Annotated in this window: 47 protein-coding genes and 3 pseudogenes (2 of these 50 cut by a window edge); 26 read left to right on the top strand and 24 right to left on the bottom strand. The window is 59.2% G+C overall.

The annotated features are described in order from the left end of the window. A protein-coding gene (locus tag ACXADQ_RS16245) for a calcium-binding protein (protein WP_475323192.1) crosses the window boundary here: on the top strand, window positions 1–2,574 show its 3' portion. It extends 558 nt beyond the left edge of the window; the window shows 2,574 of its 3,132 coding nt (coding positions 559–3,132); the start codon falls outside the window, past its left edge; its stop codon occupies window positions 2,572–2,574. A 509-nt stretch (window positions 2,575–3,083) separates the two neighbouring features. On the opposite strand, the gene ACXADQ_RS16240 is transcribed toward ACXADQ_RS16245, so the two are convergent. Further along, a protein-coding gene (locus ACXADQ_RS16240; RefSeq protein WP_475323189.1) for an IS3 family transposase occupies window positions 3,084–4,243 on the bottom strand; the annotation gives its coding sequence in 2 pieces (ribosomal slippage) (window positions 3,084–3,994 and window positions 3,994–4,243; 1,161 coding nt in all). A gap of 160 nt (window positions 4,244–4,403) precedes the next feature. Between ACXADQ_RS16240 and ACXADQ_RS16235 the strand changes: the two are divergent. After that, window positions 4,404–4,684: pseudogene (locus ACXADQ_RS16235) on the top strand (transposase); the annotation flags it as partial. 14 nt (window positions 4,685–4,698) lie between these two features. Continuing rightward, a pseudogene (locus tag ACXADQ_RS16230) lies at window positions 4,699–4,815 on the top strand (IS5/IS1182 family transposase); the annotation flags it as partial. A 116-nt stretch (window positions 4,816–4,931) separates the two neighbouring features. Here ACXADQ_RS16230 and ACXADQ_RS16225 read toward each other — a convergent pair. The 3 genes from ACXADQ_RS16225 to ACXADQ_RS16215 all read right to left on the bottom strand — a co-directional run bounded on the left by ACXADQ_RS16225 (window position 4,932) and on the right by ACXADQ_RS16215 (window position 11,656). Then, the gene (locus ACXADQ_RS16225; protein ID WP_475323184.1) at window positions 4,932–8,498 is read right to left on the bottom strand and encodes a calcium-binding protein; all 3,567 of its coding nucleotides are present in this window, start codon (window positions 8,496–8,498) and stop codon (window positions 4,932–4,934) included. After that, a complete protein-coding gene (locus tag ACXADQ_RS16220; RefSeq protein ID WP_475323180.1) occupies window positions 8,485–8,802 on the bottom strand; it encodes a hypothetical protein in 318 nt (105 codons plus the stop codon). The genes ACXADQ_RS16225 and ACXADQ_RS16220 overlap by 14 nt, the downstream gene beginning before the upstream one ends. A gap of 259 nt (window positions 8,803–9,061) precedes the next feature. Beyond that, entirely contained in the window at window positions 9,062–11,656 is a 2,595-nt protein-coding gene (locus ACXADQ_RS16215; protein WP_475323176.1) for a helix-turn-helix transcriptional regulator, read from the bottom strand. Between the two features lie 198 nt (window positions 11,657–11,854). Between ACXADQ_RS16215 and ACXADQ_RS16210 the strand changes: the two genes are divergently transcribed. The 3 genes from ACXADQ_RS16210 to ACXADQ_RS16200 are packed head-to-tail and all read left to right on the top strand — an operon-like array spanning window position 11,855 to window position 15,671. Further along, window positions 11,855–12,655: an SDR family NAD(P)-dependent oxidoreductase gene (locus tag ACXADQ_RS16210; protein ID WP_475323172.1), complete on the top strand. Its 801-nt coding sequence runs from the start codon at window positions 11,855–11,857 to the stop codon at window positions 12,653–12,655. 30 nt (window positions 12,656–12,685) lie between these two features. Continuing rightward, on the top strand, window positions 12,686–13,837 hold the full coding sequence (locus tag ACXADQ_RS16205; protein ID WP_475323169.1) for a serine hydrolase domain-containing protein: 1,152 nt from the start codon (window positions 12,686–12,688) through the stop codon (window positions 13,835–13,837). A 13-nt stretch (window positions 13,838–13,850) separates the two neighbouring features. After that, complete coding sequence (locus ACXADQ_RS16200) at window positions 13,851–15,671, top strand: flavin-containing monooxygenase (RefSeq protein WP_475323165.1); 1,821 nt, start codon at window positions 13,851–13,853, stop codon at window positions 15,669–15,671. A 41-nt stretch (window positions 15,672–15,712) separates the two neighbouring features. Here the strand turns inward: ACXADQ_RS16200 and ACXADQ_RS16195 are convergent, their stop codons facing one another. Then, complete coding sequence (locus ACXADQ_RS16195) at window positions 15,713–16,393, bottom strand: GntR family transcriptional regulator (RefSeq protein ID WP_475323163.1); 681 nt, start codon at window positions 16,391–16,393, stop codon at window positions 15,713–15,715. Window positions 16,394–16,506: 113 nt separating this feature from the next. Between ACXADQ_RS16195 and ACXADQ_RS16190 the strand changes: the two genes are divergently transcribed. The 7 genes from ACXADQ_RS16190 (at window position 16,507) to ACXADQ_RS16160 (ending at window position 23,450) form a co-directional block, all read left to right on the top strand. Continuing rightward, a complete protein-coding gene (locus tag ACXADQ_RS16190; RefSeq protein WP_475323159.1) occupies window positions 16,507–18,201 on the top strand; it encodes an AMP-binding protein in 1,695 nt (564 codons plus the stop codon). A 29-nt stretch (window positions 18,202–18,230) separates the two neighbouring features. Beyond that, complete coding sequence (locus ACXADQ_RS16185) at window positions 18,231–18,959, top strand: DJ-1/PfpI family protein (protein WP_475323155.1); 729 nt, start codon at window positions 18,231–18,233, stop codon at window positions 18,957–18,959. Between the two features lie 31 nt (window positions 18,960–18,990). Next, the gene (locus ACXADQ_RS16180; RefSeq protein ID WP_475323151.1) at window positions 18,991–20,142 is read left to right on the top strand and encodes an LLM class flavin-dependent oxidoreductase; all 1,152 of its coding nucleotides are present in this window, start codon (window positions 18,991–18,993) and stop codon (window positions 20,140–20,142) included. Between the two features lie 83 nt (window positions 20,143–20,225). After that, window positions 20,226–20,714, top strand: a complete 489-nt coding sequence (locus tag ACXADQ_RS16175; RefSeq protein WP_475323147.1) for a flavin reductase family protein — start codon at window positions 20,226–20,228, stop codon at window positions 20,712–20,714. A 10-nt stretch (window positions 20,715–20,724) separates the two neighbouring features. Next, a complete protein-coding gene (gene ribB / locus ACXADQ_RS16170) occupies window positions 20,725–21,423 on the top strand; it encodes a 3,4-dihydroxy-2-butanone-4-phosphate synthase (protein ID WP_475323143.1) in 699 nt (232 codons plus the stop codon). A gap of 15 nt (window positions 21,424–21,438) precedes the next feature. Beyond that, a complete protein-coding gene (locus tag ACXADQ_RS16165; RefSeq protein ID WP_475323139.1) occupies window positions 21,439–22,575 on the top strand; it encodes an L-lactate dehydrogenase in 1,137 nt (378 codons plus the stop codon). Between the two features lie 20 nt (window positions 22,576–22,595). Further along, window positions 22,596–23,450, top strand: coding sequence for a fumarylacetoacetate hydrolase family protein (locus ACXADQ_RS16160; RefSeq protein WP_475323135.1), 855 nt, complete (start codon window positions 22,596–22,598; stop codon window positions 23,448–23,450). Between the two features lie 94 nt (window positions 23,451–23,544). Here the strand turns inward: ACXADQ_RS16160 and ACXADQ_RS16155 are convergent, their stop codons facing one another. The 4 genes from ACXADQ_RS16155 to ACXADQ_RS16140 all read right to left on the bottom strand — a co-directional run bounded on the left by ACXADQ_RS16155 (window position 23,545) and on the right by ACXADQ_RS16140 (window position 26,811). Then, complete coding sequence (locus ACXADQ_RS16155; RefSeq protein ID WP_475323131.1) at window positions 23,545–24,027, bottom strand: bactofilin family protein; 483 nt, start codon at window positions 24,025–24,027, stop codon at window positions 23,545–23,547. Beyond that, window positions 24,017–25,354 carry a DUF5930 domain-containing protein gene (locus tag ACXADQ_RS16150; protein WP_475323127.1) on the bottom strand — a complete coding sequence of 446 codons (1,338 nt, stop codon included), beginning with the start codon at window positions 25,352–25,354 and terminating at the stop codon, window positions 24,017–24,019. Before ACXADQ_RS16150 ends, ACXADQ_RS16155 begins: the two co-directional genes overlap by 11 nt. 168 nt (window positions 25,355–25,522) lie before the next feature. Then, window positions 25,523–26,353, bottom strand: coding sequence for a ferritin-like domain-containing protein (locus tag ACXADQ_RS16145; RefSeq protein ID WP_475323122.1), 831 nt, complete (start codon window positions 26,351–26,353; stop codon window positions 25,523–25,525). Then, window positions 26,350–26,811 carry a peroxiredoxin gene (locus tag ACXADQ_RS16140; protein WP_475323118.1) on the bottom strand — a complete coding sequence of 154 codons (462 nt, stop codon included), beginning with the start codon at window positions 26,809–26,811 and terminating at the stop codon, window positions 26,350–26,352. Before ACXADQ_RS16140 ends, ACXADQ_RS16145 begins: the two co-directional genes overlap by 4 nt. 134 nt (window positions 26,812–26,945) lie before the next feature. On the opposite strand from ACXADQ_RS16140, the gene ACXADQ_RS16135 reads away from it, so the two are divergent. The 6 genes and pseudogenes from ACXADQ_RS16135 to ACXADQ_RS16110 all read left to right on the top strand — a co-directional run bounded on the left by ACXADQ_RS16135 (window position 26,946) and on the right by ACXADQ_RS16110 (window position 35,466). Next, the gene (locus tag ACXADQ_RS16135) at window positions 26,946–30,221 is read left to right on the top strand and encodes a YhdP family protein (protein WP_475323114.1); all 3,276 of its coding nucleotides are present in this window, start codon (window positions 26,946–26,948) and stop codon (window positions 30,219–30,221) included. A gap of 5 nt (window positions 30,222–30,226) precedes the next feature. After that, a complete protein-coding gene (gene queA, locus ACXADQ_RS16130; RefSeq protein WP_475323110.1) occupies window positions 30,227–31,279 on the top strand; it encodes a tRNA preQ1(34) S-adenosylmethionine ribosyltransferase-isomerase QueA in 1,053 nt (350 codons plus the stop codon). A gap of 106 nt (window positions 31,280–31,385) precedes the next feature. Beyond that, window positions 31,386–32,651, top strand: a complete 1,266-nt coding sequence (locus ACXADQ_RS16125) for an MFS transporter (protein WP_475323106.1) — start codon at window positions 31,386–31,388, stop codon at window positions 32,649–32,651. 96 nt (window positions 32,652–32,747) lie between these two features. Beyond that, window positions 32,748–33,311: pseudogene (locus ACXADQ_RS16120) on the top strand (DUF924 family protein); the annotation flags it as partial. Between the two features lie 162 nt (window positions 33,312–33,473). Then, window positions 33,474–34,868, top strand: a complete 1,395-nt coding sequence (gene lpdA, locus ACXADQ_RS16115; RefSeq protein ID WP_475323101.1) for a dihydrolipoyl dehydrogenase — start codon at window positions 33,474–33,476, stop codon at window positions 34,866–34,868. A gap of 37 nt (window positions 34,869–34,905) precedes the next feature. Continuing rightward, window positions 34,906–35,466 carry a class I SAM-dependent methyltransferase gene (locus tag ACXADQ_RS16110; protein ID WP_475323097.1) on the top strand — a complete coding sequence of 187 codons (561 nt, stop codon included), beginning with the start codon at window positions 34,906–34,908 and terminating at the stop codon, window positions 35,464–35,466. On the opposite strand, the gene ACXADQ_RS16105 is transcribed toward ACXADQ_RS16110, so the two are convergent. Next, complete coding sequence (locus tag ACXADQ_RS16105; protein WP_475323095.1) at window positions 35,467–35,826, bottom strand: rhodanese-like domain-containing protein; 360 nt, start codon at window positions 35,824–35,826, stop codon at window positions 35,467–35,469. A gap of 231 nt (window positions 35,827–36,057) precedes the next feature. Between ACXADQ_RS16105 and uvrA the strand changes: the two genes are divergently transcribed. Next, window positions 36,058–38,916 carry an excinuclease ABC subunit UvrA gene (gene uvrA, locus ACXADQ_RS16100; protein ID WP_475323093.1) on the top strand — a complete coding sequence of 953 codons (2,859 nt, stop codon included), beginning with the start codon at window positions 36,058–36,060 and terminating at the stop codon, window positions 38,914–38,916. Window positions 38,917–38,949: 33 nt separating this feature from the next. On the opposite strand, the gene ACXADQ_RS16095 is transcribed toward uvrA, so the two are convergent. The 7 genes from ACXADQ_RS16095 to ACXADQ_RS16065 form a co-directional block, all read right to left on the bottom strand. Then, window positions 38,950–39,132, bottom strand: coding sequence for a YgaP family membrane protein (locus ACXADQ_RS16095; protein ID WP_475323089.1), 183 nt, complete (start codon window positions 39,130–39,132; stop codon window positions 38,950–38,952). Window positions 39,133–39,199: 67 nt separating this feature from the next. Further along, entirely contained in the window at window positions 39,200–39,859 is a 660-nt protein-coding gene (locus tag ACXADQ_RS16090) for a Crp/Fnr family transcriptional regulator (RefSeq protein ID WP_475323085.1), read from the bottom strand. Further along, window positions 39,856–40,731 (bottom strand): 3-hydroxyisobutyrate dehydrogenase, encoded by an 876-nt coding sequence (mmsB, locus tag ACXADQ_RS16085; protein WP_475323082.1) that lies wholly within the window; start codon window positions 40,729–40,731, stop codon window positions 39,856–39,858. The genes ACXADQ_RS16090 and mmsB overlap by 4 nt, the downstream gene beginning before the upstream one ends. Window positions 40,732–40,734: 3 nt before the next feature. Beyond that, entirely contained in the window at window positions 40,735–41,775 is a 1,041-nt protein-coding gene (locus ACXADQ_RS16080) for an enoyl-CoA hydratase/isomerase family protein (protein ID WP_475323078.1), read from the bottom strand. 6 nt (window positions 41,776–41,781) lie between these two features. Beyond that, the gene (locus ACXADQ_RS16075; RefSeq protein ID WP_475323073.1) at window positions 41,782–42,927 is read right to left on the bottom strand and encodes an acyl-CoA dehydrogenase family protein; all 1,146 of its coding nucleotides are present in this window, start codon (window positions 42,925–42,927) and stop codon (window positions 41,782–41,784) included. Between the two features lie 83 nt (window positions 42,928–43,010). Further along, on the bottom strand, window positions 43,011–44,144 hold the full coding sequence (locus tag ACXADQ_RS16070) for a carboxylate-amine ligase (protein WP_475323069.1): 1,134 nt from the start codon (window positions 44,142–44,144) through the stop codon (window positions 43,011–43,013). Between the two features lie 186 nt (window positions 44,145–44,330). After that, complete coding sequence (locus ACXADQ_RS16065; RefSeq protein ID WP_475323065.1) at window positions 44,331–45,830, bottom strand: CoA-acylating methylmalonate-semialdehyde dehydrogenase; 1,500 nt, start codon at window positions 45,828–45,830, stop codon at window positions 44,331–44,333. 108 nt (window positions 45,831–45,938) lie between these two features. Here ACXADQ_RS16065 and ACXADQ_RS16060 point away from each other — a divergent pair, with 108 nt between their 5' ends. The 3 genes from ACXADQ_RS16060 (at window position 45,939) to coaD (ending at window position 47,958) form a co-directional block, all read left to right on the top strand. Beyond that, window positions 45,939–46,835 carry a LysR family transcriptional regulator gene (locus ACXADQ_RS16060; protein WP_475323061.1) on the top strand — a complete coding sequence of 299 codons (897 nt, stop codon included), beginning with the start codon at window positions 45,939–45,941 and terminating at the stop codon, window positions 46,833–46,835. Between the two features lie 121 nt (window positions 46,836–46,956). Continuing rightward, window positions 46,957–47,391 carry a CBS domain-containing protein gene (locus ACXADQ_RS16055; RefSeq protein WP_475323057.1) on the top strand — a complete coding sequence of 145 codons (435 nt, stop codon included), beginning with the start codon at window positions 46,957–46,959 and terminating at the stop codon, window positions 47,389–47,391. 72 nt (window positions 47,392–47,463) lie between these two features. Beyond that, on the top strand, window positions 47,464–47,958 hold the full coding sequence (gene coaD, locus ACXADQ_RS16050) for a pantetheine-phosphate adenylyltransferase (RefSeq protein WP_475323051.1): 495 nt from the start codon (window positions 47,464–47,466) through the stop codon (window positions 47,956–47,958). 48 nt (window positions 47,959–48,006) lie between these two features. On the opposite strand, the gene ACXADQ_RS16045 is transcribed toward coaD, so the two are convergent. The 3 genes from ACXADQ_RS16045 to gap all read right to left on the bottom strand — a co-directional run bounded on the left by ACXADQ_RS16045 (window position 48,007) and on the right by gap (window position 50,246). Continuing rightward, complete coding sequence (locus ACXADQ_RS16045; RefSeq protein WP_475323046.1) at window positions 48,007–48,951, bottom strand: alpha/beta fold hydrolase; 945 nt, start codon at window positions 48,949–48,951, stop codon at window positions 48,007–48,009. 76 nt (window positions 48,952–49,027) lie between these two features. Next, window positions 49,028–49,171, bottom strand: coding sequence for a hypothetical protein (locus ACXADQ_RS16040; RefSeq protein ID WP_475323044.1), 144 nt, complete (start codon window positions 49,169–49,171; stop codon window positions 49,028–49,030). A 73-nt stretch (window positions 49,172–49,244) separates the two neighbouring features. Next, complete coding sequence (gene gap, locus ACXADQ_RS16035; protein WP_475323042.1) at window positions 49,245–50,246, bottom strand: type I glyceraldehyde-3-phosphate dehydrogenase; 1,002 nt, start codon at window positions 50,244–50,246, stop codon at window positions 49,245–49,247. A 197-nt stretch (window positions 50,247–50,443) separates the two neighbouring features. Between gap and ACXADQ_RS16030 the strand changes: the two genes are divergently transcribed. Beyond that, window positions 50,444–51,412 carry a DUF808 domain-containing protein gene (locus tag ACXADQ_RS16030; RefSeq protein WP_475323039.1) on the top strand — a complete coding sequence of 323 codons (969 nt, stop codon included), beginning with the start codon at window positions 50,444–50,446 and terminating at the stop codon, window positions 51,410–51,412. Between the two features lie 140 nt (window positions 51,413–51,552). Here ACXADQ_RS16030 and tkt read toward each other — a convergent pair whose 3' ends face one another. Next, the gene (gene tkt, locus ACXADQ_RS16025) at window positions 51,553–53,571 is read right to left on the bottom strand and encodes a transketolase (protein ID WP_475323035.1); all 2,019 of its coding nucleotides are present in this window, start codon (window positions 53,569–53,571) and stop codon (window positions 51,553–51,555) included. 203 nt (window positions 53,572–53,774) lie between these two features. Here tkt and ACXADQ_RS16020 point away from each other — a divergent pair, with 203 nt between their 5' ends. Next, window positions 53,775–54,290 (top strand): hypothetical protein, encoded by a 516-nt coding sequence (locus tag ACXADQ_RS16020; RefSeq protein ID WP_475323031.1) that lies wholly within the window; start codon window positions 53,775–53,777, stop codon window positions 54,288–54,290. After that, window positions 54,283–54,678 carry a cell division protein ZapA gene (locus ACXADQ_RS16015; RefSeq protein WP_475323026.1) on the top strand — a complete coding sequence of 132 codons (396 nt, stop codon included), beginning with the start codon at window positions 54,283–54,285 and terminating at the stop codon, window positions 54,676–54,678. Before ACXADQ_RS16020 ends, ACXADQ_RS16015 begins: the two co-directional genes overlap by 8 nt. A 66-nt stretch (window positions 54,679–54,744) precedes the next feature. Here ACXADQ_RS16015 and grxD read toward each other — a convergent pair whose 3' ends face one another. The 3 genes from grxD to purL all read right to left on the bottom strand — a co-directional run. Continuing rightward, window positions 54,745–55,110 (bottom strand): Grx4 family monothiol glutaredoxin, encoded by a 366-nt coding sequence (grxD, locus tag ACXADQ_RS16010; RefSeq protein ID WP_475323024.1) that lies wholly within the window; start codon window positions 55,108–55,110, stop codon window positions 54,745–54,747. A 39-nt stretch (window positions 55,111–55,149) separates the two neighbouring features. Beyond that, entirely contained in the window at window positions 55,150–55,386 is a 237-nt protein-coding gene (locus ACXADQ_RS16005) for a BolA/IbaG family iron-sulfur metabolism protein (protein WP_425094791.1), read from the bottom strand. Between the two features lie 144 nt (window positions 55,387–55,530). Then, window positions 55,531–57,671, bottom strand: partial view of a phosphoribosylformylglycinamidine synthase subunit PurL gene (gene purL, locus ACXADQ_RS16000; RefSeq protein ID WP_475323022.1) — the 3' portion only. 19 nt of this gene lie beyond the right edge of the window; 2,141 of the gene's 2,160 nt are visible here — the last part of the coding sequence; the start codon falls outside the window, past its right edge — the gene reads right to left on this strand; its stop codon occupies window positions 55,531–55,533.

Genomic DNA, 57,671 nt, shown 5'->3' with positions numbered 1-57,671 from the left:
AAGCTACGCGAATTCCACACTGAGATCGTACGTATAAACCCGGTCACTATCGAGGGCAGCACATACTATGATGTTGTGCTTGCTGACTATAGCCCGTATAAATTTGATGTCGGAGCTGAAGTCGTCCGTGCGTCTGATTTGATATCCGGCGTCACAATCTCTAACTTGAATTTCACATACGAAAACGTAGATCAGGACCTGTCCGCAGGCGGCATTCAGTATTTACCAGCTGATAACTATAGCAACGGTCCTGCCGCCGGTTGGCAAAGCACACCCACAATCGATCTCAATGGCACTCTGGGCGCCACCGTCAAAAATGTGACAATTACTTTGCCTGAATCCCACGGGTTGCGTGTAAGCCGTTCCTACGGCGCGAAACTGGAAAATGTCACTATTGAAGGTGCACAATCACGATCATCGGGCAATGGGTATCACTTTTTTCTTAGTGAATCGTTCAATACCACTGGGATTGGACTCAAAAGTTTAGACTACCTCACGCATGGCGGCGCGCGCCATTCTTTGTTGTTCGACTCAAACCACGCAGAGCACTACAATTATTTGCAGTTTGATACGGCGACTCGAGACATCAACTTTCATGGTAGCTTGGACTCGGGCAACTACGTCTTGGTTGGCACCGTTGACTACAGTAGCTTTCCGAGTGGTGGTTCCGCGCCAGGTGACCCAGAAAATCAACCATGGACAACATTTGAAGTGTCTGTTGCTGCGCAACATCCCTCCATGGCCAAAGATACAGACGATGAAAACAACAATTCCATCAGGGATTTGGTTGATCCGTTTCTGCCAGTGTCGGGTTTAGGGAGGGTTCGGTACAATGTTGTTGGTGTGGTTGGAAATTTCACCGGCTCGGTGAACAACGACAAAGTGCACGGGATGTTGTACGCAGATCTCGTGGACCTTTACCAGGTTCTTGTGGACCTTTACGAGGTTCTGGATGCAAGCGATCTCCCAGCGCTCGGAGCGAACTCTTTGAACGCGTCTGGCGGAGACGGCAACGATCTCATCTTTGGTGCGGATGGGGATGACACGATCAACGGCCAATCCGAGAATGACCAGCTTTTTGGAGGTGCAGGCGACGACAGTCTGATCGGTGGCAGTCAAAACGACACACTGTATGGCGAAGATGGAGCTGATACGTTGAAGGGAGGCAACGCCGCTGACACGCTTGACGGCGGAGCGGGTGGGGACCTCTTGGAAGGTGGCGGTGGCAACAACACCATGTTTGGGCGTGCTGGAAAGGACACGATCATAGGCACATCTGGGCGCGATTTCGTCGAAGGCGGTGACGATCAAGATTCCATCGAAGGCGCTGCAGGGGACGACACGATCAACGGCGGCGATCAGAACGATACAATTCACGGTGGCGACGGTAAGGACCAAATCCTTGGCGGCGCAAATGGAGACGTTCTTTACGGCGACGAAGGAGATGACACAATCTCCGGCAACAGCGGGAACGACAAGCTCTATGGTGGGTCCGGCAATGATATGTTGAACGGAGGTAGTGGTCGGGATTCCCTTTACGGCGATGAAGGTTCAGATGAGTTGAACGGTGGCAGCGGGTCGTCGGATGCTGTTATCTACGCCGACTCTTCCGAAGGCGTGAATGTCAACCTTTTCACTGGTGCAGCGGGGGCAGGAGGAGATGCCCAAGGCGATACCTACACCGGTATCGAGAATGTCTATGGTTCCGATAATGATGACACCATAACAGGAAGTACTGCGGACAATGGCCTTTTTGGTCTCGGGGGCAATGACCAGATGCATGGGGCCGACGGCAACGATACGCTTGATGGCGGCGATGGAGATGACAGTCTTCGTGGATTGAATTGGGATGATACTCTCATCGGCGGAATTGGCAATGACACCTTGGAAGGCGGCGCAGGAGGAGACTCTCTGAATGGGGGCGACGGTATTGATACGGTCGTATACTCTGCGTCGCCATCCGCCGTGTCAGTGGATTTGACAGCTGGCGTCGTAAACGGTGGTGACGCTACCGGTGACACGATCACGGGCATCGAAAACGTTCACGGATCTAGCCATGACGACACGATTTCAGGGAGCGCTGACGGCAACAACCTTTTGGGAGGCAATGGTCAAGACATCCTGTTAGGGCTGGGCGGAAACGATACTCTGATCGGCGGTATGAATGACGACTCTGTCAACGCAGGGAATGGAAATGACAGCATCGACGGAAACGAGGGAAATGACACCGTCAAAGGCGGAGGAGGGAACGACACCATAAAGGGCGGTGATGATGATGACACGCTTTATGGCAATTCAGGATCAGACATTTTCGTGTTTGACCCAGAATGGGGCAATGATCGCATCGAAGACTTCAGCGCCGGTGACACCGAGAAAATAGACTTCTCGGAGATTTCTGAAATTTCAAGCATGAGTGAATTGCTCACTCATTCAGCAGATGTTGGGAACGATGTTGTAATAACGGTAACCGTCAATACCGTTGACCACACAATCCTCCTTGCTGGGCTGGACTACAACAACTTCGGCGTGGGAGGGTCATTTGCATATTCAGAAAACGATTTCATATTCACTTGATCGCGGTTTGAGTGTCGGCATTTTCCAAATGCCGTAGGTCTCCTGCTACAGTATTGGTGCGAGGACAATTGCTTTCAAGCTTCGTAAGCAGCAAAAGACCGATTTGCGTGGGGTAGGCGAACCTTTAGATCCCCGCCGCGAAGGGTGTCGCCATCGGTCACGGTGACGGCCGCCAGAATGAGAACTGCGCTGATCATGAGGCATGATTATCAGCACGGAGTTTCCGGGCCGTTTCGTTTTAGGTTGAAGTTTTACGAAGTGTGCGGCAGTTCAGTTCGCCTTGTCGCCCGTCTGTTTGATGTGGGTGTATCGCGGCAAGAAAAAGCCCCGCGCTGAGGCGGGGCGCTAGGGCGCTTAGGATACACTGGCGCGGGGTCGGTTCTTTGGAAAACCCATGGGGTTGTTGGGTAGTGATACGCAAAAATTACGCAATAACTATAAATTACAAATTAAAACAGTTATCTGAATTTCCTGTATTGGGATTGACCTGCCCCCCGAGGCTCCCTCATTCATAACGAGAGTTTGCGGGTCTGGTATTCATAGTCTTGGTCGTCAATTTGGGCAAGCGCGCCGGACGCGGAGCTCTCAAATTGCTCAAGCGTTCGGCGCGCTTCTGCGGGCGTTTTGTTTCCGAGAGATGAGTGCGGCCTGACGTTGTTGTAGTCGTACCGCCAGAGCGCCAGTTTTCGACGCGCATCATCCAGACTTTCGAACATCTCTTCATTTAGACATTCGTCGCGCAAGCTGCCGTTGAATGACTCGATGAAGGCATTCTGCTGTGGCTTGCCCGGATCAATGTAGTGCCAGTCGACGCCGTTGTCGTTCGCCCATTTCAGGATTGCCCGGCTTGTGAACTCAGTCCCGTTATCGCTGACAATGCTGGCAGGCTTGCCATAGATACGCACAAGCGCATCCAACTCACGCGCAACCCGGGCACCCGAGATGCTGGTGTCGGCCATCAGGCACAGGTTCTCACGGCAGCAATCGTCATTGACGGCCAGGATGCGGAACCGGCGTGATGCCCCGAACGTGTCCGACAGGAAGCCCATCGACCAACGTTCGCCTGGCCTCAAAGCCTCTGGCATTGGTGTTCGAGACCCACGCGCCCGTTTCCGTCCACGCCGTCGCCGAACGCCCAGCTTCTCCTCGGTGTACAGCCGATACAGCTTCTTGTGGTTCATCACGTATCCTTCGCGCTCCAGCATCACGCCGATCCGGCGGTAGCCAAACCGACGCCGTTTGGCCGCGACGGCCTTCATCTCCTTGCGTATCTCAGGATTGTCCGGCGGGCGTTCACGCCGGACCGTCTTCGGATCGACACCGACAAGTCGGCAGGCCCGGCGTTGCGAGATGTCATGATCCCGCATCGCCCTGAGCGCTGCCTCTCGCCGCTCATTCGGCGTCGTCAACTCTTTCCCAGCAAATCCTTCAGCACAACGTTGTCCAGCATGGCATCGGCCAGCAGACGTTTAAGCTTGGCGTTCTCGTCCTCCATCGCCTTCAGCTTGGCCGCATCAGACACTTCCATGCCGCCATACTTGGATTTGAATTTGTAGAACGTGCCCTGGCTCAGGCCATGCTTGCGGCACACCTCCGCCGTCGGAATCCCGGCTTCTTGTTCTTTGATCATCCCAATGATCTGGGCTTCAGTGAAACGGCTCTTTCGCATTTGTTTGCTCCTTCAAGAGGTTGAGCAAACTCTACATTAAAGTGCGGGAGATTTCGGGGGGCAGGTCAGGATGTGGAGCTAATCGAGAGCTAACTTAGGCTCAGGACCCATTGATTTCCGCGTTTCGTCGTGATCCACGGTTCGAAAACGGGCGGTGAATATGTCTGATCTTTTCTGGCTGAGAGACGAGCAGATGGCTCGTCTGGAACCCTTCTTCCCAAAGCCCCACGGCAAGCCGCGCGTTCACTGCCCGGCAGGGTATTGCGCAGCAATGTCCCGAGAGGGGATGACCGGCCTGTGCAAATCGGGATTATCTTCATTGATCGCAATGGGTTACGATGGCGTGATGCACCCAAGGAATATGGCCCACACCAGACCCTCAATACCCGTTGGAAGCGGTGGAGTGAAAAGGGCATCTTTGCTCGGATGATGGCCGGTCTGCCGGGCTGTGATGCGAGATCATGTTTGGCAGACTTAAAGACTGGCGGCGCATCGCAACGCAATACGACAGGTGCCCAAAGGTCCTCCTGCCGGCAATCGCCCTCGCAGCACTCGTTATCTACTGGCTATGAGGCCTGACCTTAGGGTTGCCTGATATCCATTTCAACTAGGGTCGCATTGATCCTATGTATTGTTCCCAGGAAAGGCCAAAACTGTTGACGATTGACGCAGCATATTTCCAATCCCGTCACACTAGGAGAATGTCACTGGCATCGATTTCAATCCCACTATTTATCGGGTTGAAAACGACAAGCGGCTTCGCCGGATTGGCGCCCGCCCCGTCGTCATCAAACAGGAGGATACCATCATTCAGAATGAACCGGTCATTTGCGTCAAGCGCGGTATTTCCTACTACGAACCTCTGAGCGTCAAGTATACCACTGGGCAGTCCAAACAAGCCCGACTTCAGAACAAGCGTGTCATCTCTGGCGTCGAAATCTTCGATCACGTCCAGATTAGAGGGCCCCGGCGTTCGATCCAGCACAAATTGGTCCGCCCCATCGCCGCCGACCAGTGTATCGCTACCTTCTCGTCCAATCAGGACATTGTTGTCATCATTTCCGATGATGCGATTATCCAATCCGTTGCCAATCAATTTCATGTTGCCCGACGTTCCCGCAACGAGCCTTTCGACATGTGCGGCAAGAGACAGGGAGACCTCGGTAATGATCGTGTCGAAACCCGCATCATGCCCCTCGATCACGGTGTCGTAGGGACTGACGATTTCGTAGATATCATCCCCTTGAAGGCCGAGCACTGTATCCTCGCCTCTTCCCGCAGCGATGTAATTGTCACCCATATTCCCGAAAATGAGATTGTCCAACCCGTTGGCCAAAACGCGAGCATTATCGTCGCCACCCAACCTGACAATCTCGATGGCGACATGGCGTATGTCCAAACTGAATTCAGCCAGAACTGTATCCGTTCCACCGCCAGGTCGTTCCTTGATATCCACCGGGCTGACGCCGAAATAAAGGTCGTCCCCGACACCCCCGGCCATCTGGCCATACCCGGAAAGCGTGTCGTTTCCCGCGCCTCCGAACAATTTGTTGCTATCGTCCAGGCCATGCAACCGGTCGTTGCCTGTCCCTCCTTCCAGCCGGGCTGCATCACCCACTCCAATTAAGACATCGTCACCCCCGCCGCCGCGGAGGGTTGTGTTTTCCCCGGGAACCGCAAGAACCTCTGCAGCGGCGGTTCCGACGACAAGTGAAGACTCGTTTCCGGCAACCTCACTGCGCAGTACCGGGTCGCGCCCACTTAGTCCGGCGTAGCTGAAAGTTTTGTCGCTAAAGGCAATGAATTCTACATCGTCCTGAAGTCGACCAAGCCAGATGGGCGCAAGTACATAGATTGCCTCGTCTGTCGAATATATGTCGACACTTTTGATGAGGTTGCGCCAGATTTGCACCTGGTCGCGTCCAGGCCCACCCGCAATGAACGCGCTTCCGAAATAGGAAAACTGGAACCGGTCATTTCCAGCACCCAAATCGACAACTGCAATGTCATCATACCGTAAGGAGCCTGTAAATGCCCGAATGTGATCGTGGCCGGTTCCAGCGTCGATCATTCCGCCCCTAATTGAAATCAGGTCGTTCCCACTTCCGCCGTATATAATATCGCTGGCTGACTCGCTCACTAAAGAATTGTTCCCAGGCCCGCCGATAAGCTGATTGTTGCCTTCGCCGCCGCGCAGGGTGTCGTTTCCGTCGCCCCCCTCTAGGCGATCGTTTCCTTCGTATCCGTGCAGAAGGTCGTCCCCGTCGAACCCAATCAGCGTTTCATCTGCAGATGTGCCTATGATTGTGTCCTCGCCGGGCGTGCCTGTAGGACTTTTCGTCGGAAATCCGAGATTCACGAAAAATTCGCTGTTTTGACCGTCCTTTTCGGCCAATTCCGCATAACTGAGTTCCGTGAACCCGGTATTTGCGTCGTCAAAACGAATGACTTCGATGTCATGCGAGATAAGAATAAGGTTCGTGGTCCAATGCCCCCGATTGCCAACCAAGATACCGTCCGCCGTGACCGACACCGCAAATGAATAGTTTGCGGTGGTTAAACCCGCGATGTAGGCGGTGTCGTGTCCGTCTCCGCCGACCAGCGTTTGATTTCCACTTCGATAGAAACTGTCCCCTTTGGATATCAAAAGGTCGTCTCCGTCTCCGCCGATCAGCAAGTCAGAACCTACCCCGCTGTGCAGCGTGTCATTGCCATCGCCACCAACGAGACTGTCATCCCCATTCGCACCGAAGAGTTCGTTATCTCTGGCATCGCCAATTAGCGTATCGTTCCCGCTAAACCCGAAGAGTATCTGGGCGCCGTCCTGCGCCCAAAGGAGATCGGAGGTCGTCGATCCAAGAGCGGTGGAAGAAAATTTGGAAAGCGCGACGATTTCATTGTCGAGTTGCAAAAACTCAACATCATTTGATACAAATGTGGTTACTAATCCGCTGTAAGAAGCTGTCGCGATCTCGTATCCGCTCAATGTGGGTGAGACCCCATATCCACCTCGCGAAGTCCACGAGGCCCCGTTTCTCTCTAGCAGGCTGAGCGTGTCGTCACCGTTGCCCCCAAATACGCTCGACGCGCCACTTACTGCGCGAATGTGATCGTCCCCATCGCCCCCGTTGCCGATGTTGCCCTGCGCCAGAAACAGCGTGTCATCCCCTGAACCTCCAGACAGGCTTACTTGCCCGGCCGCTCCTGTGATCCAATCATTGCCGTCCCCGCCCAACAACGTGTCTCCGGGCTGGTTCACATCACCTCTGGAGACCCTCTCAAACCTGAGGTCAGATGCTTTCAGCACGTCATTCCCGTCGCCGCCTTCAAGCAGATCGATTCCGTCACCACCGATCAGGGTATCGTTGCCACTTTCACCCTTCAGGGTGTCATCGCCATCCTTACCTTCTAGGCTGTCGTTCTGAGCTCCGCCCAGCAGCAAGTCGTTTCCATAAGTACCAATCAGTTCATCGTCGCCATCGCCACCGTCAAGCGTCCCACCCTTCAGCGTATCATTTCCTGCTTCGCCCAGTATCGTGTCGCCTTCCCATCCCCGGAAAATGGAATTGTCGCCAGCTCCGGCTGTAACAAGATGCCGTCCGTTCCCAAGCGATATGTTGTCATTGGCATCAGTGCCGGCAATCGTGATGACTCGCGTCGCCAGCCCTGCGCGGGCGGCCAGATCCGAATAGGACAGTACCTGGTCCTCGAACGCCACATATTCCAGATCCGAGGTCAAAGTTACGATCATCTTTCCGAAATGCAGGTCCAGACCATTGGAATGAACTTCAACCAGAACATCGAGGCTGTGTACCCCGGTGGAGAGAGTGTCGTCACCGGAACCGCCTATGATTCCATTTGTGGAGTTTTCTACGTATTCAGACCAGAGGTGCTCTATCTCGATCAGATCGTCGCCAGCTCCTCCGTCCAAGATTACACTCGTGGAAATACTGCTGGATCGAAGTGTGTCGTTTCCTGCTCCACCATAGATCTCCCCACCCCATGGGATGTCCAACAGGTCGTTTCCAGCGCCACCGACGATGGTGCTGCTTGAGGTTCCTGAAATTGTATCGTCACCATCCCAGCCGAAAACAATTTCTTTGTTCCCGGAGTACCCTGATCTTTCGAATACATCCTGACCATCGGACAGCGTAATGAAAGTGTCCGAAAGGACAGCACCCGATCGCGCGGCAAAGTGTTGATACGACAAGGTCCTGTCTGAAAAAGCAATAAATTCCACATCATCTATGACCACGTGCTCGGATCCGCCGTAGACCACTTTGACGACAGAGTCGGATGAAGATGAAACTCCATAAGAGTTCAGAGGGGTATACACTCTCAGGGCTAAATTCGACGGTGTCGACGCCATCACCACCCGAAATTCTCTTGGGCCCAATAATTGTATAGCCCTGATGAGCCAGCACGATGCGATCGTCGCCGCCCCCCGCCTCGATCAAATCTGCGCCATATGACGGCTCTATTCTGTCATTCCCAGGGGTTCCAATTGGCGTATCTTGGCCAATCGTCCCCTGAATTAAATTTTCGACTGGGGTACTCATCAAAATTCCTAACTATAGTGGCTTTTTACTCAATTACCTTGGTTGCAGCCTATCAGAGATATCCAATTGTAGTCGGTTTAGGAAAGCTATACCAGATTTGGAGGAATGGTCCATTGTCGAGACGTGTGAATGGGCTTTCATGACCTGACTTTGCAAAGGGGGTTTTCTGCACAAAGGCGCCATTTGCGCCGACTGCAGCGAACTTACGCTTCCCGCCTGAGTGTGCCATGCAAGTGCAAGGGTTAAGGCGGGTTTGCGCTCAAATGATGCCCAGCATTCTGCCGCGCACGACGGCCACTTTGCGATCCGAGGCGTCAAGTTTGCGGAAAAGGTTCTTCAGATGCCACTTCACAGTTTCGTCGCTCAGCCCCAGAGATAGCGCGATTTCTTTGTTGCTTAGATGTGCAGCAAGGTTGCAGAGGATGTCGAACTCGCGTTGGGTTAACAGATCGGTTTTTCGCGCGCCGCGCTCGGTCTGAACCGGGGCATGGGGCGCCATCTGCGCATCTTCTTTGTCCTCTGACACCGTGCCCTGTTCGATCGACGTGGCAAGCGGCGTCAGTCCCCAGGCCTTGGCGTTTTTGATGATTTCGGCGATTTCATGTGCGCCTCTTTCGGGATCGTGGGCCATCAGGGCCTGTCCGGCCAAGGCCTGTGCTTTCAACCGATCAATCTTAAGGTTCAAATCCGTGGCCAGCCCCTGTGCGTGGCGAGCGGCCTGCAAGCGCGATCCTGCATCCTCTTTGCCAACCAATTCAGCCCGCGCAAGATTGGCCTTTAGGCGCACAAAATCGTGTATTCGCGCGGGCGTGTCGTTGGACAGCGTCGTCTCGAAGGCCTCAAACGCGTCATAGGCTTGGCGCGCCTGTAGGGTTTGGCCATTGCGGTTATGTAGGGAAATCTGCTCGGCAAAGCCACTGGCGATGACGCGCGGCAGGTGCCGGGCCCGACCCAAGGCGATCAACCCGGTCAGCTGTACCTCGGCCAGATCCAGCTGATTGCCAGCCTCTGACAATCTGGCGGCCGCGATATAGCCATAGATCAAGGCGTCTGGCAGGGGGACTTCTTCCACAAAGGGAAGGCGCCCCAAAAGCAGGGTGCGCGCCGCCTGATATTCTCCGAGTTCGGTCAAAACAAAGGCCAGCTGCGCTTGCAGCATCGAGACCGCGAAATTGCGTCGGTCCAGCACCGAGGTGACCTGATCAATGGCCCGGCGCAGGACGTCTTGCGCCAATTTCGGCTTGCCATCGTTCAGCAAATCCTTGGCGCGGATGGCATGAAGAAAGGCGGCAACAACCGGAGTTGAATCAGCAATATCGGCATCAGACTGCGGTATTCGCGATGTCACGTCGACGCCACTAAGCTGCTGATAAATAACTGTAATAGCTGTATGAATGCGCGCCTCATCCGGCCCGACCGAAGCCGGGACCGTCGGCCATTTCGCGACAAAACCTTCCAGCAGATCAAGCGCATCCGAATACAGCGCAAGCGCCGCCTGAACCAGATCGGCTTCGTATTGATCAATGATGTCAGGGCCAGGATTAGCCTGCATCGCGTTCAGCAAGGGCTTGGCCTTTTCGGGGCGGTTTGTGTTGGCATAGGCCCAAGCCCCCGAATACCAAAAGCCGCGACGGGTCATCAGGTCAGCCTCGGGCAGGGTTTCTATCCAGCGCACCACCTCGGCGGGTCGCCCGTGAACAATCATTTCGCGCACGGCCTTCTCGGCCAGATCAAGGGCGGTTTTTGTATCGCCGATCCGGCGCGCTTGCTGGGCGGCCTCCTCCAGAAGATCATTGGCGCGATACCAGTCGAACGCGGCGCGCGCACAGGCTTGTTGGGTCTCTAGGGGCCAGGACTTTTGCAGATCTTGCAGCATCCCCCGAAAGCCCGGGTGGATGTTGAACCAGGACCCTTCGCCGGAATAAACCAACAGCGGCAAGGAACCTGCAATGCGCTCGAGCTGTCGGACCGGCGCATCCGGCCCCGCCACGGCCTGGGCAAGATCCTGGCAAATCGGATCCAGATAGGCCAGGCTGGTCAGCATCCGCACCACATCCGGGGGTTGGCGGCTGAGGATGTTCTCGTTGAAATAGTGCCCCAAGGCCAGCTCAACAGAGGTTTCCCGCCCGCGCGCGATCCCATTTTCAATCTCGGAGGACAAGGCAAGCTGCACGCCCAAGGGCCAGCCATCGGTCATGGCCTGAACCCGGGCGGGCAGGTTTATGGTCTCGCGCCCGGGCAGGGCCTGTTCGATCAGTTCGGTGGTTTCCCCCAGACTAAAACGCAGCTCGTTGGCGGTGATGCGCACCAGGGGCGTCCCAAAAAAGGCGGGCAGGCGAAAGATCGGATGGCCCGGGCGGGTCGAAAGCCCGACCATCAGATGCGCAGGCGTATTGGCCAACACGAAGGCCAGGCCCTCTTCGATGACGGCGCTGTCGGCCAGATCCGCGTCATCCAGAAGCAACACGCAATCAATCTGAAGCTGCTGCATTTCTACGACCCAGCCGGTCAGGGCCTCTAGCGGATCGGTTGTTTCAAAAACCCAGTCAACAAAGGCCAAATCGACCAGCGCGCCCGCGGCGCGATAGGTCGCCAATGCCAGGCTTTCCGCAAAGCGATGCGTGGTTTCCAGTTCGGCCATGCTCAGCCAGATGACCGGTGTCTTTTGCTGGGCTGCCTCGTGATACCACTGGCTCAGAAGTTGGGTGCGCCCATAGCCCTGAGGGGCGCTGACGTCGATCAGGCGCGTCCCCGGGACAGAGAAATGTCTGAGCGACAGACGGTCGCGAGTCAGCGCAGACCGCCCGGCTGACGGCGGTGCCGCGCGCAGCTCCATGGCCTTAGGCCACTTCATGTTTCCTCCCTGGCGCATGCGCGCTCTCCAACGTCGACAGAAGAAACGAGGTCGAGGCTGATTGCAAGAAATGTTGGGGCGAAATCCCCCCACCCCCCCATTGCGGGGGGGATGTTTGCATCTGCGAATCTGCCCAGTTTCGCAAACGTGCCGCGCCGAGGAGAGGCCAGCGGCACATGGCAAAACAGGGAGGACTGAATGAGTTCGATGAACAACCGTTTCGACGGCAAGGTCGCTTTGATCACCGGTGCGGCCACCGGAATCGGGGCGGCGACGGCCCAGCGTATCGTTGCGGAAGGTGGAAAGGTGGTCCTGCTGGACCTGAGCGACAAAGTACACGAGACAGCCGCTGCCTTGAAAGGCAAGGCCCTGGTCGGCAACGCGCTGGACGCCGATCTGCTGGAGCAGGCGGTTGGCGTTGCCCAAGAGTTTTTTGGCGGGCTGGACGTGCTGATTCCGGCTGCCGGAACGCCGATCATGGGCGGGCTTGAGGCCATCGAATACGATGTCTGGAAGTCCACCCTGGACCTGCATCTGGACGGCGCCTTCAAAGCGGCCAAGGCCGCCATGCCAGCCATGCGCGCCCGCGGTGGCGGGGCCATTGTGCTGGTGTCATCGCTGGGTGGTTTGATGGCTGCGGGCCAGAACATTGCCTACACCACGGCCAAAACCGGCCTGCTGGCCATGAACCGCTCGCTTGCCGTTGACTATGGGCGCGAAGGCATTCGCTGCAATGCGGTTTGCCCCGGCCTGGTGGAAACCCCTCTGACAGACACGCTGTTTCAGATGCTCAAAGGTGGGTTGGGCTACGACAAACAAGAGGCCTACGACCGTCTGGTCAAATTCATGCCGCTGGGGCGCTTTGGCCAGCCGTCGGAAATCGCGGCCGCCATCGCCTTTCTGGCCTCTGACGACGCCGCCTTCATGACGGGCTCGGTGCTGACGGTCGATGGCGGTTCCCACATCGTGGAATGCGGCTTTGCGAATCTCGCCCCTTAACCAAGGCCTTAAAATCAAAAGGAAATCATCATGTCCGAGATGACATCACAGGGCAGTTGCAGCCCCAAATACGCGGAATTGCGCGCCGAGTTTGATCGCCGCCTTGCCAGCGGAGAAGAGCACGGTGCCTCGCTGGCGATCATCGAAAACGGCGAGCTTGTCGTCGATCTGTGGGGCGGTTTTGCCGATCCGATGGGGATGCACCCCTGGACCGAAAACACGCTGGTCAACACCTGGTCCATCACCAAGACAATGACGGCGATCTGCGCCGCAATCCTGATGGATCGCGGTGCGCTGGACCCGGACCAGAAGGTGGCCCACTACTGGCCCGAATTTGCCCAGAACGGCAAGGCCGACATCACCGTAGCGCAAATCCTGACCCATTCCTCGGGTCTGGCCGGATGGGAAACGCCCGTCGATATGATCGACCTGTGCGACCTGGAATACTCGACCGACCTGCTGGCCGCGCAAGCGCCTTGGTGGCAGCCGGGCACGATGAGCGGCTATCACCTGATGAGCCTGGGCCATCTTGTCGGCGCGATCATCGAACGCATCACCGGACAGACGCTTGGTGCGTTTTTCCGTACCGAGGTGGCCGAACCTTTGGGGACGGATTTCCATATCGGGCTGCCGCTGAAGGATCACCTGCGCGCTGCGATGACCTTTGCGATCGGTGCCCCACCGCCCATGCCGCCCGCAGATACAATCGCGTTCAAAGGCTTCACCAGCCCGATCCCGATGCCGATGCCCGTGAACTCGATTGCCTGGCGCTCGGCCGAGGTGGGTGCGGCCAACGGCCATGGGAACGCCCGCTCGATCGCGCAAATCCAGTCGGTTCTGGCGCAGGGCGGCGAGGCGCAGGGCAAGCGGCTGTTCAGCCAAGAAACGCTGGACAAAATGTGCACGCCACGCATCGAGGGCATGGACCTTGTGCTGGGTATGGATGTGAGCTGGGGCCTGGGTGTCCCGCAGGCCAAATCCGGCATGGGGCAATTCATCCCGGCCCGCGACATCGCCTTTAGCGCCGGTGCAGGCGGCAGCCTGATGGCCGCAGATCGCGAACGCCAGACAACGTTTGCCTACACCATGAACAAGATGGAGCCCGTTGTGTTCGGCAGCCCTAATTCCATCGCCTACTACACGCTGTTCAACGACATCCAGTCGCGTGCAGCGGCCGCCTGAGAAGGAATACACAATGACTGATCAACAGATTCCCCCCTCGATGGACCTGGACCAGGCCCGCTCGAAATTTGCGCTGGAACGTGAAAAGCGCATGAAGGCCGACGGCATGGGCCAGTATGTCGAAGTTTCCGGCGAAATGGCCCAAGATCCCTGGACCGAGTACGAAGACCGCGCGCCCGTCATGGATCACGTGAAATTCACCTTTGTCGGTGCGGGTTGGGCAGGCCTGACATGCGGCGCTGAATTGGCCAAGGCGGGCATCAAGGATGTGCGCATCATCGACCGTGCCGGTGATTTCGGCGGTGTCTGGTATTGGAACCGCTATCCGGGTCTGATGTGTGACAGCCCGGCGCTTATGTATCTGCCGTATCTCGAAGAAACCGGGCATGTCCCGACGATGAAATACGTCTATCAGCCTGAAATCCTGGATCAGATTCAAAAGATCGCCAAACATTTCGATCTGTATGACAAGGCGCTTTTCCACACCGAAGTGACAAGCGCCGAATGGATCGAAGCCAAGCAACATTGGCTGATCAAGACCAACCGGGGCGATGTTTTCACCAGTGACTATTTCTCGATGGGGCTTGGGTTCCTGTCGACGCCGAAACTGCCGGGCATCAAGGGTGTTGAAACGTTCAAGGGCAAAAGCTTCCACGCGGCGCGCTGGGACTATGACTATACCGGTGGCGAGCCAGGAAGTCGCGACCTGCCCAACCTGCGGGACAAGAAAGTCGCCGTGATCGGCACCGGTGCGACGGCCATTCAGATCGTGGGCCCCGTGGCCGAGAATGCCCGCGAAACATTCGTGTTTCAGCGCACGCCCTCGGCCGTGTGGCCGCGCGGGAACGAGGATTTCGACCCCGAATGGTTCAAATCCATCGCCAAGCCGGGTTGGCAGGAAGAATGGCAGAAAAACTATGTGTTGAATTGGTCAGGCATGTGGGGACAACCCTTCCGCATGGCGCCGGTGCCCAACCTGTTGCAGGATGTGTTCTCGACCTTTGCCGAGGCGATGAAAACGGCCATCCAGGCGGTTCCGCCGGATCAAATGACCCCCGAGAACATCATGGCCTCGATCGAGCGCGCCGATGTTGATACCGTCGCCATGGTGCACGCAATGGTCGATCAACTGGTCCATGATCCGGAAACCGCGGCCAAGCTTAAGCCCTGGTACCGGCCACTGTGTAAACGGCCCACATTCAACGATGACTTTTTGCCATCCTTCAACCGGCCCAACACGCATCTGATCGATACCGATGGGCAGGGCGTCACAGAAATCACCGAAAAAGGCATCGTGGCCAACGGTATCGAATACGAGGTCGATGTGATCATCTATGCCTCGGGCTATACCTTTGCCAAAGGGGCCACCAATGCGGTGAACTTTCCTGTGATCGGTGCGGATGGGCGTAGATTGCAGGACCACTGGAAGGACGGTCTGCGCTCGTTGCACGGAATGCATGTGAACGGGTTCCCCAACATGTTCGTGGTGCAGCTGGCACAGGGTGCGGACTTTATTCCTGCAATTTCCGTCGGCTGGCAGAAGTGTGGACAGACCATCGCCACCGTTGTTGGGCATATGCAGGCCCAAGGTCACGACCGTGTCGAGGCCAAGGCCGAGGACGAGGCCGCCTGGAGCACCATCATCGCGACCGCTCCGCCCGTGCCGGACACGTCAGATTGCACACCGGGGCTGTTGTCGCACGAGGGGGAAACCGATCCGCGTATTGCCTCGCTGAGTGGCAGCCCGGATGGACCGCGTGCGTTCTTTGCCATGATGGAAAGCTGGAAAGCCAATGGCCGGTTCGAAGGCCTGAGCTTTGGCAAAGCTGCATAAACGGAACGGGCCCTGCAAAAGCGGGGCCCCAATTCACGGGTCTAGTCTTCGAAGGGCAGGTCGGTTTCCAACAAGACATCCGTCGTGCGTTCTAGGTGGTCTTTCATCAGACTGACGGCTTTCGCGCTGTCCCGTGCCAAAACCGCATCTGCAATCGCCGCGTGTTCTCCAACCGTGTCTCTTTGCTGGTGATCAGCTGGCGCTGAAAGACGGCGATACCGCTCGGACTGGATATAGAGCTGTTTTCGCAGTCGCTGCCACCAAAGATTTTCGCAAGCCGAGGTGATCTGATCATGAAACGCGTTGTGACATGTGTGCCATTGCTGGGCCTCGGGGCTCGAACCATCGCGGTAGGCGTGGCCAAGCGATTTCAGCTGGTGATGCGCCGACAGAACGCGGCCCTCCCAGGCAAGATCGCCGTTTTCGATGGACAGGGCCAGGCATTGCGATTCCACCGAGACCCGCACGGCCGTCAGATCGATCAGGTCCTTGCGGGAAATCGGCGCGACAACAAATCCCTTTTGAGGCTTTGCAACAACCAGCCCATCGGCCGAAAGCCGCGACAGGGCCTCGCGTACGGCGCCCGCACTTACGCCAAGCTCGCGACCGATCTGGTCAATGAAAAGCTTGGTGCCGGGGGGGTATTGGGCGCTGACGACCGCCTCGCGCAGGTCCTCATAGGACTGCGCCGTCCGGCTCTTGTGTTTGATCTCTTTGTTCATCTCAGCAGCATGTCAGAAATTTTTTCAGATGACAAAAAATAATTTAGCTTTGCAAAATATATTTTATTGAATAATGTCGATTCTCAGGTTGATCTGTGACGGAGGAGACACGAATGCAGCCAAGACTTCCTATCGATGGGACCTCGCATGTTGTTGGGGCGACAGACGCTCCTTTGATCGAGCTGACAGTTCCCGCCCAGCTGCATCTGACCGCCACGTTGCATCCTGACAATGATGCGGCAGTGTTCTGTGCCGAGGGCATTCGCTGGTCCTATGCCGAGTTCGCAGCCGAGGTGGATCGGCTGGCGGGTGGGCTGGTGAAGCTCGGGGTCAAGCCCGGGGATCGTGTCGGCATCTGGTCCCCGAACAACTCGGCCTGGTTGCTGACGCAGTTTGCCACTGCCCGCATCGGCGCCATTTTGGTCTGTGTGAACCCGGCCTATCGGGTCCACGAGCTGGAATATGCGCTGAACAAGGTCGAATGCAGCACGCTGATCACCGCGATCTCGTTCAAGACGTCGGCCTATGTCGACATGCTGCACCGGCTGACGCCTGAAATCGCCTCGTGCCCGGCCGGTGAACTGACCCTGTCAAAGCTGCCGCATCTGAAGCGCATTGTGCAGATCAGCCCCAAGCCCGCGCCCGGGATCTTTAGCTTTGATGACGTGTTGGACATGGGCAGCTCGGTGCCCACCGGGGATCTGGACGCGATCACCGCCACCCTGGACAACAACGATCCGATCAATATCCAGTTTACCTCGGGCACGACGGGCAGCCCCAAAGGCGCCTGCCTGACCCACCGCAACATCGTCAACAATGCCGATCAGGTGACAAGCAGCATCAATCTGAGCGCCCAGGATCGGCTGTGCATACCGGTGCCTTTCTATCACTGTTTTGGCATGTCCATGGGCACGCTGGGCTGTGTGACCAAAGGCGCCACCATGGTGATCCCCGGCGAAGGATTTGACCCCGCTCAGACCATGCAGGCGGTCTCGGACGAGCGCTGCACAGCACTGTATGGGGTGCCGACAATGTTCGTGGCCGAGCTAGCGCTGGACAATCTTGACCTTCACAATCTGAGCTACCTGCGCACCGGCATCATGGCGGGGGCCAGCTGCCCGGTCGAGGTGATGAAGCAGGTACAATCCCGCATGAACATGACTGAGGTGACCATCGCCTACGGCATGACGGAAACTGCGCCTGTGTCCTTTCAGTCCGATGTGGATGACCCGCTGGACAAGCGCTGTGCAACGGTTGGGCGCATCCAGCCGCATCTGGAGTGTCGGGTGATTGGCGAAGACGGCGAAACCTTGCCTGTTGGCCAGAAAGGCGAGCTGCTGACCAAGGGCTATTCGGTCATGCAGGGCTATTGGAACGATCCCGAAAAAACCGCCGAAAGCATTGTCGATGGCTGGATGCACACGGGCGATATCGCTGTCATCGACGCCGAGGGCTATTGCGATATCACGGGTCGTGTGAAGGACATGATCATCCGCGGCGGAGAAAACGTCTATCCGCGCGAGATCGAGGACTTTCTGTTCACCCATCCCGGCATTGCACAGGCCCAGGTCTTTGGCATCGCGGATGACCACTATGGCGAGATCGTCTGCGCCTGGATCATCCCCTCGGATCCCACCCTGACCGAAGACGCCGTGCGCGCCTTTTGCAAGGACCAGATCGCGCATTTCAAGGTCCCGACTTATATCCGATTGACGGACGCCTTTCCGATGACCGTCACGGGCAAACCCCAAAAATATCTCATGCAGCGCCAGATGGAGGACGACCTGGCGCAGGCTCCTGCACTCTAACGCAAACCAATGTTTCAGAGGAGAAAACAATGGCTGAACAATCCGCACGCGAAGTGGTCACGCTACTTCATGAATACGACAATTATCCAAACATCCCAAAGGTGAACCTGCACCTGCTGGCGACGGCTCCGGGGAACGAGCACCTGTATGCGTTCATGTCTGATGCGCCCGAGAATGCAGAGCGCTACGCTGGCAAGAAAATCGCCATCATCATCACCCACGGCGCCGAAGAAGCCGAGATCTCGATCCCTAAAAAGTGGTTCGAAGATCGGGGCGCAACCGTCGATATCGTGTCGCCGAATTTCATCGACTACCCTGAGGCCTTTGGCGTGCAATGGCCCGAAGTGGCCAAGACCCATGTGTTGGCCGTGCAGTTCATGCAGAATTCCGGCTGGCTGCCGGTGGATGCCCGGGTCGAGGAAATCTCGGTCGATGACTATGACGCGCTGATCGTGCCGGGTGGGGCATGGAACCCCGACCAGCTGCGGGTGAACGAAGCCGTGCTGCAATATCTGCGTGATTTTCAGGCCACCGGAAAACCCACCGGCGCGCTGTGCCATGGGACCCAGGTTTTCCAAAGCGCGGGCCTGCTGAACGAGCGCAAATGCACCGGCTATTGGAACATCTGGGAGGACATGACCAACGCCGGCGCCGAGGTCTTGGACGAGCCCGTGGTGGTCGATGAAAACGTCATCACCAGCCGCTTTATCTATGACATTCCGCAATTCGTCGACGCCATCGTCGAACGCTTGAACTGAGCTTTGCCTGACTGGCAAAGGGGAGGAAAATATGGACTATCCTTTGGATGCGGGCATTGACCGCAAGAAGACGAATGCGATCTTCAACGACAACAAAATGAAGCTGGGACTGTTCGGCATCAACGTCGACAGCGGCTGCGCGATGACCCTGGTCGACGAACGGCTGAAGTTGAGCTGGGAGAAAACCAAGCAAATCGCCCAACAGGCGGATCAGGCGGGGTATGAGGTTCTGGTGCCGGTGGCCCGTTGGAAGGGGATCGGCGGCGAGAACAACTTCAATGGCCGGAATTTTGAAACCTATACCTGGGCGGCCGGACTGGCCTCGGTGACCGAGCATATCACCCTGGTGACCACCAGCCATGTGCAGACCACTCACCCGGTTTTTGCGGCCAAACAGGCCGCCACGATCGATCATATCTCGGGCGGGCGCTATGCGCTGAACATCGTCTGCGGCTGGTTCCACCCCGAGCTGGAAATGTTTGATGTGCCCTTCATGGAGCACGACGAACGCTATGACTATGCCGAGGAATGGTTCGAGATCGTGCGCCGGTTGTGGACCGAAGACAGCTTTAAGCACGATGGAAAGTATTTCCAGATCGAAGAAGCCTTTGCGATGCCCAAGCCGATCCAGAATGATTATCCCCCTGTGCTGAATGCCGGTGGATCGGAACGGGGTCAGGCCTTTATCGCGAAGAATGCGGATTTGGGCTATATCGTGTTCACGGATCACTTCAACTGGGAAGCCAACAAGGCGATGGTTCAGGGGTACCGGGACCGCGCGCGCAATGAACATGGGCGTGAATTGCAGCTGTGGTCGCCCGCCTATGTTGTCCAGCGTGATACGGATGAAGAGGCGCAGGCCTATCTGGATCACTACACCATGGAAATGGGGGATGAAGAGGCGGCGCTGAACGCGGCCAAACATCTGGGGCTCAACTCCGAAATCATGCCGCCCGAGCATTGGAACGCGTTTTTGCAACATCTGAAAGCGGGCTATGCGGGCTTCCCGCTGGTCGGGACCGCCGAAACCATTGCCGAGCGGATCAAGCTGTTGTCGGACGCAGGCATTGATGGCCTGGCGCTGAACTGGGCGGATTACACCGACGGTATGAATCGCTTCAACGCCGAGGTGATGCCGTTGCTGGAGCAAGCCGGTCTGCGCAATCCTTTCTCCCCGTCCTGATCTGCGATCAGTGACGAAAGACTGCCGCGCAAGAAACCCTTGCGCTCTTGCGCGGCAATTTCCCTATATCTCAAGAGGCTCGCATGACTGATCACGTTGATGTCTTTAAACTGGCGATGCGCCGACTGACAGCCGCCGTCTCTGTCATCACCACGGGCGAAGGCGGACAGAAATACGGTATGGTTGTCACGGCTGTCTGTTCGCTTGGGGTGACGCCGCCCAGCTTGCTGATTTCGGTGGCCCATACCGCAAGCATGCACGGCCCCCTGATGCGGACCCGCAAATTCGGGGTGAATATCCTGCCAACGGATCACGCCGATATCATTGCGCCCTTCAGTGGCAAGGTGAAAGGGCAGGACCGTTTCCTGCACGGCAACTGGACCATGACCAAAGAGGGCATTCCGCATCTTCTGGGCGCGCAGGCCAGCCTGTTTTGTGACATTGCCCAAAGCTTTGAATACGCCGGGCATACGGTGTGTATTGGCCGGTTGACCCACGGCGAGGTGGCCGAGGAAATTCGCCCGTTGCTCTATGAAAACGGCGGGTTGGCCCGCTCGGTCGCATTAACCTGAGGGCACCAGAATGACATTCTCAAGCATTGAAACGGCGTTGAACGCAGTCGCCAAGGGCCGGATGATTGTCGTGGTCGATGATGAAGATCGCGAGAACGAGGGCGATATCGTCATGGCCGCCCAGCATGTGACCAACGCCCATATCGCCTTTATGATGCGCGAGGCCCGCGGTCTGATCTGCGTGCCCATGGCCCCCGAGCGCCTGGAGCTTTTGGATATTCCGCAGATGGTGCCCCGGAACTCCGAGGCGTTGCAAACGGCGTTTACTGTTTCGGTAGATGCGGCGCGCGGAATCACGACTGGGATTTCGGCCGAGGATCGCGCGACGACGATCCAGCTTCTGATCGACCGGTATGCCTGCGCCAAAGATTTCGCGCGCCCCGGCCACATCTTTCCTCTGCGGGCCAATCCGCGGGGTGTGTTGGCGCGCAATGGCCACACCGAAGCCGCCGTCGATCTGGCGCGCCTTGCTGGTTGTGCGCCAGCCGGAGTGATCTGCGAGATTGCCAAGGATGACGGGACGATGGCGCGTCTGCCCGACCTGATCCCCTTTGCCCGCCGTCACAAGCTGCCATTGATCACCATTGCGGATCTTGTCGACTATCGCAAAGGGCTTGGCGCCGAGGATCTGCCGGATCTTGCGCAGCCCCTCGCCGATCAGGCCTCTGACCGGGCTCCGGCGGATCTTTGGCTGTCGGCCATGTGCTAGTTGGGTCCACAAAGCATGACTTGCGTAACTTTTGACGACTTTCGAGCCGCCGCCAAACGGCGCCTGCCTCGGATGATGTTCGACTATATCGATGGGGGCTCGTTTTCCGAAGAGACCCTGCACCGCAATCGGGATGACCTGAGACAGATTGCGCTGTCCCAGCGGGTGATGACCGACGTGTCCGAGATTTCGACCGCGACAAGCCTGTTTGGCCAGGATCTGTCCATGCCGCTGTTGCTGGGTCCGGTCGGGCTGGCCGGGATGTATGCCAGACGCGGCGAGGGTCAGGCTGCGCGGGCGGCTAAAACCGCCGGTGTCCCGTTTTGTCTGTCCAGCGTATCGATTTGCGATTTGGACGAGGTGACACAGGCCAGCGGCGTCCCCCCTTGGTTCCAGCTCTATATGATCAAAGACACGGGCTATATGACCGAGCTGCTGGGCTGGGCCAAGAACATCGGCAGCCCGGCCCTGATTTTTACCGTCGACCTGCCGGTGCCGTCCCTGCGTCCCCGCGATTTTCACACGGGTCTTGCCGGCGCGCCCGGCCTGAAACGAGCGTCAAAGCGCGTTCTGGATGTGCTCCGCCATCCGGCCTGGGCCGCGGATGTCCTGCTGCGGGGGGGACCGCACAGTTTTGGCAACTTTGCCCGTGGAATCCCGGACGCCCAAAAGGTGGGTGATTTCTTTGCCTGGGCGGCACGCAACTATGAACCAAAGATCACCTGGGACAACCTGGCCTGGCTGCGCCGCCATTGGGAGGGCCCGATCCTTCTCAAAGGTATCCTGGACCCGCGTGACGCGGCCCAAGCGGTCAAGGAAGGGGCGGACGGTATCATCGTATCCAACCACGGAGGGCGACAGATGGACGGGGTGCAGTCCAGCATCGCCGCATTGCCCCGAATTGTCGAAACGGTGGACAGGCGCGTACCGGTCCTGATGGACGGCGGCATACAGTCCGGCACGGACATTTTGAAAGCCCTGTCCCTGGGGGCGGATGCCGCGCTGATCGGCAAAGCCTGGGCATTTGCTTTGGGTGCCGAAGGACACCGGGGGGTCAGTCAGCTGCTGGCCCTGATGAAGCAGGAACTAGAGGTCGCAATGGCCCTGAGCGGGGTCACGTCCTTAGCCCAGGCCAGCGATGCGCGCGCATAAGAATCTCGGAAAGGAATACGATGAAACTTGTTCGATTTGGCGCTCTGGGCGCCGAGACCCCAGGCATAGTAGATGCAGATGGGAATATTCGTGATTTATCCTCGGTGATCCCTGATCTGACGCCGGATCAGCTGGGGCCTGATGGGCTGGCCGCCCTGCGGGGTATCGATGTCTCGACATTGCCCGTGGCGCCAGAAGATGCGCGGCTCGGAGCGCCGATGGCGGGCATTCGTCAGTATCTGGGGGTGGGGCTGAACTATCATGACCACGCAGCCGAGGCGAACCTGCCCAGCCCGGACTCTCCTATTCTGTTTTCCAAGTGGCTTGGCTGTATCTGCGGGCCCAATGACAACACGATCCGTCCGGCCGGGTCCGTGAAAATGGATTACGAGGTCGAGCTGGGGGTGATGATCGGCAAGCGCGCCAAGAATGTCAGTGTCGAAAATGCGCTGGACCATGTGCTGGGCTATGCCTTGTGCAACGATGTCTCGGAACGCGAACAGCAGCTTGAACTTGGCAGCGGACAATGGGGCAAAGGCAAGGGCTTTGACACTTTCGGCCCGATCGGCCCCTGGCTGGTCACCGCCGATGAAATCCCCGACCCGCAAAACCTGGATATCTGGCTGGAGGTCAACGGCGAGCGGCGTCAGGACGCCAATACCCGGCTGATGATTTTCTCGGTCGCCCAGATCATCAGCGCCTGCAGCCATGTGACGACGCTTGAAGCCGGGGATTTCATTGCCACTGGCACCCCGGCAGGGGTCGGTGTGGGCTTTACGCCGCCCAAATTCCTAAATGACGGGGACAGCGTCAGGCTTGGCATCACAGGGCTGGGCGTCCAAGAACAGACCGTCCAAAAAGGTGAGCCCCAATAGGCATTCGGGCGTCGAACCGGTGGCGTGGTCCCATACATTCGCCAAAAAAAACGCCCCGGCATGGGGCGTTTCTTCGTTCGGGCGAAAGCGTGGCTTAGCCTTCGGCTTTGGGTGCCGGTTTGGACGCCTTGGTGGTCAGCGGATCGTCCTGACGCTGCACCGAGCCTTCGAAATGCGCACCGCTTTCGATCGCGATGGTTTTGTGGATGATGTCGCCTTCGACGCGGGCGGTCGAGGTCAGGCGCACCTTCAGGCCGCGCACGCGGCCCACGACGCGACCGTTCACAACCACATCATCCGCGATCACTTCGCCCTTGATGGTGGCGCTTTCGCCAACGGTCAGCAGATGGGCACGGATGTCGCCTTCGACCGTGCCTTCGACCTGGATGTCGCCGGTGGTTTTCAGATTGCCGGTGATGGTCAGATCCGAGGACAGGATCGACGCCGGGGGTTTCGCCTTGGGGGCCGACGCTTTGAAATCGGTCTTGGGGGCTGCCGCGGGTGCCTCGGGGGCAGCCGGTTTCGCGGTTTCAGTGGCCTTGGGGGCGGGTTCGTTGATTTTGCTCTTAGAAAACATCTCGTGCTGCCTTGATAAAGATCATCGGATTGACGGCTTTGCCGTCCACTCTCACTTCGTAGTGAAGATGGGGACCAGTAACGCGCCCGGAGGCTCCCATATCACCAATGCGTTGCCCGCGCGATACCTTTTGCCCTTCTTTCACGATAATTTTCGACAAATGGGCATATCGGGTCTCGATTCCGAACGCGTGCTTGATTTTTACCAGCCTTCCATAGCCCGAAGACCATCCGGCATGGCTGATGACGCCATCCGCGGTGGCGTGCAAGGGCGTGCCAACCGGGCCGGCGAAATCGACGCCGTTATGCATGCGGCGTCCGCCGGTCTTGGGGTCGCGGCGAAAGCCGAAACCGCTGGTGAAACGATAGGCGCGGTGCACCGGGATCGCAAACGGCGCGCCCTCGGCGGCGATGCGATACATGTTCAGCTGGTCCATCTGTTGCAGCAGACGGTTGGCGCGGTCCATGTCGGGATGGTGGTCTTCGCCACGGGTCGAGAACGACAGCGGCATCAGAGGGCCGCCCTGGCCACCATAGCCGCGACGGACCTGCGACAGGATGGAGTCAGTGTTCATGCCAGCGGCGCGGAACATCTTGTCCAGCGGTTGCACGGACACGGCCATCGCATCTTCGAGCTGGCGGAAAATCTGATCGTTCTGATCCTCCAGCAAGCGCAACTCGCGCGTCAGTTCCTCGGCGCGGGTCAGCGCCCCCTGAGCATCGGCAATGATCTGGTCCCGTTCAACAGCCGTGTCCCCCAGGGCGGCGACCAGGAAATCCATGGTTTCGGACACGACCGGCGAGGCGCTGGCCATTGCCGAGCCATTTTCGCTGTTATCAATCTGCGTTTGCAGCTCGGTCATTTGCGTGCGGGCGCTGTCGCGTTCCTGCATGGTGCGGCGCAGGGTGGTCTGGATCACCTCGATTCCGGTTTCCAGCTCGCGCCGGCGGGTTTCGGATTCCAGCAGCTGGGATTGCATCACCGAGATCTGCTCCAGCGCTTTGCTAAAGCGATCCTGCGCGGCCAGGGCCTCTTTGGCGCGGGTGTCGCGCTCGTCGGCCAGAATGTTCAGCCGGGTTTCATAGGTCGCCCGGTCGCGTTTCGCTTGTTCGCGGAAATTGCCTGATCCGATCGAATCCATCAACAAAACGGCAGTCGCGACGATGGCCCAGGCCACCAGGGCGGCCGATCCGGTAAATCCGATCAGCTGAGTGACCGGACGCAGGCGTATGAAACGCGTGTCGGTATCCGATCGCAGAAAAACGCGCCGCTCGGGAAAGACCTTTTCCATCAGCGCGTCGAATTTGATTGCCAGACGTGTTCTCACCTGACTGTCCTTACTTTTCATCCCCAAGTCCCGGTGCGGCCTTTTGGTCTGATGCCAGCCTGCACCGGGGAATGGCTTAGCGGCGAAGCCCTTGGAGGGCAAGGAATTTAACCTTTTGGCAACTTCTGAGCGGTGAAAACCCGCCGCCCCGGCAAAAACCTGCCGAGATCAGCGGGCATAGGCCGGGGGTGTTTCCTCGGAAAGCGGCCAGTAGAAATCCGGGGGCAGTCCGGCCTCGGCGCGTTTTTCTTCGTTGAACGGGGGCTTCAGAGGGCCGTGGAAGTATTTGCGGACAAGCTCGTGGAACACCTGTTTGGGGTCCTTGTCATAGCGTCCACACAGGAAATGGAACCATTTCGAGCCATAGGCCACATGGCCAACCTCTTCGGCATAGATCACGTTCAGCGCCTCGACCACGTCGTCTTGTTTGGCGTTCTGGAAGATCTTGATCATGCCGGGCGTGACGTCCAGACCGCGCGCTTCCAGCACCATGGGCACCACGGCCAAACGACCCAGAATGTCTTCCTCTGTGTCCTCGGCGGCGCGCCACATGCCCGCATGAGCGGGCAGGGCGCCATAGTGGCTGCCCATGGCCTCCAGACAGTCGCACACCAGATTATAGTGCTTGGATTCCTCGTCGGCCGATTTCACCCAGTCGTCGTAAAACCCCAACGGCATGGGCACATGACCAAAGCGCGCAACGATGTCCCAGTGCAGGTCTACGGCGTTCAGCTCGATATGAGCCACCGCATGCAGGATCGCCGTACGCCCCTGAATGGAGCCGGGGCGGCGGCGCGGCACATCGCGCGGGTCCAGCAATTCAGGTTTCGCAGGACGCGCGGGGCGTAGCGGCGGGTTGGCGGTGCCCACCGGGATTGGCTCTCCCGCGTCCCGCGCGGCAAACCACGTGGCGGCGTGTTTATGGGACAGGGCGGTTTTTTCGCGCCCATCGGCAGTGGTCAGAACCTCGACCGCCATTTCCGTCAGGGTCTTGGTCATAGGGCGCGCGCGGCCTCCAGAACCTCGTCCACATGGCCTTTGACCTTCACCTTGCGCCATTCGCGGGCGATGTTGCCTTCACCATCAATCAAGAAGGTCGAGCGCACGATGCCCCAGAAGGTTTTGCCGTACATCTTTTTTTCCTGCCACACGCCCAGACGTTCGCACAGGTCGCTATCGGCATCTGACAACAGCGGCACGCCCAGCTCTTTTTTCTCACGGAATTTTGCATGGCTTGCGAGCAAATCCTTGGATACGCCAAAGACCTTGACCCCCAGCTTTTCGAACTCGGGCAGGGCGGCGGTGAAATCGATCGCTTCGGTGGTGCAGCCGGGGGTGTTGTCCTTGGGATAGAAGAACAAAACCACGGGCGCGGGGCGCAGATCGGACAGGGTTACCGGATCGCCTCCGTCCTGCGGCAGGGTGAAATCCGGGGCGGCGGTTTTGGCGTCGGTCATTTTGCGCTCCTTTCGGGCTGTGGGGGTGCGTCAGAGATTTGGGTGTAGTAATAGTGCTCCGGACAAAAGAATAAAGACCACGTTCCGCCATCGGTGGTTCCAACTGCAAGGCAGAGATGAGCAACAACGACCAAATGCCAACCAAATCAGTGGAGCCCGCAAAGCCGCGGCGCCGTTGGGGATGGCTGTGGTGGGTGCTGATCCTGGTGGGAGTGCTGATCGCGACAGCGGGAGGCGTGATTTATGCGCAGGCGGGTAAGCCCATCAAAGCGCCGGACTGGCTGCACGCACGGGTCGAGGCCAGGCTGAGCGATGCGTTGCCCGGATCTGACATCAGTTTTGGTGATATTTCGCTGCTTGTGCCGCGTGGGGGGCGCCCGCGTATCCTGTTGCGCGATGCCGAGATTTCAACCGAGGACGGGCAGCCGGTTCTGAGCCTGGCAAACCTCGAGGCCCGGGTGGCTTTTCAGCCCTTGTTGCAGGGGGATTTGCTGTTGGGCAAGCTGGTGCTAAGCGGCGCAACGGTGAATGTGCGCCGCCGCGTGGACGGAACCTTCGATCTGTCCTTTGGCACCTTTGAGCAGACCAGCGAATCCGCAAGTGTGGCCGAGCTGATCGCCAGTTTGGATGCGTTGCTTCTGACCCCGGAACTGGCTGCGCTGACCCATGTCGAGGCCGAGGCCCTGACCCTGCGCTATGAGGATGCGCGGGCCGGGCGCGCCTGGACGGTGGACGGCGCGCGCTTTGTGCTGGATCGCGATGGCGCCGATCTGCGGGTGCGGGGGGATCTGGCGCTGTTGGGGGGCTATGATTACGCCACCACGGTCGAGCTGAACTATGAAAGCCAGATCGGTGCTTTGGACTCTCGGTTTGGCATGGCCTTCGAGGACATGGCCTCGCACGATATTGCCGGACAGGTGGGGGCCTTGGCCTGGCTGGATACGGTGCGCGCCCCCATCAGCGGGGCCCTGCGTGCGGGGACGGATGATCAAGGGCAGCTGGGTCGGTTGTCGGGCACCTTGCAGATCGGACAAGGCGCCTTGCAGCCCAATGATCAGACCCGCCCAATTCCGTTTGAAAAAGCCCAGACCTATTTCACCTTTGATCCAGAAACGCAGACCATTCGTTTTGACGAATTGCTGGTGCAAAGCGCTCAGTTCAGCGGCTCCGCTTCTGGCAAGGCGTTGCTACAGGGGCACAAGGACGGCTGGCCAACGCGTCTACAGGGCCAGTTCGCCATGACCAATGCGCGGGTGAATCCCAACAACCTGTATCCCGAGCCCGTAAGTGTGGATCAGACCATGATGACCTTTCGCCTGGATCTGAATCCCTTCGAGCTGACCCTGGGCGAGCTTAGCCTGTCCAAGGACGGGCATGTTCTGGTGCTGGACGGTAAGATGCTGGCGGATGATGACGGGTGGAACCTTGCGCTGAACGGGCAGGTCGCGGAGCTGAGTGAGTCAACCGTTATGGCCTTCTGGCCCGAAGCTCTAAAGCCCAAGACCCGAACTTGGGTCTCCGAAAATATCAACGCGCTGATGCTGACCAACACCCAGATCGCTTTGCGCGCGCAGCAGGGGCGCAAACCCAATGTCTATCTGTCGACCGAATTCAAAGAGGGCGATATCCGGTTTCTGAAATACATGCCGCCTCTGAAAAACGCGGCCGGCCGGGCCGAGCTTTTGGGAACGCGGTTCGTGGTGACGGCGGAACAGGGGACGGTCACAGCCCCCGAAGGCGGTCAGATCGACGCGACGGGCACCAGCCTGATCATCGAAGACGTGCGCATCAAGGGCCCGCCCGCCGAAGTGCGGCTGAACACATCCAGCACGATTACGGCGGCGCTGTCTTTGCTGAATCAAAAGCCGCTTGAAGTGATGACCAAGGCCGAACGCCCGGTCACCATCGCGGATGGACGCGCGCGCGCGCAGGGCTCGATCTTTTTGCGCCTGAAGAAGAAGCTGCCAAGATCCGAAGTGCGCTATGACATCTCTGCCGGTCTGGAAAACGTGCGCAGCACCAAGCTGATCCCCGAAAAGGTTTTCGTCGCACCGCATCTGGATGTCAGCGCCACAAACGACCGTGTGCTGGTTTCGGGGCGCGGTCGCGTGGGGCAGGTAGCGTTTGACGGGCACTGGGTCTCGCCCATCAAGGACAATCCGAACAAAATTAGCCGGGTCGAAGGCACGACGACCGTGTCTCAGGACTTTCTGGACGAATTCAACATTACCCTGCCACCGGGCTCTGTGTCTGGCGCGGCGACAGCAAAATTTGCCGTTGACCTGGAAAAGGGACAGCCCCCCAGGTTCACGGGCAGCAGTCGCTTGGCGGGCCTTGGGCTGCGCATTCGGGAATTGGGGTGGCGACTGTCCCAAGAGCGCACGGCTGAATTCGAGATCGCCGGGACTTTGGGTAAGGTCCCTGAAATCGAGCGCCTGTCGCTAAAGGCAAGGGGCCTGAATGCTGTTGGAGCCGTGCGCCTGAAACAAGGCGGAGGCCTGGATCGCGCGGCATTCTCGACCGTCAAGGCGGGGGGCTGGCTGGAGGCTCCGATCACGTTACGAGGGCGCGGCAAGGGTGTTGCCCCTTCTGTTGAAATCAACGGTGGCTGGCTGGACCTGCGCAATATAGGCACGCTGGGGGGCTCGGGCGGATCGGGTAAATCCTCGGTCGTGCCGATGCAGGTGAAACTGGATCGGCTACGGATCACCGACAGCCTGTCGCTGACAGGCTTCAAGGGCGATTTCGAAGCCTATCGCGGCGGCATGACCGGACGGTTCGTGGGGGTGGTCAATGGCAAGGCCAGCATTGCCGGGCAAATGGTGCCGCAAAACGGGCGCAGCGCTTTTACCATCACCTCGGCCAATGCCGGAGCGGCGCTGGCGGCCGCCGGCCTGCTGTCCAAGGCCGATAAGGGGGATATGACGCTGAACCTGACCCCGGTGGGCGATCACAGCTATGACGGCGCCCTGAAGATTAAGTCAGTCTGGCTCAAGGATGCGCCTGCGGTGGCGAACCTGTTGAACGCGGCCAGTATCGTGGGGCTGTTGGAGCAGATGGGCGGTGGGGGCATCCATTTCGGTGACGTCGAAGCGAAATTCCGCATCACCCCAACTCAGGTCATCGTGACCAAATCCAGCGCTGTCGGCAGTTCGATTGGCATTTCCATGGACGGAATCTATGACCTGGAAAACAAGGTGATGGATATGCAGGGCGTGTTCTCGCCGCTGTACTTGGTGAATGCGATTGGATCGGTTTTCACCCGCAAGGGCGAGGGGCTCTTGGGCTTCAACTTTACCATGAAGGGGCCGGGGGATGATCCGAATGTGGGGATCAACCCGTTGTCGATCTTTACACCCGGCATGTTCCGAGAGATATTCCGCCGCCCACCGCCCAAACTGACTGAATAGCGCCTATGAAACTCTCTGATTTCGATTTTGACCTGCCCGATGATCTGATCGCGACGCGGCCCGCCAAGCCGCGCAGTTCGGCCCGGTTGCTGGTGGCAGAGGGCGACACGATCACGGATGCGCGCGTGACCGATATCACGCAATGGCTGCGACCCGGGGATCGGCTGGTGCTGAACGACACCAAAGTGATCCCGGCCCGCCTGTCGGGCACCCGCGCGCGTATCGGCGCCGAGGGTCTGACCCAGGCCCGGATCGAGGTCACCTTGCTGGAACCGCGCCCGGATGGGCAGTGGGCGGCCCTGCTGAAACCGCTGAAAAAAATCCGCGAAGGCGAAGAGATCGTGTTCTCCGACGATCTGACCGCGCGGCTCGAGGCCAAAGAGGCCGGGCAGGGCGTGTTGTCCTTCAACCTGACGGGCGAGGATTTCGACGCGGCTTTGGCGCAGGCCGGCGCAATGCCCCTGCCGCCGTATATTGCGGCCAAACGCGCGGCGGACGCGCAGGACAAGACCGATTATCAAACGGTCTGGGCGCGGGCCTCGGGCGCGGTGGCGGCGCCAACGGCCAGCCTGCATTTTGACGAGCCCTTGTTGCAGAAAATCCGCGAAATTGGGGTCGAGTTGACCTTTGTCACCCTGCATGTGGGCGCGGGCACCTTTCTGCCCGTCAAGGTCGAGGATGTGACCACTCACAAGATGCATGCCGAGTGGGGCGAGGTATCCGAAGAGGCCGCGCGCGACATCGCCGCCACCAAGGCCGCAGGCGGGCGGGTGATCCCTGTGGGCACCACGGCGCTGCGGCTGATCGAAAGCGCGGGGCGCAGCGGTCAGATTGAACCCTGGCGCGGCGAAACGGATATCTTCATCTATCCGGGCTTTGAATTCCACGTGGCCGATGCGTTGATGACCAATTTCCATCTGCCCAAATCCACGTTGATGATGCTGGTCTCGGCGCTGATGGGGGCGGACCGGGTGCGCGCGATCTATGATCACGCCATCGCCGATAAGTACCGGTTCTTTTCCTACGGCGATGCCTCGATCCTGTTTCCGACGCGTTAAATTTCGCGCGAGGTCGCGAACAGAACAGACCATGTCGCGAATACGCAGGTAAATCACCGTGTCTCCTGACACAGGGGGCTTCTGGTTTTTCACCGAGGATCGCGCCATGCTGAGCACTTTATCCAATGCCTGGGCCCTGTTGCTGGGGATCATGCTGCTGATGGTCGGGAACGGCTTGCAGGGCACGCTTTTGGGTGTGCGCGGAGAGCTGGAGGGCTTTTCCACCTACGAGATGTCCATCGTGATGTCAGCCTATTTCGTAGGCTTTCTGGGCGGGTCCCGCATGGCGCCCGAGATGATCCGACGCGTGGGACACGTGCGGGTATTCGCGGCACTGGCCTCGTTTATCTCGGCCGTGCTGATCCTGTATCCGACCGTGGCAAACCCCTGGGTCTGGACCTTGGGCCGCGTGGTGATCGGGTTTTGTTATTCCGGCGTGTATGTCACCAGCGAAAGCTGGCTGAACAACGCGGCGACCAACGAAAACCGGGGCAAGGCGCTGTCCATGTATATGATCGTTCAAATGGTCGGCATCGTGTTGGCGCAGGCGCTGCTGCTGACGGCGGATCCGTCCGGCTATGTGCTGTTCGTGATCCCCTCGGTGCTGGTGTCGATTTCATTCGCGCCGATTTTGCTGTCGATTTCGCCCACGCCGGCGTTTGAAACCGACAAACCCATGAGCCTGCGCGAGATCCTGAAAACTTCGCCTCTGGGCAGTGTGGGGATGTTCCTGTTGGGGGGCGTGTTCGCCTCGCAATTCGGGATGGCTGCGGTGTATGGCGGCGAGGCCGGGCTGAGCCTGCCTGAAATCTCGATCTTCGTGGCGGCGTTTTACGTAGGGGCGACGCTGCTGCAATACCCGCTGGGCTGGTTGTCGGACCAGATGGATCGCCGGGTGCTGATCTTGCTGACGGCTGCCGGGGGCGGGCTGGGCGCGATCGTGGGCATGATCACCGGAGGCTATTTCCCTTTGCTTCTGGTGTCGGCGTTTCTGATCGGAGGCACCTCCAACCCGCTTTATTCTTTGCTGATCGCCTATACCAATGACTTCCTCGAACCCGAGGACATGGCGGCGGCCTCGGGTGGGCTGGTGTTCATCAACGGGGTGGGAGCGATCGCTGGGCCGTTGATCACCGGCTGGTTGATGGCCACGTTCGGGCCCTCGGGATATTTTCTGCTGATCGCGGTCTTGTTGCTGGCCCTGGCCGTCTACGCGGGCTATCGCATGACGCAACGCGCAACGCCTGACCATGATGAGACAGGCTCTTACATGCCGGTTATGCCCTCGGCCTCGCACGTTGCGGTGGAGATGGCGCGCGAATATGCCCTTGAAACAGCAGAAGAAAGTGACGCTAGCGCTACCAACACATAATATGACGTTCCTGACGTAAATAGTGATTGTTAACGAGGGCGTATGGTTTGTAACGTTTTCTTAACGAACTGTATTGGCCTTGAAAGGGAGGCTCTGATGGTAAGCGCAGATGAAGTACTGGAGTTCTGGCTGGACAATGTCGGCCCCGAAGGGTGGTACGCGGTTGATCCGAAATTAGACGAGACCATCCGGGAAAAGTTTCTCGGGGCATGGGAGAACGCCAAAGCCGGCGCCTATAGCCTGTGGCTGACCTATCCCAGCGGATCACTGGCCTATGTCATTTTATTGGACCAGTTTTCGCGCAACATGTTCCGTGGCTCTGGTGATGCGTTCGTAATGGACGAAGTGGCCCTGGCCGCAGCGAAATCGGCGATTGATCATGGCTGGGATCTGAAAATTGACGAACCCGCCCGTCAGTTCTTTTACCTGCCATTGATGCATTCCGAAGATCTGTGTGATCAGGAACGCTGTGTGCGGCTGATGGCCGAGCGGATGCCCGGCGCAGGCGAAAGCAACCTGTTGCACGCCAAGGCGCATCGTCATGTGATCCGCGAATTTGGGCGCTTTCCCTATCGCAACGCAGCGTTGGATCGGGCGACCACGGCCAATGAACAGAGCTATATTGACCAGGGCGGCTATGGCCACACGGTTCGAGAGCTGGCAGGCTGTCTAAATCGTTTAAGAAGTAAACGACTTTTAATTGTTGAAAAACAAACATGTAACCCCCGCAGGCGCGTCAAAGCGCAGCGGGGGTTTTGTTTTGGTTGAGTGGTTGTGAAAAATAGTTTAATGATAAACTAAATTCTAAATCGGAGGAGACACATGTCTGCCAAGACGTTTGATATGATCGTAATCGGGGCTGGCCCCGGTGGGTACGTAGCTGCCATTCGTGGTGCTCAGCTGGGCCTGAAAGTGGCCGTGGTTGAACGCGAGCATCTGGGCGGCATCTGCCTGAATTGGGGCTGTATCCCGACCAAGGCGCTGTTGCGCTCGTCCGAGGTGTTCCACCTGATGGAGCGCGCCAAGGATTTCGGCCTGAAAGCGGACAAGATCGGTTATGATCTGGACGCGGTCGTGAAACGCTCGCGCGGGGTTGCGGCGCAGCTGTCTGGCGGCATTGGCCACCTGATGAAGAAAAACAAGATCACCGTTGTCATGGGCGAGGCCACGCTGCCCGCCAAGGGCAAGGTGAGCGTTAAGACCGACAAAGGCACCGAAGATCTGACCGCGAAAGCCATCGTTCTGGCGACCGGCGCGCGGGCCCGCGAACTGCCGGGTCTCGAGGCCGATGGCGATCTGGTCTGGACCTACAAACACGCGCTGAACCCGCCGCGGATGCCGAAAAAGCTGCTGGTGATCGGCTCGGGCGCAATCGGCATCGAATTCGCCAGCTTCTATAACACGCTGGGCGCCGACACGACCGTGGTCGAGGTGATGGACCGCGTTCTGCCCGTAGAAGACGCTGAAATCAGCGCATTCGCGAAGAAACAGTTTGTTAAGCAAGGCATGACCATCATGGAAAAAGCCATGGTGAAACAGCTGGATCGCGGCAAGGGTAAGGTCACCGCGCATATCGAAACCAAGGGCAAGGTCGAAAAGATCGAGTTCGACACGGTCATCAGCGCCGTGGGTATCGTGGGCAATGTGGAAAACCTGGGTCTCGAAGGCCTAGGCGTGAAAATCGATCGCACCCATGTTGTGACCGACGAATTCTGTCGCACCGGTGTGGACGGGCTGTATGCCATTGGCGATATCGCCGGCGCACCCTGGTTGGCGCACAAGGCCAGCCACGAAGGCGTCATGGTGGCCGAGCTGATCGCGGGCAAGCATGCCCATCCGGTCAAGCCCGAAACCATCGCGGGCTGCACCTATTGTCACCCGCAGGTTGCCTCGGTCGGATATACCGAAGCCAAGGCCAAAGAGCTGGGCTATGACATCAAGGTGGGTCGTTTCCCCTTCATCGGCAACGGCAAAGCGATCGCACTGGGTGAGCCCGAGGGCATGGTGAAAACCGTGTTCGACGCCAAAACTGGCGAGCTTCTGGGCGCCCATATGGTCGGCGCCGAGGTGACCGAGATGATCCAGGGCTATGTGATCGGTCGCCAGCTGGAAACCACCGAAGAAGACCTGATGCACACGGTCTTCCCTCATCCCACGCTTTCTGAAATGATGCACGAAAGCGTTCTGGATGCGTTCGGCCAGGTCATCCACATGTAAGCGTTTTCCTCTGGCCGAATGAGGCCGGAGGGCAACCATGCCGAGCATTAACCGTGTGGTGATGAACAAGACCAGCCGTCGCTGGCTGCAGGCGCTGGACTTGGAGAACATGGACGTTGCAGAGGTTTCCGGAAAGTTCGGTCGCCGGTTCACGTTCAAAAGCTATAGCCGGTACAGATATCCTGAATATGATATCTGTGCCGGTCCCTATTCCGGGGCAGAGGGGCAGGCGCTAAGCTTTGATCTGGTGCTGGCCAATCAGGTTTGGGAACACCTGGACCGGCCCTATACGGCGACGCGTAACGTATTGGAAATGCTGCGTCCTGGCGGATATTTCTGGGTCGCGGTTCCGTTTTTTATCCCCTATCACGGCGATCCGGTGGACAATTCCCGCTGGACAGCGCGCGGGCTGAAAAACCTGCTAATGGAGGCTGGGTTCGAACCCGATGCGATCAAGGCGCGTCAGTGGGGCAATCGCGCCGCAGCTGCGCGCAATCTCGAGCCGGACTGGCCGCCGGCCTATAATCGCGAAACCGATGATCTGACGAACGATCCCAGCTTTCCGATTTGTGCCTGGGCCTTGGCGCAGAAAACCTGATCAGGCGCGCTCGACCGGGCCACCCGCTGCCATCCAATGGGTCAACCCGCCCAGATTGTGCACCTCGGCATAGCCCAGCTGACGCAGCATCCCAGCGGCCATATTCGAACGCGCGCCCGAGGCACAATACAGCGCGATGGGCTTGTCCTGCTGAAGGTCGGGGTGGAAATCGGGGTGACGCGGGTCCGCCATGTCGGCCAGCCGCATCATCGGAATATGCAGCGCCCCTTTGGCCTTACCCGAGCTCGCCAGTTCAGCGTGATCGCGGATGTCGATCAGGATCATCTCTTTGTCGGCGACCCGTTGAATCGCATCAGCGACAGGGAGGGCGGGGGCGGATTGGCGCATGAATCCAAACATCGGGCGGGTCCTTTTGGTGTTTCCGTTCCAGGCCGATCTGTGGCCTGAGGCTTGAGGCTTCAAGATGTGTATAGCAAATAAATTCCAATAACAGAATATAAATGTCGCCCGCACGTGCTTTGGCTGCGTCGATCGCTCAATTCAGCGCCAGTGTTCCTGCAATGTTCTGCTTTTTTTCTTGGAGACTCGGCGCGGCTCTACTATCTGTTAACCACGGATGGCGAGGGACCCATGGCTGAGCTGAAAAATATCGAGGTGCGCGGCGCGCGCGAGCACAATCTGAAAAGCATCGACGTGGATATCCCGCGCGATGAGTTGGTGGTGATTACGGGGTTGTCGGGCTCGGGCAAATCCTCTCTGGCATTTGATACCATCTATGCCGAGGGTCAACGCCGCTATGTGGAATCGCTGTCCGCCTATGCGCGCCAGTTTCTGGACATGATGGAGAAACCAGACGTCGACCACATCAGCGGTCTGTCCCCAGCCATCTCCATCGAGCAAAAGACGACCAGTAAGAACCCGCGCTCGACCGTCGGCACTGTGACCGAGATTTACGATTACCTCCGCCTGCTCTTTGCCCGCGTCGGTACGCCCTATTCGCCCGCAACCGGACTGCCCATCGAGGCGCAGCAGGTACAGGACATGGTCGACCGCGTCATGACGATGGAGGAGGGCACGCGCGCCTATCTGCTGGCCCCCATCGTGCGCGACCGCAAGGGCGAATATCGCAAGGAATTCTTAGAGCTTCGTAAACAAGGCTTCCAACGGGTCAAAGTGGATGGTGAATTCCACGATCTGGACACGCCTCCGACGCTGGACAAGAAATTCCGCCATGACATTGACGTGGTCGTGGACCGGATCGTGGTGCGCGAGGGGCTGGAAACGCGGCTGGCCGACAGTCTGCGCACGGCCTTGGATCTGGCCGACGGGATCGCCGTTCTGGAAACCGCTCCGCGCGAAGGCGACCCGGAACGCATCACCTTCAGCGAAAATTTTGCCTGTCCTGTCAGTGGCTTCACCATCCCCGAGATTGAGCCGCGGCTGTTTTCGTTCAACGCGCCCTTCGGGGCTTGCCCGTCCTGCGACGGGCTGGGGGTCGAGCTGTTTTTCGATGAACGGCTGGTGGTGCCTGACCAGAATATCAAGGTCTATGACGGTGCGCTTGCCCCCTGGCGCAAGGGCAAATCCCCCTATTTCCTCCAGACGATCGAGGCGCTGGCTCGCCACTATGGCTTTGATCAGAATGAACGCTGGAAGGACCTGCCCAAGAAAGTGCAGAAGGTGTTCCTCTATGGCTCGGGCGATGAGGAAATCGAGTTCCGCTATGACGAGGGCGGGCGTGTCTATCAGGTGACTCGCGTCTTCGAAGGCGTCATTCCCAACATGGAGCGGCGCTATCGCGAGACGGATTCAAACTGGGTGCGCGAGGAATTTGAGCGTTATCAGAACAACCGATCCTGTGGCGATTGCGGCGGTTATCGCCTGCGCGAAGAGGCCCTGGCGGTGAAGATCGCGGGCCTGCATGTCGGGCAGGTCGTCCAGATGTCGATCAAGGAAGCCTACGCCTGGTGCCAGACGGTTCCCGAGCATCTGACGGATCAGAAAAACGAGATCGCGCGCGCCATTCTCAAGGAAATTCGCGAACGCTTGGGTTTCTTGAATAATGTGGGATTAGAATATCTTACACTAAGTCGTTCAAGTGGTACATTAAGTGGTGGCGAAAGCCAGCGTATCCGTCTGGCCAGTCAGATCGGCTCGGGGCTTACGGGCGTTTTGTATGTGTTGGACGAGCCCTCGATCGGGTTGCACCAGCGGGACAATGACCGCCTGATCGGCACGCTGAAGAACCTGCGCGACCAGGGTAACACGGTGATTGTGGTCGAACATGACGAGGATATGATCCGCCAGGCGGACTATGTGTTTGATATTGGGCCGGGTGCAGGCGTGCATGGCGGACAGGTGGTGTCGGATGGGACGCCCGGGCAGATCTCGGATGATCCTGCCAGCCTGACCGGGCAATACCTAAGCGGCGCGCGCGAGATCGCGGTGCCTGCCGAGCGCCGCAAGGGCAACAAAAAGAAGGTCAGCGTCGTCAAGGCGGCCGGGAACAACCTGCAAAATGTGACTGCGGATTTCCCGCTGGGCAAATTCGTTTGCGTCACTGGCGTATCGGGCGGGGGGAAATCCACGCTGACGATTGAGACGCTGTTCAAGACCGCCTCGATGCGGCTGAATGGGGCGCGCCAGACGCCTGCGCCCTGCGAAACCATCAAGGGGCTGGAGCATCTGGACAAGGTCATCGACATCGACCAGCGGCCCATCGGGCGCACGCCGCGCAGCAACCCGGCCACCTATACCGGGGCGTTTACGCCGATCCGTGATTGGTTCGCCGGTCTGCCCGAGGCCAAGGCGCGTGGGTACAAGCCCGGCCGGTTTAGTTTTAACGTCAAGGGCGGGCGCTGCGAGGCCTGTCAGGGCGACGGCGTCATCAAAATCGAGATGCATTTCCTGCCGGATGTCTACGTGACCTGCGAAACCTGTAACGGCGCGCGATACAACCGCGAAACGTTGGAAATTAAGTTTAAAGGCAAGAGCATAGCGGACGTTCTTAATATGACGGTTGAGGACGCGCAAGAGTTTTTCCAGGCTGTTCCCTCGATCCGGGACAAGATGGATGCGCTGATGCGTGTGGGGCTGGGCTATATCAAGGTAGGCCAGCAGGCGACGACCCTGTCCGGGGGCGAAGCGCAGCGGGTTAAGCTGTCAAAAGAGCTGGCGAAACGCTCGACCGGGCGGACTTTGTATATCCTGGACGAGCCCACAACGGGCCTGCATTTCGAGGACGTGCGCAAGCTGCTTGAGGTGCTGCATGAACTGGTTGATCAGGGCAACACGGTGGTTGTGATCGAACACAACCTGGATGTGGTCAAAACCGCCGACTGGATCATCGATATCGGTCCCGAAGGCGGGGATGGCGGTGGTCAGATCGTCGCCGAGGGCACCCCCGAGGACGTGGCCAAAGAGCCGCGCAGCCATACCGGACGCTATCTGGCGCCGATGCTGGGGATGACCGCTGCCGCAGCGGAATAAAACTGGCCCCGGCATGAACCGGGGCTTTCTGAGTCACTTGTTCGGGCAGGTGTTAACACCAACAAGACGGTACAGCGGGCACATGCCAAACAGGCCCGTCAGCAGCGGCACGACGCCAATCCACATCCAGATACCATAGCCCATCAGAGCGCCAACGATCAGCGCGGCCCCAATGACGATGCGCAGGATTTTGTCGATACCACCAACGTTTTTCATGTCAGTCTCCTTTCGTGTTCGATTGAAGACAGGTTAGCAATTCTGCGCGCGTTTGTCTGTGACAGGGTCACACAGCGTCTGCAGCAACGGCGTGCAGGGCGTCCGGGTCCAGGACTTCGATCGTGCCACGCCCGGTGCGGACCCACCCACGGCGCGACCAATTTTCGAGCCGACGGGATACAACCTCGCGGGCAGAGCCGATCTGCGTGGCCAGTTCTGATTGGGTAAGATGTAGCGGGTTTTCGGTTTCGGACAGGGACAGAAGTCGTTCGGCCAGACGGCATTCGACGCGCGTAAAGGCAACTTTTTCAAGAAGTTGCATCATGTTCTGAAAGCGTTTTGCAAAGGCCTGAAACACCAGCGCGCGAAAGGCAGGATCGCTGTCCATCATCCCCAAAAACATTGGTTTCGGCAGCAGTACCAAACGGGTGTCGACGGTTGTTTCCGCCTCGGCGGTGTAGTCATCCCCGCCCAAAAGGCCCATGGTTGTCTGGATGCAAGACTGGCCGGGCTCGACCGAGTAGAGCAGCATTTCGCGCCCCGAGGTGCCTGTCATCGACACATCTACGCGGCCAGACAGGACCATGGCATAGCCCTGAACCGCGTCCCCTGCATTAAACAGCGGAGTGTGCGCGGGCAGGGTGACCGGCACAAGCGAGCCAAGCCGCAGCCGTGATTGCGGCGCCAGCTTTTCCAGCTGAGGCGTGCCCGTCACCCAGTCAGTCATGCACCGCGTCCTCGCTTTTCGAACCGGGGCAGCATGGCGCTGAAATCCATGCCTTTTCCATCCTCATTTTCGACGAATTGCTCGTAAAGCGCCGCCGCCAGCTGTCCCATGGGCGTGTCAGCATCCGCAAATTCGGCCGCTTGCTGGGACAGGCGCAGATCCTTGAGCATCAACTCGGACGCAAATCCGGGCTGATAGTCATTGTCCGCAGGGCTGGTGGCCCCGACGCCGGGGGCAGGGGTGTAGGCGTTCATCGTCCAGCTATAGCCCGACGAGGTGCTGACCACATCGAACATCTTTTGCCGATCCAGGCCCAGCTTGTCAGCCAGGGCAAAGGCCTCGCAGGTGGCAATCATCGTGACGCCCAGGATCATGTTGTTGCAAATCTTCGCAGCCTGTCCCGCACCGCTTTCGCCACAATGGACAGCCTTTTGCCCCATGATCTCGAACAGCGGCTCGGCCACGGCAAAGGCTTGGGCGCTGCCCCCGGCCATAAAGGTCAGTGTGCCGCCTGCAGCGCCGCCAACCCCGCCCGAAACCGGCGCGTCCACCGCCAGCAGGCCTGCAGCGATGGCCTGATCCGCCACGGCGCGCGCACTGTCGACATCCACGGTCGAACAATCCACCAAGGTCGCGCCCGTGGACATGGCCGGGATCACCTGATCCGCCACGGCGCGCAGGATGGCGCCATTGGGCAGCATGGTGATCACGACCTCGGCGCCCTGCACAGCGTCCTGCACGGTGGCGGCATTGCTCACGCCTTGGGCTGTGGTGCCCGCAGTGTCAAAGCCGGTCACGTTGTGGCCTGCAGCGGCCAGGTTGGCGGCCATGGGCGCGCCCATATTCCCAAGTCCGATAAATGCGATCTGCATGGCTTAGTCCTCCTCAAAGCCGAGACTGTTCGCGCCCAAAGGCATCAGCATCTGCGATACGGCGATCGCAGGAACGCTGTCATGGGCGTGTTTCCAGGTGGGGTTGCGGTCTTTGTCGATGATCTGGGCGCGGATGCCCTCCAGAAAATCGCCCTTCTCCATAATCCGATGCGAGACGCGATATTCCATCTCTAGCGCCCGTCGGATCGTCAGGCTGGGCCCGCGCAAACGGTGGATCATTTCCAGCGTCACAGCCATCGACAAAGGCGCGCTGCGCATCAGGGTTTTCAGGGATTTTGCAGCCAGGTCACTGTCACTGGCGCGTAGGGTATTCAGAACGTCTTGTAGCGCCTCACCATCAAAAAGCGTATCTATTTCAGCCTGTTGCGCTGCCAATGCGCTGCTGGGGGGCGTCTGAGCGGCTGCGGCAAGCGCTGAAATGTCGCCTGTATCTTCAAGGGTTTTAATCAGGGCTGGCCAATCTGCCTGAGGGATAAAGTGATCCGCGAAACCGGCGTGAATCGCATCGCCGGGCCCCATGCGCGCGGTGGTCAGGCCCAGATATTCTCCAAGCCGTCCCGGGGCTCGCGCCAGCAGGTAACTGCCGCCAACATCGGGCACAAAGCCGATCCCGCATTCCGGCATCGAGACCTGCGAGTTTTCGCAGACGACGCGATGGCCAACATGTCCGCCCAGCCCCACGCCTCCGCCCATGGTAAAGCCCTGCATCAGGCTGATGATGGGTTTGGGATACTCGGCCAGCTTGGCGTTCATGCGATACTCGTCGCGCCAGAATTTGCGACCATAGGCGAAATTGCCGGCCATTCCCGTGGCGTACATTTCCGCGATATCGCCGCCAGCGCAAAACGCCTTGTCGCCCTCGGCATCGATCAGGACAAGGGCAACGCGGTCGTCATCGCGCCACGTCTCCAGGGCTTGTTCGATGTCCATACACATTTCATAGCTGAGCGCGTTCAGCGCCTCGGGGCGGGTCAGCGTGATGCGGCCAGCCTGGCCCTCGATGCGGATATTGGTTTGGCTCATGCTTGGTTACCCTCTGTCACTCAGCAATTGGCGCGCCACGATCAAGCGCATGATTTCATTGGTCCCTTCCAGGATTTCGTGGACACGTAGATCGCGCACGATTTTCTCGATCCCGTAATCGGCCAAATAGCCATAGCCGCCATGCAGTTGCAGGCATTCATTCGCCACTTTCGATCCGGTTTCGGTGACGAACCGCTTGGCCATGGCGCAGAACTTGGTGGCATCAGGCGCACCGTTGTCCAGCTTCCACGCGGCCTGACGCAGGAAGGTGCGGGCGGCTTGCAGCTCGATCTCCAGGTCAGCCAGGCGGAATTGCAGCGCCTGGAACTGGTCGATGGTTTTGCCAAAGGCCTTGCGTTCCCCCATGTATTGCAGGGTTTGCGTCAGGGCGGCCTGCGCAGCGCCAAGGCTACAGGCCGAGATATTCAACCGCCCGCCATCCAGCCCCATCATCGCGTATTTGAACCCGTCGCCTTCGGTGCCGACCAGGTTCGCAGCCGGGATTTTACAATCGTCAAACTGTACCTGCCGGGTGGGCTGTGATTTCCAGCCCATCTTGTCCTCGAGCCCGCCAAAGGACAGCCCCGGCGTGCCATCCTCGACCACCACGGTGGAAATCCCCTTTGGGCCATCCTCGCCGGTCCGGCACATCACCACGTAAGCATCGGAATAGCCGCCACCCGAGATAAACGCCTTGGTGCCATTCAGCGTATAGCCGTCATTGCTGCGATCGGCGCGGGTTTTCAGCGCAGCCGCATCCGAGCCCGAGCCCGGTTCCGTCAGGCAATAGGACAGCACCGTGTCCATGCTGATCGCCGGGGTCAGATAGCGCGCCTTTACGTCATCGCTGCCGAACGCATCCAGCATCTTGGCGCACATGTTGTGGATCGACAGAAAGGACGCGACCGAGGGGCAGGACTGGCTGAGCGCCTCGAAAATCAGGGTCGCATCCAGCCGCGTCAGGCCAGATCCGCCTGACTCTTCAGAGACATAGATCCCACCCAGCCCCAGCGCGCCCAGTTCGGGCCACAGCTCTTTGGGGATCGTGCCTTGTTTTTCCCATTCGGCCGCATTGGGGGCGATATTTTCCAGGCCAAAGGCCAGCGCCATGTCGTAGATGGCGGTTTGTTCCTCTGATAAGGCGAAATCCATGGGTCTCCTCCCGGATCGACTGGGTATTTGAACGCGTGTTTATTTCTGAACCCTTGCAGAAATTTTGCAGGGGCAGGATTGGGTTACAAATCGTGGTGATATTCCTGGATCAGGTGTCGCACGACCGCCTTTAGCGCGTCAGGTTGCGTGTCCTCGGCATGCAGGGCGTCCTGGTATACGGCGCGTTGCCGGTCGGCCGAGTTGCCGCGCTTCAGAAGGGTGCGCAGGTTTTCGATCTCGGCGGTGCAGCCCAACGCCTCGGCATCCTGGGCGGTCAGCGCAATCATTTCCTCGACCAGTTGATCAAACGGAACAATTGAACGGTCGCCAAAGTCGATCATTCCGCCCGCCAGCCCGTATCGCTGCGCCCGCCACCGGTTTTCCGCAATCAAGAAGTTATCATACAGCCGCCAACGCTGGTTTTTCTGGCTCAGCCGCCACAGCATCCGCGTCAGGCATTGGATCAACGCGGCCAGCGTCAGTGTGGTCTCTAGCCGGGGGGATACATCGCAAATCCGTGCCTCGATCGTCGGGAACCGGGCCGAAGGGCGCAGATCCCACCAAATTTTGGAACTGTCCTCGATCAGCTCCAGATCCACCAGCGCCTGGACCGAGCGTTCATAGCTGCTCCAACTGTCGAACTTGGGCGGCAGCCCGGTGCGGGGCAGGTTGTCAAACACCGTCAGACGATAGCAGCTCAGCCCCGTATCCTCGCCCTGCCAAAACGGCGAGGACGCCGACAATGCCAGCAGATGCGGCAGGAAATAGCTCAGCTGGTTCATCAGATCGATGCGCTGATCAGGGTAGGGGATGCCCACATGCACATGCATCCCGCAGATCAGCATCCGCCGCACTACGCCCGCCAGATCATCGCGCAGGTCGTTATAGCGGTCCTTGTCCGTGTGATGCTGATCGCGCCAGTTGGAGAACGGATGACACGAGGCCGCGATGGGCGCCAGGTTGTAATCCCCGGCAATCTGCGCCACCGTGCGGCGCAAATGTTGCAATTCGCTGCGGGCCTGGGAAACACCCGCACAAACTTTGGTGCCGATTTCGACCTGGCAATTCAGGAATTCCGGGCTGAATTGCCCCTCCAGCGCGCTGCCACACCGTTCCATCAATTCCGGTGGTGCCGGGGCCAGGTCCAGCGTGTCCAGATCAACCAGAAGATACTCTTCCTCAACCCCAATGGTGAAGTCTGGCTTTGGTATTGGCATAAGATCCTCCCGCAACGTGGTCCCGACCGAACAGACCAGATTGTCCCGGTGGCGGCAACCGTTTCCGGAACAACATACAGAGACGTAAGCCCCTGATTTTCGGGCGGTTCGGCCAGGGAGGAGCGCCAAACCGCCCGAAGGGCTGATCAAGCGCGCGCGACAGCGCGCTCAATCGGATCCGTAGGATCAATCCATCGCTTTGAAGTTCAGGGCAGCACCATCCTTGATGCCCGAATACCAGCGCGACGAGACCTTCTTGGTCTTGGTGTAGAATTTGAACGCATCGGGGCCGTACTGGTCCAGATCGCCAAAGCCCGACTTTTTCCAGCCGCCGAACGAGTAGTAGGACAGCGGCACAGGGATGGGGAAGTTCACACCAACCATGCCCACATCGACACGGGCCACAAAGTCACGCGCGGTGTCTCCGTCCGCGGTGTAGATCGCGGTGCCGTTGCCATAGGGGTTGTCCAGGATCAGCTGCAGGGCGTCCTCGTACTGGTCTGTGCGCACCATCGACAGAACCGGTCCAAAGATCTCTTCCTTGTAGATGTCCATGTCGGGGGTCACTTCGTCAAACAGGGTCGGCCCGACAAAGAAACCATCCTCGTATCCCTGGATCGACAGGCCGCGCCCGTCGGTCACCAGTTTGGCGCCTTGCGCAACACCCGAGTTGATCAGGCCTTCGATCCGTGCCTTGGCCTGAGCGGTGATCACCGGGCCATAGTCCACATCATCGCCACCAGTGTAGGGTGCCACTTTCAGGTTCTCGATCTTGGGAACCAGCTTTTCGACCAGCTTGTCAGCGGTTTCAGCCCCAACAGGAACCGCAACCGAGATCGCCATGCAGCGTTCGCCAGCCGCACCAAAGCCTGCGCCGATCAGCGCGTCGGCGGCCTTGTCCATGTCCGCGTCGGGCATGATGATCATGTGGTTCTTGGCGCCGCCGAAGCACTGGGCGCGTTTGCCATTGGTTGCCGCGCGGCCATAGATGTATTGCGCGATCGGGGTCGAGCCAACAAAGCCAACCGCCTGGATCGTTTCGTTGTCCAGGATGGCGTCAACGCATTCCTTGTCGCCATGTACGACCTGCACAACACCTTCGGGCAGGCCGGCCTCGATGAACAGCTCGACCAGGCGCATGGCGGTGTGCGGTGTGCGTTCCGAGGGTTTCAGGATGATCGCATTGCCGCAGGCCACGGCGGGCGACATTTTCCACAGCGGGATCATTGCCGGGAAGTTAAACGGAGTGATGCCCGCGACAACGCCCAGAGGCTGACGGATCGAGTAGAGGTCGATACCCGGGCCCGCGTCGCCGGTGAACTCGCCCTTGGTCATGGCCGGAACGCCCATGCAGACTTCGACCACTTCCAGGCCACGCTGAACGTCGCCCTTGGCATCGGGCAGGGTTTTGCCGTGCTCTTTGGACAGGATCTCGGCCAGTTCGTCCATGTGCTCTTCGATCAGGGCGCCGAATTTCATGAACACACGTGCGCGACGCTGGGGGTTCACCTTGGCCCAGGCTTTCTGCGCGATGGCGGCTTTTTCGACGGCGGCGTCCAGTTCAGCGGCCGAGGCCAGCGGCACCTTGGAAATTACTTCGCCAGTGGCAGGGTTCAGCAATTCAGCGAAACGACCGGACGTGCCGGCAACTTTTTCGCCATTGATCAGGTGGGTGAGTTCTTGCATGGGATTGCTCCTCCTAAGTGTTGGGCACAGGATAGGATTGCAAAATTCCCTGAAAAAGAGGAAAAATAACAAAACAGATTTGCATTATTGCAAAATGAAAGGGCGCCAATGACCCCAAATTGGGATGATATGAAGATGTTTCTGACCGTCGCCCGGTTGGAAAGCCTGTCCGCCGCAGGGCGCGAGCTGAAAGTCGATCCCGCAACGGTGGGGCGGCGCATCGCACGTTTCGAAGAGGACATGGGCGCGCCGCTGTTCGCCAAGTCTCCGCAGGGGTATGCGCTGACGGATGCCGGGCAACGCTTGCTGACCCATGCCGAGCGGGCGGAACAGGCCATGCAGGCCGCGACCGAGGAACTGGCCGGTCAATCCGGCGGTCTGTCCGGTCAGATTCGCATCGGCGCCCCGGATGGCTGTGCGAACTATCTGCTGCCGCAGGTCTGTGCGCGGATTGCGCAGGACAACCCCGGTCTGGACTTGCAGATCGTCGCCTTGCCCCGGGTGTTCAACCTGTCCAAACGCGAGGCAGACATGGCCATCGGGGTCAGCCCGCCCACAGCCGGGCGTCTGACCGTGCAGAAAATCACCGATTACAAACTGCATCTGGCCGCGCACGAGGATTACCTGGCCCGCCACGCTCCGCTGCGCGCGATCGAGGATCTGCGGGATCATCAGATGGTGGGCTATATCGCGGACATGATTTTCGACAAAGAGCTGGACTATTTAAGCGAATGTAATGTGGAGCGCGTATCGCTGGCCTCGAATTCCGTGTCGGTTCAGTTCAACTGGATTCGCCAGGCGGGTGGCATCGGAATCGTGCATGACTTCGCCATTCCATCGACCACCGGAATCCGCAAGGTGCTGGAGGATAAACTCAGCCTGCGTCGCAGTTTCTATATGATCCGGCACTCGGATGACCGCCGGCTGGAGCGCCTGAATCTGCTTGCACAACAACTGAGCGATGGGCTGCGCGCCGAGGTCGCCCGGCTGGAGGCTATGTGCTGATCCTGGGACGGCTGCAAAGCAGGATGCCGCAAATGCAAAGAGATTTGTCACAAGTGCTTGACACTCTGTCGCGGGCAGGTGACGCTGGGTTCGCGAAATAATATTGCGGAGGAGACCCATTATGCTTGTCCATCAGATCCTCAAGGCCAAAGGCGACGACGGTGTTGTGACAGTGAAACCCGGGACGCTGATCTCGGATGTGTCGCAAATCCTGGCGGAGCGCCGGATCGGGGGCGTGATCGTATCAAAGGACGGGCAGGTGGCCTCGGGCATCATTTCCGAGCGTGATATCGTGCGCGCTCTGGCGGTGAAAGGTGCGATTTGTCTGCAGGAAAAGGTCGACGATATGATGACCCGCAACCCGGTCTGCTGCGCGCGCAATGACAGTGCCGATGACGTTCTGACCCGCATGACAGATGGGCGGTTCCGTCACATGCCCGTCGTCGAAGAAGGCGTACTGGTCGGCATCGTCACCATCGGGGACGTGGTCAAGGCGCGGCTGCAGGAACTGTCGATGGAAAAGGATGCTCTGCAAGGCATGATCATGGGTCATTAACGCTTGCATTCCCCCGCGCAATAATGTTGCGTGCGCGGCAAGAATTTCCTGTTCTGTTGGGAGGAGCATCTGATGCGTATCGGTCTGTATCCGGGGACTTTTGATCCGATCACCCTTGGCCATGTCGACATTATTCAGCGGTCTGCCACCTTGGTGGATCGCTTGGTTATCGGGGTCGCGATCAACCGCGATAAGGGGCCGCTGTTTTCGCTCGAAGAACGCGTGGCGATGATCGAGGCCGAGACAGCCAAGCTGTCCGAGGAAACCGGTACCGAGATTGTCGTGCATCCGTTCGAAAACCTGCTGATCGATTGCGCCCATGATGTTGGGGCCCAGGTCATCGTGCGGGGGCTGCGTGCGGTTGCGGATTTCGAGTATGAATTCCAGATGGTCGGGATGAACCGGGCGCTGGACAACAGTGTCGAGACTGTCTTTTTGATGGCCGAGGCCCGGCACCAGGCGATTGCCTCGAAACTGGTTAAGGAAATCGCGCGGCTGGGCGGGGATGTGTCCAAATTCGTGCCGCCCGCGGTGAAAGACAAGCTGCTGGCTAAGCTGGGCAAATAAGCCTGGTATCATAGCGTCCAAAGGCCCCTTTGTGGGGCCTTTTTCGCGTCAGGATGCAAATTTGCGAATGAATTCAGCAGTTTGAGGGATGTGGGTCATCGGCAGCATATGCCCGCCTGACAGCAACTCTAGCTGGATTTCAGGGTGTTTGGCAACCAGATCTTCGCCATGGGTTTTGTAATCCAACACCTGGTCCTCGCGCCCGAACAGGATGTGAACGGGCACTTGCAGGTCCGCATATCCTTTGACCATGAAGCCCAGATCCGTACCCGAGGCCAGAAAATCGCGGCTGGTGTTGCGGAATGAAACCGGGCGCAGGCCCAGCATCCCTCCGCCCTGAACGGCATAGCTGGGGGGCACCGAGTCAGGGCCGAAAATCGCGGCCATGTTCTGGTCAGCCATGCGGATCGAGGTGGGAATCGCGATGGTCTCGGAGACCAGTTTGCGGACCCAGCTGCGGGGCAGGTTCAGCCCGGCGAACACTTCGGCCGGGGCTTTAGGTGGCATGGTCAGCGGCGCCAACAGGGCCAGTCCGCGGATCTTTTCGGGGAAATCCAGCGCCAGACACATCGCGATCGCGCCCCCAAGCGAATGACCAACCACCAGGGGCTGATCCAGGTTCAGCTTGTCGATGATCTCGGCCACCAGCGCGGCCTGCGCCCGAGGCGAGGCCGGGGCGTCCTCGGGACGGTCAGACCAGCCCATGCCAGGCCGGTCGATGGCGATAACTCTGAAATCCTGTGCCAGATCATCAGCCAGGCCCGTGTCGAAATTGCCCAGCTGCGCCCCCAGCCCATGGATCATCAGGATGACGGGGCCCTGGCCCTTGTCGATATAGTGCAATTGCCCGGTCGAAATCTGGGTGAACGTCCCGCGCGGCGGCACGGCTAGCGCCACATTGCGCGCGGTTTTGCGGGTTACACGGGCATTCCAACCCAGCCAAAGCAGCACCAGCGCAATGAAGACGGCCAGCACCCACAAAAAGATGGTCATGTCTCGCTCTCCTGTTGTTGTGGTCAGCTTAGGAGGCCGCGCGCTGCACGCAAGAGCGCCGAGAAATGACCCTGCGTCAGCGCCAGAACGCCATGTATTCGATCAGATCCCAGAATTTCTTGATCAGGAAGATCAGATAGGTGCCGTCGTTCAAGTTGATGTCGGCAACGATCAGGGCGACGATGATCAGGCCCAAAACAAAGGCGATACGGTTGGTCATGATGTCCCCGAAACAAAAAAAGGCGCTTGGGCAGACTATGCCCAAGCGCCCCTGATCCCGCAAGGGACCGAGTTTACAGCAGCTTGCCCATCGCAACGGCCACGTCAGCCATCCGGCACGAGAAGCCCCATTCGTTGTCGTACCAGGCCAGCACGCGCACCAGGCGGTTGCCGATGACTTTGGTCTGGTCCGCCGCGAAATACGAGCTTTCCGAGCTGTGGTTGAAATCAACCGAGACCAGTTTTTCCTCGGTGTAGCCCAGGATGCCTTTCAGCGGGCCCGCGGCGGCTTCGGCCATGACGGCGTTGATGTCGGCCTCGGTCACGTCTTTCTTGGCGACAAAGGTCAGGTCAACGGCCGAAACATTCGGGGTGGGCACGCGGATGGCCGAGCCGTCCAGGATGCCGTTCAATTCAGGCAGAACCAGACCCACGGCCTTGGCGGCGCCGGTCGAGGTCGGGATCATCGACATCGCGGCGGCACGGGCGCGGTACAGGTCTTTGTGGCGGCGGTCCAGCGTCGGCTGGTCACCGGTATAGCTGTGGATCGTTGTCATGATGCCGCTTTCGATGCCGACGGTGTTGTTCAGCACTTTGGCGACGGGGGCCAGACAGTTGGTGGTGCACGACCCGTTCGAGATCATGGTGTCGCCAGCGGCCAGCTGGTCGTCGTTCACACCCATCACGATGGTTTTTTGCACGTTCTTGGCGGGGGCCGAGATCAAAACCGATTTGGCGCCGCGTTCCAGGTGTTTCTTGGCTTTTTCACCGTCATTGTACTTGCCGGTACATTCCAGCAGCACGTCGACGCCGGTCCAGTCCAGCTCGTCCATGTCATAGGTGGACTGCACTTCAAAGGCGCCGCGACCCATATCCATGGTACCTTCGCCGATGGTGACGTCACCAGGGAAACGGCCATGAACCGAGTCATAGCGGATCAGGTGGGCAGCGGTATCCAGCGGCCCGGTGGCGTTGATTTTGACAACCTTGATGTCTTCGCGTGCGCTTTCGGCAATGTGGGAAAGGGTGCAGCGGCCAATGCGGCCAAATCCGTTGACACCGACGGTGATAGTCATGATTTCAACTCCTGAAGAGAAATGAATTTTGCGCGTCGTATAGCCGCCGCAGCCCTGTGCTGAAAGGTAAAAAACGTCGCGATACAAAGGTGTTAGCGCAAAACCGGACTGGTTGCGCTAACGTCTGCCTGTCAAACGGACTTGTTCCGGCGAACCGTTCGTTTAGATTGGCCGCAAATACAGGTTTGAGGTGCGAGATGAGTGGTCTACTGGCTCTATTGGATGACGTAGCGGGGATTGCCAAAGTGGCGGCTTCCAGCGTGGATGACGTGGCCGCAGCGGCCGGCAAGGTCGGCGCCAAGACCGCCGGCGTGCTGATTGACGACGCGGCCGTCACCCCGAAATACATCCAGGGCTTCGCCCCTGCGCGCGAGCTGCCGATCATCTGGAAAATCGCGCGGGGCTCGTTCTTCAATAAGCTGGTGATCCTGTTGCCGGTGGCCATGCTGCTGTCCAACTTCGCACCCTGGCTGATCACGCCGCTGCTGATGCTGGGCGGGTCCTACCTGTGTTTTGAAGGGGCCGAGAAGATCTTTCATGTGCTGTTTCCCCATGGGGACAAACATGTCGAGCAAGACATGGACATCAAGGATCCCACCCACCTGGAACAGCAAAAGGTTGCAGGTGCGATCAAGACAGATTTCATCCTGTCCGCTGAAATCATGACCATCGCCCTGTCCGCCATCCCCGAAGGCGGTCTGTGGATGGAGGCCGCGACCCTGGCCGTCGTCGGGATCGGCGTCACCATCGCCGTCTATGGCTCGGTCGCGCTGATCGTGAAAATGGACGATGTCGGGCTTTACATGGCGCAAAACTCGGACACGGGCTTGGGCCAGGGGATTGGCCGGGGCCTGGTCAAAGGCATGCCCCTGTTGATGAAGTTCCTCTCGGTCGTTGGCACCGCGGCGATGCTGTGGGTGGGCGGCTCGATCATGATCCACGGTCTGCATGATCTGGGCGTGCATCACCCCTATCAGGACATCCATCATCTGGCCGTGATCGCCGCCCAGGCCGTGCCTGATCAGATCGCGGGCTTCGCCAAATGGGCCACCACGGCTTTCTGTGACGGCGTCCTGGGGCTGCTCTATGGCTTATTGCTGATCCCTGTGGCCACGCGGATCGTCACGCCGCTGATCAACACCGTCACCGGCGCCAAGCCCCATTAGCGCTTTCTTTGCTCGAAAAATACTCCGGGGGTGAAGGCCCACAATCGTGATTGTGGGGCAAGGGGGCTGGCCCCCTCCACCCTGAAACAAAAAACGCCGCGCACTCTGCGCGGCGTTTCTCTTAGACCCGACGGGGCCCTTTATTTCAGCAGCGACTTGGCTTTTTCGGCTACGGCCTCGGCGGTGATGCCGAATTTTTCGTACAAAACGTCCGCAGGGGCCGAGGCGCCGAACGAGGACATGCCGACAAAGCCCGCTTTGGCTTCGCGACCACGTTCGCCCAGCAGCCACTTGTCCCAGCCCTGACGCACGCCCGCCTCGACAGCGACGCGCACCGGACCGGCGGGCAGGACACGCTTGCGATAGCTTTCTTCCTGCTCTTCGAACAGCTCCATACAGGGCATCGAGACAACGCGGGTGCCGATGCCTTCGGCTTGCAACAGGTCACGTGCGGCCATGGCGATGGACACTTCAGACCCGGTGGCGATCAGGATGGCCTGACGCTTGCCTTCGGCCTCGGCCAGTACATACGCGCCCTGGCTGACCAGGTTCTTCTGTTTGTGTTCAGTCCGCACGGTGGGCAGGCCCTGACGGGTCAGCGACAGAACCGAGGGCGTTTCCTTCGAGGTCAGGGCAATTTCCCAGGCCTCGGCGGTTTCCACGGTGTCGGCGGGGCGGAACACATAGGTGTTGGGCGTTGCGCGGCTGATGGCGACATGTTCCACCGGCTGGTGGGTCGGGCCATCTTCGCCCAGACCAATGCTGTCATGGGTCATCACGAACACGCTGGGGATGCGCATCAGGGCGGCCAGACGCATCGAGGGGCGCGCATAGTCTGTAAAGGCCATGAAGGTGCCGCCATAGGGGCGGAAACCGCCATGCAGCGCCATACCGTTCATTGCAGCGGCCATGCCGTGCTCGCGGATACCCCAATAGATATAGCGGCCCGCGCGGTTATCGATGTCAAAGATGCCCAGATCACCGGTCTTGGTGTTGTTCGAGCCGGTCAGGTCAGCCGAGCCACCCACGGTTTCGGGCATGATCGGGTTGACCACTTCCAGAACCAGTTCGCTGGATTTGCGAGTGGCGTATTTGGGCTGCTCTTCGCTGATCTGTTTTTTCAGCGCGCGGATGGTGCCGGCCAGACGTTTGGGGGCCTCCAGCGCATACATGCGGGCGAATTCGCCTTGCTTACGCTCGGAGATACCGGCCAGGCGGGTTTCCCACTCGGCGCGATCAGCCGCACCGCGCGATCCGATGGCTTCCCAGGCTTCCTTGATGTCGGCGGGCACTTCGAACGGACCCGAGGCCCAGCCATAGGCCTCTTTGGTGTCGGCGATCAGCTTGGGGTCGGTCAGCGCGCCGTGACCCTTGGAGGTATCCTGCGCCGACGAGCCCAGAGCGATATGCGTTTTGCACGCGATCATCGAGGGCTTCTTGGTGGTCTTAGCCTTGGCGATGGCGGCGTCGATGGCCTCGGGGTCGTGGCCGTCGATTTCCTGCACGTGCCAGCCCGACGCCTTGAAGCGCATGACCTGATCGGTGCGGTCCGACAGTTCAACGGTGCCGTCGATGGTGATGTTGTTGTTGTCCCACAGGACGATCAGTTTGCCCAACTGGTGGCGACCGGCCAGGCCGATGGCCTCTTGGCTGACGCCTTCCATCAGGCAACCGTCACCGGCGATGACATAGGTGTAGTGATCCACGATCTTCTTGCCGAAACGGGCGCGCTGGATTTCCTCGGCCATGGCGAAACCCACAGCGTTCGAGATCCCCTGACCCAGCGGGCCGGTGGTGGTCTCGATCCCTTCAGCGTGGCCGTATTCGGGGTGACCGGCGGTTTTCGCGCCCCACTGACGGAAGTTGCGCAGCTCGTCCAGGGTGATGTCCTGGTACCCGGTCAGGTGCAACAGCGAGTAGAGCAGCATCGAGCCGTGACCCGCCGACAGGATGAAGCGATCGCGGTCAGGCCAGCGTGGGGCCGAGGCGTCAAACTTCAGGTGTTTTTCAAACAGAACCGTGGCGACATCCGCCATGCCCATCGGCATGCCCGAGTGGCCGGAATTGGCGGCGTGAATGGCATCCAGGGTCAGCGCACGGATGGCGGCAGCTTTGAACCAGTGGTCGGGATTGGTATTGCGCAGTGCTGTGATATCCACGGCGAATGTCCTTTGATCGAGATCTGAGTGGTTTGATGCTCAATACCAGCCCAAACCAAGAGTGCAAGCGCGCCGTGTAACCCATTGGTCCAGAAGGGGGCGCAATTTCCCCGACCATTGGGTAAACTTGACCGGAAGCAGAGCAAAAATGATTCGTCTGCCGTTTTGAGCGGTGGAATCACAAGAATTGAAGGTTGAGGGCCATGAGCGACATCAACACATTAGAAGGCCGGATCACCGCCGCGCTGGACAGAATTGCCAAGGGGCTGGATGCGGTGCCCGCAGCACCGGTCGAACCGCAGGGCATCAGCGCCGAAGCCGAAGCCGAGATTGCTCGGCTGACCCAGGCGCTGGAGGACGAACGCACCGTGACCGCTCAGCTGGAAGAGCGGGTCAAAGCGGTCAAAGACAAGCTGGAAGAGCGCGCCGCAGACATGGCGCAAACGCTGGAAGAGGCGCAGGCCTCGGTCACCGCTTTGGACACCGAATTGCAGCAGCTGCGCGACGTGAACGAAAAACTGCGCGAAAGCAACATGGCGCTGCGTGACGCAAATGCCGCCGGGCTGGCTGATCCCGAACTGATCAATGCCGCGATGATGGCCGAGCTGGAATCGCTGCGCGCCGGGCGCAACGTGGATGTGGCTGAAATGGGCGCGGTGCTGACACAGCTGGACGCGATCCTGGGCAACTCTGACAACGAGGAGAGCGCCGATGCCTGAAGTCGAAATCAAGATCGGTGGCCGCGGCTTTGATGTGTCCTGTCAGGAGGGCGAAGAGCATTACCTGCATTCCGCCGCCAAGATGCTGGATGACGAGGCCCAGGCCCTGGCCGCGCAGATCGGGCGCTTGCCGGAATCGCGGATGTTGCTGATGGCCGGGCTGATGCTGGCCGACAAAACCGCCGGGGTCGAGGATCGCCTGCGCGAGATGAGCTCGGAAATGGAGACCCTGAAGGCCGAGATTGAGGCGCTGAAAAATCGCCCCGAACCCGATCCCGTGCGGGTCGAAGTGCCGGTCGTTCCTGCCGAGGTGATGGACACCCTGGCCGAAGTCGCGGCCCGCGCCGAAGCACTGGCCAGCCAGGTCGAGGAAAAAGCCGAGGACTAAGGTCCCCATGGCACAAAAAAAGGGCGCGGCCAGATGGCGCGCGCCCTTTCTTGTGATCAGATCCGATCAGCCAGCGTTGGCTTCGCGGATTTTGTCGGCGGCTTCTTTGTTGTAGCCCACTCCGTTTTCGTCAAACAGCGTGTCCAGCTCGCCCGACAGGGTCATTTCGGTGATGATGTCACAGCCGCCGACGAATTCACCCTTCACATACAGCTGCGGAATGGTCGGCCAGTCCGAGTAATCCTTGATGCCCTGACGGATTTCATCGTCCGCCAGCACGTTCACGTCGGCGTACTCGACCCCCATGTAGTTCAGCACTCCGGCCACACGGCTGGAGAAACCACATTGCGGCATTTGCGAGGTGCCCTTCATGTACAGCACCACGTCGTTGGATTTTACGGTTTCGTCGATACGGGTTTTCGCGTCGGTCATTTGCGTTTCCTTCCAGTCCCTTACGGGGTGTTCCTGATCTTATTCCGGGGCGCGGGTGGTCAGCGCCAGGGCGTGCAGCTCGCCATCGGGGCCGTCCATCTTGCCCTTGAGCGCCGCATAGACGGCGCGTTGCTGTTGCACCCGGTTTTTCCCACGAAAGCTTTCATCCACGACCATCGCGGACATGTGACGGCCGTCGCTGCCCTCGACCGCGATCTGGGCGTTGGGGAAGCTTTCGCGAAGGATTTCTTCGAGTTCCTGAGCGTGAACGGGCATTGATGTCTCCGGCTGAGTTCTGTTCGTTGGCCATGAATTTAGGGCGCAGGGCAGGGCTGTGCAAGTCATCTGGCCCCGGTTCTGCCGGTGCGCCAGAAAAAAGGGCCGCGACTGGCGGCCCTTCTGATGTTGGGTGGTCAGACGTTAACCAACAGCGGCTTCAAAGCTGCCACGGTACAGCGCGGCCAGTTCGGAAAGGGGGGCCTCGGCAGCACCGAATTTCACAGTATCGCCGGTGAATTTGCCCACGGTGGCAATCGGAACGCCCGCAGCGGCGGCGGCGGTCATCAGGGCCTCGGCCTGATCGAAGTTGCAGGCGATCAGGTAGCGGGCCTGATCCTCGCCGAACAGCTGCGCCATGTCGTCGGTGTCGATTTGCACGCCAACACCGCCGGCCTCGGCCATTTCAAAGGCCGCGACGGCCAGACCGCCATCGCTGAGGTCGGAGCAGGCTTTGATCAGCTCGTGATTGGCGCGGATGAAGTCACCGTTGCGCTTTTCGGCGTCCAGATCCACGGCGGGGGCGTCGCCCTCTTCGCGGTTGAAGACCTCGGCCAGCAGGGCGGATTGGCCCAGATGACCCGCGGTTTCGCCGACCAGCAGGGCGACATGCCCGTCGCGCGCGGTGCCCAGGATGGCCTTTTCAGGGCTATCGATCAGGCCAACGGCGCAGATGGTCGGCGTGGGCAAGATGCCCTGACCGTCGGTTTCGTTATACAGCGACACGTTGCCCGACACGATCGGCACGTCCAGCGCGGCGACGGCCTGACCGATGCCCTGAATGGCGCCAACGAACTGGCCCATGATCTCGGGCTTTTCGGGGTTGCCGAAGTTCAGGTTGTCGGTGGTGGCCAGCGGAGTGGCGCCGACGGCGGTCAGGTTGCGGTAAACCTCGGCCACGGCCTGTTTGCCGCCTTCGACCGGGTTGGCTTTGACATAGCGGGGGGTCACGTCGCTGCTGAAGGCCACCGACTTGTCGGTGCCGTGGATGCGCACGATGCCCGCGCCAATGCCTGGAGCCTGAACCGTGTCTGCCATCACCATGGTGTCATATTGTTCATAGACCCACTGTTTGGCGCCGTAGTTGGGGCTGCCGATCAGGGCCTTCAGACCGTCGATGGGATCGACCGAGGGCACGTCCGCCAGCGCTTCGGCGGCGGGGGTGGCGACCCAGGGGCGGTCATATTCAGGGGCCGAGGAGCTGAGTTTCGACAGCGGCAGGTCGGCCTTTACGTCATTGCCGTGCAGGATCAGGAAACGGTCTTCGGCGATGGTTTCGCCCACGATGGCGAAATCCAGGTCCCATTTTTCGAACACGGCGCGGGCCTCGGCCTCCAGCTCGGGTTTCAGGACCATCAGCATGCGTTCCTGGGATTCGGACAGCATCATTTCATAGGCGGTCATGTTCTCTTCGCGCTGGGGCACGTCGTCCAGCTGTAGTTTGACGCCCAACTCGCCCTTGTCGCCCATCTCCACGGCTGAACACGTCAGACCCGCCGCGCCCATATCCTGGATCGAGATCACGGCGCCGGTCTGCATCAGCTCCAGCGTTGCTTCCATCAGGCGTTTTTCGGTAAAGGGGTCGCCAACCTGAACGGTGGGGCGTTTTTCTTCGATGGTCTCGTCGAATTCCGCCGAGGCCATGGTCGCGCCGCCCACGCCGTCACGGCCGGTTTTGGCACCCAGATACACGACGGGCATCCCGACACCCGAGGCCGCCGAGTAGAAAATCTTGTCCGCGTCGGCCAGGCCAGCAGCGAAGGCGTTCACCAGGCAGTTGCCGTTATAGGCGGGGTGGAAGCGAACCTCGCCGCCCACGGTGGGGACGCCGAAACAGTTGCCATAGCCGCCGATGCCTTCGACCACGCCATGCACCAGCTGCTTGGTCTTGGGGTGATCCACCTGGCCGAACGACAACGAGTTCATCGCCGCGATGGGACGCGCACCCATGGTGAAGACGTCGCGCAGGATGCCGCCCACGCCGGTGGCCGCGCCCTGGTAGGGCTCGATGTAGGAGGGGTGGTTGTGGCTTTCCATCTTGAAGACGATGGCCTGACCGTCGCCGATGTCGATCACGCCTGCGTTTTCACCGGGTCCGCAGATGACCTGAGGGCCTTCCGTCGGCAGGGTGCGCAGCCATTTCTTGGAGGACTTATAAGAGCAATGCTCGTTCCACATCGCGCTGAAAATGCCCAGCTCGGTGAAGGTGGGCTCGCGTCCGATGATCTCTAGAATGCGCTCGTACTCGTCAGGCTTCAGGCCGTGGGCTTCGATCAGGTCGGGCG

Source organism: Thalassovita sp. ABM4_323 (assembly GCF_056158665.1).
Note: the sequence above shows the minus strand (reverse complement) of the source record. Positions and strands in the feature narration are given on the sequence as shown.

Bases quoted from the DNA above. Each gene is read 5' to 3' on its own strand.
- ACXADQ_RS16220 (WP_475323180.1), bottom strand. From the start codon at position 8,802: ATGAGTACCCCAGTCGAAAATTTAATTCAGGGGACGATTGGCCAAGAT.
- ACXADQ_RS16215 (WP_475323176.1), bottom strand. From the start codon at position 11,656: ATGAAGTGGCCTAAGGCCATGGAGCTGCGCGCGGCACCGCCGTCAGCC.
- ACXADQ_RS16210 (WP_475323172.1), top strand. From the start codon at position 11,855: ATGAGTTCGATGAACAACCGTTTCGACGGCAAGGTCGCTTTGATCACC.
- ACXADQ_RS16205 (WP_475323169.1), top strand. From the start codon at position 12,686: ATGTCCGAGATGACATCACAGGGCAGTTGCAGCCCCAAATACGCGGAA.
- ACXADQ_RS16200 (WP_475323165.1), top strand. From the start codon at position 13,851: ATGACTGATCAACAGATTCCCCCCTCGATGGACCTGGACCAGGCCCGC.
- ACXADQ_RS16195 (WP_475323163.1), bottom strand. From the start codon at position 16,393: ATGAACAAAGAGATCAAACACAAGAGCCGGACGGCGCAGTCCTATGAG.
- ACXADQ_RS16190 (WP_475323159.1), top strand. From the start codon at position 16,507: ATGCAGCCAAGACTTCCTATCGATGGGACCTCGCATGTTGTTGGGGCG.
- ACXADQ_RS16185 (WP_475323155.1), top strand. From the start codon at position 18,231: ATGGCTGAACAATCCGCACGCGAAGTGGTCACGCTACTTCATGAATAC.
- ACXADQ_RS16180 (WP_475323151.1), top strand. From the start codon at position 18,991: ATGGACTATCCTTTGGATGCGGGCATTGACCGCAAGAAGACGAATGCG.
- ACXADQ_RS16175 (WP_475323147.1), top strand. From the start codon at position 20,226: ATGACTGATCACGTTGATGTCTTTAAACTGGCGATGCGCCGACTGACA.
- ribB (WP_475323143.1), top strand. From the start codon at position 20,725: ATGACATTCTCAAGCATTGAAACGGCGTTGAACGCAGTCGCCAAGGGC.
- ACXADQ_RS16165 (WP_475323139.1), top strand. From the start codon at position 21,439: ATGACTTGCGTAACTTTTGACGACTTTCGAGCCGCCGCCAAACGGCGC.
- ACXADQ_RS16160 (WP_475323135.1), top strand. From the start codon at position 22,596: ATGAAACTTGTTCGATTTGGCGCTCTGGGCGCCGAGACCCCAGGCATA.
- ACXADQ_RS16155 (WP_475323131.1), bottom strand. From the start codon at position 24,027: ATGTTTTCTAAGAGCAAAATCAACGAACCCGCCCCCAAGGCCACTGAA.
- ACXADQ_RS16145 (WP_475323122.1), bottom strand. From the start codon at position 26,353: ATGACCAAGACCCTGACGGAAATGGCGGTCGAGGTTCTGACCACTGCC.
- ACXADQ_RS16140 (WP_475323118.1), bottom strand. From the start codon at position 26,811: ATGACCGACGCCAAAACCGCCGCCCCGGATTTCACCCTGCCGCAGGAC.
- ACXADQ_RS16135 (WP_475323114.1), top strand. From the start codon at position 26,946: ATGCCAACCAAATCAGTGGAGCCCGCAAAGCCGCGGCGCCGTTGGGGA.
- queA (WP_475323110.1), top strand. From the start codon at position 30,227: ATGAAACTCTCTGATTTCGATTTTGACCTGCCCGATGATCTGATCGCG.
- ACXADQ_RS16125 (WP_475323106.1), top strand. From the start codon at position 31,386: ATGCTGAGCACTTTATCCAATGCCTGGGCCCTGTTGCTGGGGATCATG.
- lpdA (WP_475323101.1), top strand. From the start codon at position 33,474: ATGTCTGCCAAGACGTTTGATATGATCGTAATCGGGGCTGGCCCCGGT.
- ACXADQ_RS16110 (WP_475323097.1), top strand. From the start codon at position 34,906: ATGCCGAGCATTAACCGTGTGGTGATGAACAAGACCAGCCGTCGCTGG.
- ACXADQ_RS16105 (WP_475323095.1), bottom strand. From the start codon at position 35,826: ATGTTTGGATTCATGCGCCAATCCGCCCCCGCCCTCCCTGTCGCTGAT.
- uvrA (WP_475323093.1), top strand. From the start codon at position 36,058: ATGGCTGAGCTGAAAAATATCGAGGTGCGCGGCGCGCGCGAGCACAAT.
- ACXADQ_RS16095 (WP_475323089.1), bottom strand. From the start codon at position 39,132: ATGAAAAACGTTGGTGGTATCGACAAAATCCTGCGCATCGTCATTGGG.
- ACXADQ_RS16090 (WP_475323085.1), bottom strand. From the start codon at position 39,859: ATGACTGACTGGGTGACGGGCACGCCTCAGCTGGAAAAGCTGGCGCCG.
- mmsB (WP_475323082.1), bottom strand. From the start codon at position 40,731: ATGCAGATCGCATTTATCGGACTTGGGAATATGGGCGCGCCCATGGCC.
- ACXADQ_RS16080 (WP_475323078.1), bottom strand. From the start codon at position 41,775: ATGAGCCAAACCAATATCCGCATCGAGGGCCAGGCTGGCCGCATCACG.
- ACXADQ_RS16075 (WP_475323073.1), bottom strand. From the start codon at position 42,927: ATGGATTTCGCCTTATCAGAGGAACAAACCGCCATCTACGACATGGCG.
- ACXADQ_RS16070 (WP_475323069.1), bottom strand. From the start codon at position 44,144: ATGCCAATACCAAAGCCAGACTTCACCATTGGGGTTGAGGAAGAGTAT.
- ACXADQ_RS16065 (WP_475323065.1), bottom strand. From the start codon at position 45,830: ATGCAAGAACTCACCCACCTGATCAATGGCGAAAAAGTTGCCGGCACG.
- ACXADQ_RS16060 (WP_475323061.1), top strand. From the start codon at position 45,939: ATGACCCCAAATTGGGATGATATGAAGATGTTTCTGACCGTCGCCCGG.
- ACXADQ_RS16055 (WP_475323057.1), top strand. From the start codon at position 46,957: ATGCTTGTCCATCAGATCCTCAAGGCCAAAGGCGACGACGGTGTTGTG.
- coaD (WP_475323051.1), top strand. From the start codon at position 47,464: ATGCGTATCGGTCTGTATCCGGGGACTTTTGATCCGATCACCCTTGGC.
- ACXADQ_RS16045 (WP_475323046.1), bottom strand. From the start codon at position 48,951: ATGACCATCTTTTTGTGGGTGCTGGCCGTCTTCATTGCGCTGGTGCTG.
- ACXADQ_RS16040 (WP_475323044.1), bottom strand. From the start codon at position 49,171: ATGACCAACCGTATCGCCTTTGTTTTGGGCCTGATCATCGTCGCCCTG.
- gap (WP_475323042.1), bottom strand. From the start codon at position 50,246: ATGACTATCACCGTCGGTGTCAACGGATTTGGCCGCATTGGCCGCTGC.
- ACXADQ_RS16030 (WP_475323039.1), top strand. From the start codon at position 50,444: ATGAGTGGTCTACTGGCTCTATTGGATGACGTAGCGGGGATTGCCAAA.
- ACXADQ_RS16020 (WP_475323031.1), top strand. From the start codon at position 53,775: ATGAGCGACATCAACACATTAGAAGGCCGGATCACCGCCGCGCTGGAC.
- ACXADQ_RS16015 (WP_475323026.1), top strand. From the start codon at position 54,283: ATGCCTGAAGTCGAAATCAAGATCGGTGGCCGCGGCTTTGATGTGTCC.
- grxD (WP_475323024.1), bottom strand. From the start codon at position 55,110: ATGACCGACGCGAAAACCCGTATCGACGAAACCGTAAAATCCAACGAC.
- ACXADQ_RS16005 (WP_425094791.1), bottom strand. From the start codon at position 55,386: ATGCCCGTTCACGCTCAGGAACTCGAAGAAATCCTTCGCGAAAGCTTC.